The 57,195-nt window shown below is 59.0% G+C and carries 48 protein-coding genes (1 of these 48 only partly in view); 29 read left to right on the forward strand and 19 right to left on the reverse strand.

All coding sequences use genetic code 11. The annotated features are described in order from the left end of the window. Window positions 1–229: 229 nt before the first annotated feature. Window positions 230–2,971, reverse strand: a complete 2,742-nt coding sequence (gene acnA / locus CKW15_RS05580) for an aconitate hydratase AcnA (RefSeq protein ID WP_095151790.1) — start codon at window positions 2,969–2,971, stop codon at window positions 230–232. 222 nt (window positions 2,972–3,193) lie between these two features. Here acnA and rlmM point away from each other — a divergent pair, with 222 nt between their 5' ends. Together rlmM and tusA are read left to right on the forward strand one after the other, a co-directional pair. Next, window positions 3,194–4,267: a 23S rRNA (cytidine(2498)-2'-O)-methyltransferase RlmM gene (gene rlmM, locus CKW15_RS05585; protein WP_095059423.1), complete on the forward strand. Its 1,074-nt coding sequence runs from the start codon at window positions 3,194–3,196 to the stop codon at window positions 4,265–4,267. A 466-nt stretch (window positions 4,268–4,733) separates the two neighbouring features. Further along, the gene (gene tusA, locus CKW15_RS05590; RefSeq protein ID WP_095059424.1) at window positions 4,734–4,985 is read left to right on the forward strand and encodes a sulfurtransferase TusA; all 252 of its coding nucleotides are present in this window, start codon (window positions 4,734–4,736) and stop codon (window positions 4,983–4,985) included. Between the two features lie 47 nt (window positions 4,986–5,032). On the opposite strand, the gene CKW15_RS05595 is transcribed toward tusA, so the two are convergent. Further along, the gene (locus CKW15_RS05595) at window positions 5,033–6,382 is read right to left on the reverse strand and encodes an MATE family efflux transporter (protein ID WP_095151791.1); all 1,350 of its coding nucleotides are present in this window, start codon (window positions 6,380–6,382) and stop codon (window positions 5,033–5,035) included. 241 nt (window positions 6,383–6,623) lie between these two features. Here CKW15_RS05595 and pdxB point away from each other — a divergent pair, with 241 nt between their 5' ends. Beyond that, the gene (pdxB, locus tag CKW15_RS05600; RefSeq protein WP_095151792.1) at window positions 6,624–7,766 is read left to right on the forward strand and encodes a 4-phosphoerythronate dehydrogenase PdxB; all 1,143 of its coding nucleotides are present in this window, start codon (window positions 6,624–6,626) and stop codon (window positions 7,764–7,766) included. Between the two features lie 112 nt (window positions 7,767–7,878). On the opposite strand, the gene CKW15_RS05605 is transcribed toward pdxB, so the two are convergent. Continuing rightward, a complete protein-coding gene (locus tag CKW15_RS05605) occupies window positions 7,879–8,058 on the reverse strand; it encodes a PA1571 family protein (RefSeq protein WP_095059427.1) in 180 nt (59 codons plus the stop codon). A gap of 247 nt (window positions 8,059–8,305) precedes the next feature. On the opposite strand from CKW15_RS05605, the gene CKW15_RS05610 reads away from it, so the two are divergent. Then, the gene (locus tag CKW15_RS05610) at window positions 8,306–10,093 is read left to right on the forward strand and encodes an ABC transporter transmembrane domain-containing protein (protein WP_177408838.1); all 1,788 of its coding nucleotides are present in this window, start codon (window positions 8,306–8,308) and stop codon (window positions 10,091–10,093) included. Between the two features lie 111 nt (window positions 10,094–10,204). On the opposite strand, the gene CKW15_RS05615 is transcribed toward CKW15_RS05610, so the two are convergent. Then, window positions 10,205–12,133: a transglycosylase SLT domain-containing protein gene (locus tag CKW15_RS05615; protein WP_095059428.1), complete on the reverse strand. Its 1,929-nt coding sequence runs from the start codon at window positions 12,131–12,133 to the stop codon at window positions 10,205–10,207. Between the two features lie 213 nt (window positions 12,134–12,346). Here CKW15_RS05615 and CKW15_RS05620 point away from each other — a divergent pair, with 213 nt between their 5' ends. Next, the gene (locus CKW15_RS05620) at window positions 12,347–14,260 is read left to right on the forward strand and encodes an ATP-binding cassette domain-containing protein (RefSeq protein WP_095151793.1); all 1,914 of its coding nucleotides are present in this window, start codon (window positions 12,347–12,349) and stop codon (window positions 14,258–14,260) included. 170 nt (window positions 14,261–14,430) lie between these two features. On the opposite strand, the gene CKW15_RS05625 is transcribed toward CKW15_RS05620, so the two are convergent. Further along, complete coding sequence (locus CKW15_RS05625; RefSeq protein WP_095059430.1) at window positions 14,431–14,871, reverse strand: universal stress protein; 441 nt, start codon at window positions 14,869–14,871, stop codon at window positions 14,431–14,433. Between the two features lie 104 nt (window positions 14,872–14,975). On the opposite strand from CKW15_RS05625, the gene CKW15_RS05630 reads away from it, so the two are divergent. The 7 genes from CKW15_RS05630 to CKW15_RS05660 all read left to right on the forward strand — a co-directional run bounded on the left by CKW15_RS05630 (window position 14,976) and on the right by CKW15_RS05660 (window position 23,385). Further along, window positions 14,976–15,413, forward strand: coding sequence for a hypothetical protein (locus tag CKW15_RS05630; protein WP_095059431.1), 438 nt, complete (start codon window positions 14,976–14,978; stop codon window positions 15,411–15,413). A 545-nt stretch (window positions 15,414–15,958) separates the two neighbouring features. After that, a complete protein-coding gene (gene fadB / locus CKW15_RS05635; protein WP_095059432.1) occupies window positions 15,959–18,106 on the forward strand; it encodes a fatty acid oxidation complex subunit alpha FadB in 2,148 nt (715 codons plus the stop codon). Window positions 18,107–18,135: 29 nt separating this feature from the next. Next, window positions 18,136–19,311 carry an acetyl-CoA C-acyltransferase FadA gene (fadA, locus tag CKW15_RS05640; protein ID WP_095059433.1) on the forward strand — a complete coding sequence of 392 codons (1,176 nt, stop codon included), beginning with the start codon at window positions 18,136–18,138 and terminating at the stop codon, window positions 19,309–19,311. A gap of 100 nt (window positions 19,312–19,411) precedes the next feature. Continuing rightward, window positions 19,412–19,648, forward strand: coding sequence for a DUF1653 domain-containing protein (locus CKW15_RS05645; RefSeq protein WP_095059434.1), 237 nt, complete (start codon window positions 19,412–19,414; stop codon window positions 19,646–19,648). Between the two features lie 114 nt (window positions 19,649–19,762). Then, window positions 19,763–22,390: a type I DNA topoisomerase gene (gene topA, locus CKW15_RS05650; RefSeq protein ID WP_095059435.1), complete on the forward strand. Its 2,628-nt coding sequence runs from the start codon at window positions 19,763–19,765 to the stop codon at window positions 22,388–22,390. A 142-nt stretch (window positions 22,391–22,532) separates the two neighbouring features. Next, window positions 22,533–23,057 (forward strand): DUF6586 family protein, encoded by a 525-nt coding sequence (locus CKW15_RS05655; RefSeq protein ID WP_095059436.1) that lies wholly within the window; start codon window positions 22,533–22,535, stop codon window positions 23,055–23,057. A gap of 94 nt (window positions 23,058–23,151) precedes the next feature. Beyond that, window positions 23,152–23,385: a hypothetical protein gene (locus CKW15_RS05660; RefSeq protein ID WP_046041430.1), complete on the forward strand. Its 234-nt coding sequence runs from the start codon at window positions 23,152–23,154 to the stop codon at window positions 23,383–23,385. 94 nt (window positions 23,386–23,479) lie between these two features. Here CKW15_RS05660 and sulA read toward each other — a convergent pair whose 3' ends face one another. Next, complete coding sequence (gene sulA, locus CKW15_RS05665) at window positions 23,480–23,956, reverse strand: SOS-induced cell division inhibitor SulA (protein ID WP_095059437.1); 477 nt, start codon at window positions 23,954–23,956, stop codon at window positions 23,480–23,482. Between the two features lie 10 nt (window positions 23,957–23,966). After that, window positions 23,967–24,575 (reverse strand): transcriptional repressor LexA, encoded by a 609-nt coding sequence (gene lexA, locus CKW15_RS05670; protein ID WP_007974043.1) that lies wholly within the window; start codon window positions 24,573–24,575, stop codon window positions 23,967–23,969. 229 nt (window positions 24,576–24,804) lie between these two features. Here lexA and CKW15_RS05675 point away from each other — a divergent pair, with 229 nt between their 5' ends. The 3 genes from CKW15_RS05675 (at window position 24,805) to CKW15_RS05685 (ending at window position 27,431) form a co-directional block, all read left to right on the forward strand. After that, on the forward strand, window positions 24,805–25,512 hold the full coding sequence (locus CKW15_RS05675; protein WP_095059438.1) for a TetR/AcrR family transcriptional regulator: 708 nt from the start codon (window positions 24,805–24,807) through the stop codon (window positions 25,510–25,512). A gap of 158 nt (window positions 25,513–25,670) precedes the next feature. Then, window positions 25,671–26,681: a beta-N-acetylhexosaminidase gene (gene nagZ / locus CKW15_RS05680; protein ID WP_095059439.1), complete on the forward strand. Its 1,011-nt coding sequence runs from the start codon at window positions 25,671–25,673 to the stop codon at window positions 26,679–26,681. 12 nt (window positions 26,682–26,693) lie between these two features. Beyond that, window positions 26,694–27,431 carry an S-methyl-5'-thioinosine phosphorylase gene (locus CKW15_RS05685; protein ID WP_095151794.1) on the forward strand — a complete coding sequence of 246 codons (738 nt, stop codon included), beginning with the start codon at window positions 26,694–26,696 and terminating at the stop codon, window positions 27,429–27,431. Window positions 27,432–27,561: 130 nt separating this feature from the next. Here CKW15_RS05685 and CKW15_RS05690 read toward each other — a convergent pair whose 3' ends face one another. Genes CKW15_RS05690 through mfd form a run of 3 tightly spaced genes read right to left on the reverse strand, consistent with a single transcriptional unit; the run spans window position 27,562 to window position 34,293 of the window. Continuing rightward, window positions 27,562–30,255, reverse strand: coding sequence for a DEAD/DEAH box helicase (locus CKW15_RS05690; protein WP_095151795.1), 2,694 nt, complete (start codon window positions 30,253–30,255; stop codon window positions 27,562–27,564). Window positions 30,256–30,266: 11 nt separating this feature from the next. Further along, window positions 30,267–30,833, reverse strand: a complete 567-nt coding sequence (locus tag CKW15_RS05695) for a CsiV family protein (RefSeq protein ID WP_095151796.1) — start codon at window positions 30,831–30,833, stop codon at window positions 30,267–30,269. A gap of 10 nt (window positions 30,834–30,843) precedes the next feature. Beyond that, entirely contained in the window at window positions 30,844–34,293 is a 3,450-nt protein-coding gene (gene mfd, locus CKW15_RS05700; protein ID WP_095151797.1) for a transcription-repair coupling factor, read from the reverse strand. A 363-nt stretch (window positions 34,294–34,656) separates the two neighbouring features. Here mfd and CKW15_RS05705 point away from each other — a divergent pair, with 363 nt between their 5' ends. The 3 genes from CKW15_RS05705 (at window position 34,657) to sthA (ending at window position 38,929) form a co-directional block, all read left to right on the forward strand. Then, window positions 34,657–36,120, forward strand: coding sequence for a glyceraldehyde-3-phosphate dehydrogenase (locus CKW15_RS05705; protein ID WP_095061161.1), 1,464 nt, complete (start codon window positions 34,657–34,659; stop codon window positions 36,118–36,120). 262 nt (window positions 36,121–36,382) lie between these two features. After that, window positions 36,383–37,327, forward strand: coding sequence for an FAD:protein FMN transferase (locus CKW15_RS05710; protein WP_256583119.1), 945 nt, complete (start codon window positions 36,383–36,385; stop codon window positions 37,325–37,327). 207 nt (window positions 37,328–37,534) lie between these two features. Beyond that, complete coding sequence (sthA, locus tag CKW15_RS05715; RefSeq protein WP_095061165.1) at window positions 37,535–38,929, forward strand: Si-specific NAD(P)(+) transhydrogenase; 1,395 nt, start codon at window positions 37,535–37,537, stop codon at window positions 38,927–38,929. Between the two features lie 42 nt (window positions 38,930–38,971). Here sthA and CKW15_RS05720 read toward each other — a convergent pair whose 3' ends face one another. Next, entirely contained in the window at window positions 38,972–39,694 is a 723-nt protein-coding gene (locus CKW15_RS05720) for a glycerophosphodiester phosphodiesterase (protein WP_095061167.1), read from the reverse strand. A 14-nt stretch (window positions 39,695–39,708) separates the two neighbouring features. Further along, complete coding sequence (locus CKW15_RS05725) at window positions 39,709–40,290, reverse strand: PilZ domain-containing protein (protein ID WP_095061169.1); 582 nt, start codon at window positions 40,288–40,290, stop codon at window positions 39,709–39,711. A 94-nt stretch (window positions 40,291–40,384) separates the two neighbouring features. Between CKW15_RS05725 and CKW15_RS05730 the strand changes: the two genes are divergently transcribed. The 3 genes from CKW15_RS05730 (at window position 40,385) to CKW15_RS05740 (ending at window position 43,637) form a co-directional block, all read left to right on the forward strand. Next, complete coding sequence (locus tag CKW15_RS05730; protein ID WP_095151799.1) at window positions 40,385–41,635, forward strand: lipoprotein-releasing ABC transporter permease subunit; 1,251 nt, start codon at window positions 40,385–40,387, stop codon at window positions 41,633–41,635. 7 nt (window positions 41,636–41,642) lie between these two features. Then, window positions 41,643–42,326: a lipoprotein-releasing ABC transporter ATP-binding protein LolD gene (gene lolD / locus CKW15_RS05735; RefSeq protein WP_177408854.1), complete on the forward strand. Its 684-nt coding sequence runs from the start codon at window positions 41,643–41,645 to the stop codon at window positions 42,324–42,326. 66 nt (window positions 42,327–42,392) lie between these two features. Continuing rightward, entirely contained in the window at window positions 42,393–43,637 is a 1,245-nt protein-coding gene (locus CKW15_RS05740) for a lipoprotein-releasing ABC transporter permease subunit (protein WP_095151800.1), read from the forward strand. A gap of 93 nt (window positions 43,638–43,730) precedes the next feature. Here CKW15_RS05740 and CKW15_RS05745 read toward each other — a convergent pair whose 3' ends face one another. Together CKW15_RS05745 and CKW15_RS05750 are read right to left on the reverse strand one after the other, a co-directional pair. Next, complete coding sequence (locus CKW15_RS05745; protein ID WP_095151801.1) at window positions 43,731–45,080, reverse strand: heavy metal sensor histidine kinase; 1,350 nt, start codon at window positions 45,078–45,080, stop codon at window positions 43,731–43,733. Next, entirely contained in the window at window positions 45,080–45,760 is a 681-nt protein-coding gene (locus CKW15_RS05750; RefSeq protein WP_095061177.1) for a heavy metal response regulator transcription factor, read from the reverse strand. The genes CKW15_RS05745 and CKW15_RS05750 overlap by 1 nt, the downstream gene beginning before the upstream one ends. A gap of 155 nt (window positions 45,761–45,915) precedes the next feature. Between CKW15_RS05750 and CKW15_RS05755 the strand changes: the two genes are divergently transcribed. Together CKW15_RS05755 and queF are read left to right on the forward strand one after the other, a co-directional pair. Further along, window positions 45,916–46,452, forward strand: coding sequence for a plastocyanin/azurin family copper-binding protein (locus CKW15_RS05755; RefSeq protein ID WP_095151802.1), 537 nt, complete (start codon window positions 45,916–45,918; stop codon window positions 46,450–46,452). A 61-nt stretch (window positions 46,453–46,513) separates the two neighbouring features. Next, window positions 46,514–47,344: an NADPH-dependent 7-cyano-7-deazaguanine reductase QueF gene (gene queF, locus CKW15_RS05760; protein ID WP_095151803.1), complete on the forward strand. Its 831-nt coding sequence runs from the start codon at window positions 46,514–46,516 to the stop codon at window positions 47,342–47,344. Window positions 47,345–47,453: 109 nt separating this feature from the next. On the opposite strand, the gene CKW15_RS05765 is transcribed toward queF, so the two are convergent. Together CKW15_RS05765 and CKW15_RS05770 are read right to left on the reverse strand one after the other, a co-directional pair. After that, window positions 47,454–47,717 (reverse strand): DUF4404 family protein, encoded by a 264-nt coding sequence (locus CKW15_RS05765; protein WP_095151804.1) that lies wholly within the window; start codon window positions 47,715–47,717, stop codon window positions 47,454–47,456. A 109-nt stretch (window positions 47,718–47,826) separates the two neighbouring features. Further along, a complete protein-coding gene (locus CKW15_RS05770; RefSeq protein ID WP_095061183.1) occupies window positions 47,827–48,447 on the reverse strand; it encodes a phosphatase in 621 nt (206 codons plus the stop codon). A 199-nt stretch (window positions 48,448–48,646) separates the two neighbouring features. Here CKW15_RS05770 and CKW15_RS05775 point away from each other — a divergent pair, with 199 nt between their 5' ends. Then, window positions 48,647–49,336 carry a VacJ family lipoprotein gene (locus CKW15_RS05775; RefSeq protein WP_095061185.1) on the forward strand — a complete coding sequence of 230 codons (690 nt, stop codon included), beginning with the start codon at window positions 48,647–48,649 and terminating at the stop codon, window positions 49,334–49,336. A gap of 61 nt (window positions 49,337–49,397) precedes the next feature. Here CKW15_RS05775 and CKW15_RS05780 read toward each other — a convergent pair whose 3' ends face one another. Next, window positions 49,398–49,697, reverse strand: coding sequence for a PilZ domain-containing protein (locus CKW15_RS05780; RefSeq protein ID WP_095061187.1), 300 nt, complete (start codon window positions 49,695–49,697; stop codon window positions 49,398–49,400). A gap of 276 nt (window positions 49,698–49,973) precedes the next feature. On the opposite strand from CKW15_RS05780, the gene rssB reads away from it, so the two are divergent. Then, window positions 49,974–51,155 carry a two-component system response regulator RssB gene (gene rssB, locus CKW15_RS05785; RefSeq protein ID WP_095061189.1) on the forward strand — a complete coding sequence of 394 codons (1,182 nt, stop codon included), beginning with the start codon at window positions 49,974–49,976 and terminating at the stop codon, window positions 51,153–51,155. Continuing rightward, window positions 51,155–51,637 carry an anti-sigma factor antagonist RssC gene (gene rssC, locus CKW15_RS05790; protein WP_095061191.1) on the forward strand — a complete coding sequence of 161 codons (483 nt, stop codon included), beginning with the start codon at window positions 51,155–51,157 and terminating at the stop codon, window positions 51,635–51,637. Before rssB ends, rssC begins: the two co-directional genes overlap by 1 nt. 205 nt (window positions 51,638–51,842) lie before the next feature. On the opposite strand, the gene tal is transcribed toward rssC, so the two are convergent. Beyond that, window positions 51,843–52,769, reverse strand: coding sequence for a transaldolase (gene tal / locus CKW15_RS05795; RefSeq protein WP_095151805.1), 927 nt, complete (start codon window positions 52,767–52,769; stop codon window positions 51,843–51,845). Between the two features lie 186 nt (window positions 52,770–52,955). Further along, window positions 52,956–53,921, reverse strand: a complete 966-nt coding sequence (locus CKW15_RS05800; protein WP_095151806.1) for a glycosyl hydrolase family 5 — start codon at window positions 53,919–53,921, stop codon at window positions 52,956–52,958. A gap of 288 nt (window positions 53,922–54,209) precedes the next feature. On the opposite strand from CKW15_RS05800, the gene CKW15_RS05805 reads away from it, so the two are divergent. The 3 genes in view from CKW15_RS05805 to CKW15_RS05815 are tightly spaced (at most 40 nt apart) and all read left to right on the forward strand, a layout consistent with a single transcriptional unit that may run on beyond the window. Next, window positions 54,210–54,650 carry a low molecular weight protein-tyrosine-phosphatase gene (locus CKW15_RS05805; protein ID WP_095061197.1) on the forward strand — a complete coding sequence of 147 codons (441 nt, stop codon included), beginning with the start codon at window positions 54,210–54,212 and terminating at the stop codon, window positions 54,648–54,650. 39 nt (window positions 54,651–54,689) lie between these two features. Further along, window positions 54,690–56,915, forward strand: coding sequence for a polysaccharide biosynthesis tyrosine autokinase (locus CKW15_RS05810; protein WP_095151807.1), 2,226 nt, complete (start codon window positions 54,690–54,692; stop codon window positions 56,913–56,915). 40 nt (window positions 56,916–56,955) lie between these two features. After that, window positions 56,956–57,195, forward strand: partial view of a glycosyltransferase gene (locus tag CKW15_RS05815; RefSeq protein ID WP_095151808.1) — the 5' end (the start) only. The gene runs 843 nt beyond the window's last position; the window shows 240 of its 1,083 coding nt (coding positions 1–240); the start codon lies at window positions 56,956–56,958; the stop codon falls past the right edge of the window.

The raw sequence follows: 57,195 nt of genomic DNA on the forward strand, positions 1-57,195 counted from the left end.
GGTGCTCGCGGCGGCTAAAAGCTCAGAAATAAGCGGATGATCTGATCGTTTTGGTCGATTCGCCGTTTTCAAAATCAGCGGAGGCTGAAGTCAGCCAGAAAAGCGTGACTACTTCAGACCATCCCTAAGTCTTTGCAGGGATTATGTTCGTGAACATAAAGGCGCGATTGTACGGGGTAGCGTCCAAACAAAAACACCGCCCTCGGGCGGTGTTTTTAACAACTGTGGATTACGACGCAATCAACTGCCGCAACACATAATGCAGAATCCCTCCTGACTTGAAGTATTCCACTTCATTCAATGTATCAATCCGGCACAACACTTCGATTCGCTCGCGGGTGCCATTCTCGCGGGTGATTTCCAGTGTCAGATTCATCCGCGGCGTCAGTTCGACGCCGGTCAAACCGAGGATGTCCAGCGTTTCCCGGCCGGTCAGTTTCAGGCTCTGGCGGTTTTGATCCAGCTTGAACTGCAAGGGCAGCACACCCATTCCCACCAGGTTGGAGCGGTGGATCCGTTCGAAACTCTCGGCGATGACGGCTTTTACACCCAGCAGATTGGTGCCCTTGGCAGCCCAGTCGCGGCTTGAACCGGTGCCGTATTCCTGGCCGGCGATCACCACCAACGGTGTGCCCGCAGCCTGATAACGCATGGCCGCGTCGTAGATCGGCATCTTTTCCATGGTCGGGATGTAGAACGTGTTGCCGCCTTCTTCGCCGCCAAGCATTTCGTTGTGAATGCGGATGTTGGCGAAGGTGCCGCGCATCATCACTTCATGGTTGCCACGACGCGAGCCATAAGAGTTGAAGTCCCGTGGCTCCACGCCCTTGTCACGCAGATATTGCCCTGCCGGGCTGTCGGCCTTGATGTTGCCGGCCGGGGAAATGTGATCGGTGGTCACCGAGTCGCCGAGCAGCGCGAGGATCCGTGCACCAGAGACATCCTTGACCACGGGCGGCGGGCCAGCAATGTCATCGAAGAACGGAGGATGCTGGATGTAGGTCGAATCGTCCTGCCAGACATAGGTCGCCGCTTGCGGGACTTTGATCGCTTGCCACTGTTCGTCACCGGCAAACACTTCGGCGTATTCCTTGTGGAACATGGCCGTGTTGACCTGGTTCACCGCGTCAGCGATTTCCTTGCTGCTTGGCCAGATGTCCCGCAGATAAACCGGGTTGCCGTCCTTGTCTTCGCCCAAGGGTTCGCGGCTGATGTCGATCCGTACCGTCCCGGCCAAGGCGTAGGCCACCACCAAGGGCGGGGAGGCCAGCCAGTTGGTTTTGACCAATGGATGCACGCGCCCTTCGAAGTTGCGGTTGCCCGACAGCACCGATGCCACGGTCAGGTCGGCTTGCTGGATAGCTTTTTCGATCGGCTCCGATAACGGTCCCGAGTTGCCGATGCACGTGGTACAGCCGTAACCGACCAAGGCAAAACCCAGCTCATCAAGGTAGTGCGTCAGGCCTGCCGCTTTGTAGTAGTCGGTGACGACTTTCGAGCCGGGCGCCAGTGAGCTTTTCACCCATGGCTTGCGCTTGAGGCCTTTTTCCACGGCCTTCTTTGCCACCAACCCGGCGGCCATCATCACGCTCGGGTTTGAGGTGTTGGTGCAGGACGTGATCGCGGCGATGACCACGGCGCCGTTTTTCAGGCGATAGGTCTGGCCTTCGTAGTGGTAATCCGCTTCACCGGCCAGATCGGCGTTGCCGACGGCGACACCGCCACCGCCCTCGCTTTCGAGTCGGCCTTCTTCCTTGCTGGTGGGCTTGAACTGCAGGTCAGTGAAGTCGCTGAACGCTTGCGCAACGTTGGGCAGTGAAACGCGGTCCTGTGGACGTTTCGGTCCTGCCAGGCAGGCTTCGACGCTGGTCATGTCCAGCGCCAGGCTGTCGGTGAACACCGGTTCCTGGCCCGGAAGGCGCCACAAACCCTGAGCCTTGCTGTACGCCTCAACCAGTTTTACGGTCTCGGCGGGGCGGCCGGACAGGCGCAGGTAGTCCAGCGTCACCTCGTCCACCGGAAAGAAGCCGCAGGTGGCGCCGTATTCCGGGGCCATGTTGGCGATGGTCGCGCGGTCGGCCAATGGCAGGTCGGCGAGGCCGTCACCATAGAATTCTACGAATTTCCCCACCACGCCTTTTTTGCGCAGCATCTGCGTCACTGTCAGCACAAGGTCAGTGGCGGTGATGCCTTCCTTGAGTTTGCCAGTCAGTTTGAAACCGATCACTTCGGGTATCAGCATCGACACCGGTTGCCCCAGCATCGCCGCTTCCGCCTCGATACCGCCGACACCCCAGCCGAGGACGCCGAGACCGTTGATCATGGTGGTGTGGGAATCGGTGCCGACCAGGGTGTCGGGGAAGGCATAGGTGCGACCGTCTTCATCTTTGGTCCACACCGTGCGCCCCAGGTATTCCAGGTTCACCTGATGGCAGATCCCGGTGCCCGGCGGCACCACGCTGAAGTTATCGAAAGCACTTTGGCCCCAGCGCAGAAAGGCATAGCGTTCGCCGTTGCGTTGCATCTCGATGTCGACGTTCTGCTCGAAGGCGCTGCTGGTCGCAAATTTGTCGACCATCACCGAGTGGTCGATCACCAGGTCGACGGGGGAGAGCGGGTTGATGCGTTGCGGATCGCCACCGGCCTTGGCCATCGCCGCGCGCATGGCGGCCAGGTCGACCACGGCGGGCACGCCGGTGAAGTCTTGCATCAGGACCCGCGCCGGGCGGTACTGGATTTCGCGATCCGAGCGACGCTCCTTGAGCCATGCGGCAATCGCCTTGAGGTCGGCGCCGGTGACGGTCTTTTCGTCCTCCCAGCGCAGCAGGTTTTCCAGCAGCACCTTCAGCGACATCGGCAACTTGTCCAGATCGCCCAGGGTCTTGGCGGCTTCCGGCAGGCTGAAATAGTGGTAGGTCTTGGTGTCGACTTGCAGTTCTTTCAGAGCGTTCAGGCTATTGAGGGACAGCATTACGATCACTCCTGTGAGTCCGCACGGTTACGGACTGAGGGGACGGGCAGAGCCTTAAACCTAGTCCTGTTTTCAGTAGCTGGCTAATAACTGGACTCTATGGGCAAGTTCAAGGTTCCGAACTCGGCTATCATGCGCGGGTTTTCGTGACAGGCTTTGCTTTAGAGCAAGTCTGGGCATCGCGCAGTGGCTGAAATTGGTCGCCATTGCCCAGGAGTAAGAATGAACACCCTTTTTATGCATTGCCGACCAGGCTTCGAAGGTGAAGTCTGTTCCGAGATTTCCGACCTCGCCGCGCGTTTGAACGTGGCCGGTTATGCCAAGGCCAAGACTGCCAGCGCCTGCGCCGAATTTGTCTGCACCGAAGAAGACGGTGCCGAGCGCCTGATGCGTGGTCAGCGTTTCGCCGATCTGATCTTCCCGCGCCAGTGGGCCCGGGGAATTTTCATCGATCTGCCGGAAACCGACCGTATCAGCGTGATCCTCGCGCACATGGCCGACTTTCCGCTGTGCGGCAGCCTGTGGCTGGAGATGGTCGACACCAACGATGGCAAAGAGCTGTCGAACTTCTGCAAAAAATTCGAAGTGCACTTGCGCAAAGCGCTGATGGCCGCCGGCAAACTGGTGGAAGACGCACACAAGCCGCGTTTGTTGCTGACGTTCAAAAGCGGTCGTGAAGTGTTCATGGGGCTGGCGGAGTCGAACAACTCGGCGATGTGGCCGATGGGCATTCCCCGTTTGAAGTTTCCTCGCGAGGCGCCGAGCCGTTCGACGCTCAAGCTGGAAGAGGCGTGGCACCACTTCATCCCGCGTGACCAGTGGGACGAGCGCCTGCACGGTGACATGACGGGCGTCGACCTCGGTGCTGCGCCGGGTGGCTGGACCTGGCAATTGGTCAACCGCGGCATGCTGGTCACTGCCATTGATAACGGTCCGATGGCCGAAAGCCTGATGGACACCGGCCTTGTACAGCACTTGATGGCCGACGGTTTCACCTTCAAGCCCAAGCAGCCGGTGGACTGGATGGTCTGCGACATCGTCGAGAAACCGGCGCGCAACGCCGCCATGCTCGAAGAGTGGATCGGCGACGGGCATTGCCGCGAAGCGGTGGTCAACCTCAAGCTGCCGATGAAGCAGCGCTATGCCGAGGTCAAACGCTTGCTGGAGCGGATTGCCGACGGCTTCAAGGCGCGGGGCATTCGGGTCGAGATCGGTTGCAAGCAGCTGTACCACGACCGCGAAGAAGTGACCTGTCACCTGCGCCGGCTGGATGTGAAGAAACCGAAATCCCGCTGAACGATGAGTCGACGGACAATGCATAACCTGTAGGAGCCGGCTTGCTGGCGAAGGCGGCGGCACATTTGGCAGGGCGTACCTGACAGTACGCCTTCGCTGGCAAGCCAGCTCCTACAGAAGAAGGTGAAGTTCCGTTCAACGATGAGTCGACGGACAATGCATAACCTGTAGGAGCCGGCTTGCTGGCGAAGGCGGCGGCACATTTGACAGGGCGGTGCCTGACAGAACGCCTTCGCTGGCAAGCCAGCTCCTACAGAAGAAGGTGAAGTTCCGTTCAACGATGAGTCGACGGACGATGAATGATCTGTAGGAGCCGGCTTGCTGGCGAAGGCGGCACATTTGACAGCGTGGTGCCTGACAGTACGCCTTCGCTGGCAAGCCGGCTCCCACAAAAGCTGGCGTTACGCCAGAGATGACCGAGTACCCGGCAATGCGCGACAATGTCGGCCAGTTTCAGGAGTGAATCATGAGTGAAATGCTTGATACGCCGGTAGACGGCACCCTCGATGCCACCGGTCTCAACTGCCCGGAACCGGTGATGATGCTGCACCAGCACATCCGTGACCTGGTGCCTGGCGGTCTGCTCAAGGTAATCGCCACTGACCCGTCGACCCGTCGCGACATTCCCAAGTTCTGCGTGTTTCTCGACCATGAACTGGTGGGGCAGCACGAAGAGGCGGGCACCTATCTGTACTGGATCCGCAAGAAGTCCGTTTGACGCAAACAAAAAAAGACCTGCGAAAGCAGGTCTTTTTGTCTGTGCGATCACCCCGCCGAGTGGCTAAGTCGAATTCGTTTGCGTGCACTGCGCGTCAGTCGAATCGACAGCATCAGCGCCGCGCAACTCAGGCCGGCAATCAACCCTTCCCACAGCCCGTTCGGGCCACTCGCCGGACCGAACAAATCGGTCAGCCCCAGCACGTAGCCGACTGGCAGGCCGATGCCCCAATACGCGAACAGTGTCAGGATCATCGTTACCCGAGTGTCCTGATAGCCACGTAGCGCGCCCGCGCAAATCACCTGGATGGCATCGGAAAACTGGTACAGCGCGGCATATACAATCAACATCGACGCAATCTGGATCACGGCCCTGTCAGGCGTGTAGATCGAGGCGATTTGTTCGCGCAGGAGCAGAATCAGGGCCGCCGAGAAGGCCGCGAACACCAGTGCCGCGCCGAGCCCGACTTTCGCTGCGAAGCGCGCCTGATACGGATTTCCGGCCCCCAGTGCCTGACCGACCCGCACGGTCACCGCCATGCCCAGCGAGTAAGGAATCATGAACAGCAGCGAGCTGATGTTCAGGGCAATTTGATGCCCGGCCACCACGGTCGAGCCGAGGCTGCCGATCAGCAGGGCGATGACCGCGAAGATGCTGGACTCGGCGAAGACTGCAATACCGATCGGCAGGCCAATGCTGATCAAGCGCTTGATCACGGCCCACTTCGGACGGTCGAAGCGCACCAGCACACGCGTGCGTGCATAAAAAGGAGCCCAGAAGGTCCAAGCCGCCATGCTCAACGCCATGAACCACATCACGATGCCACTGGCCCAGCCGCACCCGACGCCACCCAGGGCCGGTGCACCGAAATGGCCATAGATCAAGGTGTAGTTCAGCGGGATGTTCAGCAATAGCCCGCACAAGCCAATGACCATGCTCGGGCGGGTTCGACCCATGCCATCGCTGTAGCAGCGCAATACGTAATAGAACGCCATGCCCGGCAAGCCAAAGGCGATCCCGTGCAGGTAACCCATGCTCGGTTCGATCAACTGCGGATCGACTTTCATCCAGTGCAGGATCGGTTCGGCGGCGAGCAGCAGGCCGCTGCCGATCAAACCGACACACAGGGCGAGCCACAATGCCTGGCGCACCAGTGGGCCGATCTCGTCAAGGTGACCGGCGCCAAAGCGTTGCGCGACCTTGGGTGTAGTGGCCAGCAGAACGCCAGACATCAACAGGTAGACCGGAATCCAGATCGAGTTGCCCAGCGCCACCGAAGCAAGGTCCCGCGGGCTGACGCGGCCGGCCATCACGGCATCGACGAAGCCCATGGCCGTGGTGGCCAGTTGCGCAATCATGATCGGCAGAGCCAGGTTGAGCAGGCCTTTGAGCTCCATGCGTACGGGCGTCGTGCGCGGGGTATCAAGGGTGATGGTGTTTTGAGTTGCAGGATTCAATGGCGAAACGTCCAAAAAGTGTTGATGCACAGGCGCGCATTCTACGCGTTGACGCGGCGGTCAGGAAAAGACCTGTGTTGCGGATTTGTAAACCCGGTTTCTGTGGCGAGGGATGTGCAATGCTCACTGGCTCAGTATGGCCATCTACGCCTACACTGCCGGTCCGCCAAAGGAGCCTGCCATGCTGATTGTTGCCGACGAAAATATCCCCCTGCTCGATGCGTTTTTTGAAGGTTTCGGTGAAATCCGCCGAGTGCCGGGGCGTTCGATCGACCGCGCTACCGTCGAGCAGGCCGATGTGCTGCTGGTGCGTTCGGTGACCAACGTCAACCGCGCGTTACTGGAAGGCAGCAAGGTGCGTTTTGTCGGCACATGCACCATTGGCACCGATCATCTGGATCTGAAGTACTTTGATCAGGCCGGCATCACGTGGTCCAGCGCCCCGGGGTGCAATGCCCGCGGTGTGGTTGACTACGTGCTCGGCAGCCTGCTGACCCTGGCCGAAATCGAAGGCGTCGACCTGACCCAGCGTACTTATGGCGTGGTCGGCGCCGGTGAGGTGGGCGGGCGACTGGTCAAGGTCCTGCTAGGTCTTGGCTGGAAAGTGCTGGTCTGCGACCCGCCTCGGCAAGCTGCGGAAGGCGGCGATTTTGTCAGCCTGGAACAGATCGTCGCCGAATGCGATGTGATCAGCCTGCATACGCCATTGACCAAGCAAGGCTCGCAATCGACCTGGCATCTGTTCGATGAAGAACGTTTGAAGCGACTCCGCCAGGGTGCATGGCTGATCAACGCCAGTCGCGGTCCGGTGGTGCACAACTCCGCCTTGCGCGATGTGTTGCTGGAGCGCGAAGACCTGCAAGCGGTGCTCGATGTCTGGGAAGGCGAGCCCGAGGTCGATGTCGCGCTGGCCGAACTGTGTGTGCTGGCGACGCCGCACATTGCCGGTTACAGCCTCGATGGCAAGCAACGTGGCACGGCGCAGATCTACCAGGCGTATTGCGACTTCCTCGGGCAACCGGCCCAGGTCAGCTTGAGTGATTTGCTGCCGGCACCGTGGTTGTCACACGTGACCTTGAATGCACAAAGCGATCCGGCCTGGACGTTGGCGATGCTGTGCCGTGGCGTGTACGACCCGCGCCGCGACGATGCAGATTTCCGCCGCAGCCTTGTAGGCAGTGTCACCGAGCAGCGTGCGGCGTTCGATAGGCTGCGCAAGAATTATCCGTCGCGCCGTGAGATCGATGGATTACAGGTGCGGATCGAAGGGGATGCGCCGGTGTTGCAGCGGATTGTGGCGGCGTTGGGGGCAACGGCAATCTGATCGACCGTGGTGGCGCCCTTCGCGAGCAGGCTTGCGAAGGGCGCCACAGTCCTGAGTAAAAGACATAAAAAACCCGGCCAACTAGGGCCGGGCCAAGAAGACGGTGGCTATATCACTGTTGTTCGGCAGGCTTGACCAATCGCTTTTCCAGTTCGCTGCATGCTTGCTGGATCATTTCTTCAGTGATCGGTACTTCGCGGCCATTTTCATCAATAATCGAGCAACCCAGGGACTGGTCTGGCTGCGTGCGGATCACTTGAATCTTGTCATCGCTGCTGTTTTGCAAGGACATGGCCTGTCTCCTCATCAGGTTGTTTAGTGACTGTAGAACCGCCAGGTGACCGGGCTGTGACAACCTGCGACGATCTTCCGGACGGTAGAGCCAGTCCACCAGAAATGCCCTCGGATGGCTACCCGAACTTTAGACCAATAGCATCTAGGCTCTAGTCGCTGTCGACATAATTAACCTCACTCATTGTGATTTACGCAGCGCTTTCAATGGCGCGGTGTAGGCTGAAACCCTTGACTCAATGTTCTGGATGATTGCGATGCTCTCTGCCCGTCACCGCCGTGCAATTCGCCTGGCCAGTCGTTTCATCGTGCCGTATCGATGGCACGCGTTCGGTGCGTTGCTCGCATTGATCGTGACCGCGGGCATCACCCTGTCCATGGGGCAGGGCATTCGATTGTTGGTGGATCAAGGGTTCATGACCCAGTCACCACATCTGCTCAACCAGTCCATCGGTTTGTTCATGCTCTTGGTGATGGGGCTGGCGGTCGGCACGTTTGCGCGTTTTTACCTGGTGTCGTGGATCGGCGAGCGCTGTGTCGCCGACATTCGTCGGCAGGTGTTCAACCATCTGATTTACCTGCATCCGGGGTTCTACGAAGACAACCGCAGCTCCGAGATCCAGTCACGATTGACCGCCGATACCACGCTGCTGCAATCGGTCATCGGTTCTTCACTGTCGCTGTTTTTGCGCAATCTGTTGATGGTCATCGGCGGGATCGTTCTGCTGTTTATCACCAACCCCAAACTCACCAGTATCGTGGTGGTGACCTTGCCATTGGTGATCGCGCCGATCCTGATTTTCGGTCGCCGCGTGCGCAATCTGTCGCGACTGAGTCAGGATCGGATTGCCGACATCGGCAGCTATGTTTCCGAAACCCTCGGTCAGATCAAAACCGTACAGGCCTATAACCATCAGGCTCAGGACGAACGTCGTTTCGCCGTGACTGTGGAAGAGGCATTCGACACGGCACGTAAACGCATTTTTCAGCGGGCCTGGCTGATCACCCTGGTGATTGTGTTGGTACTGGGCGCGGTCGGGGTGATGCTCTGGGTGGGTGGCATGGATGTCATTGCCGGGCGAATTTCGGCGGGTGAGCTGGCGGCGTTTGTCTTTTACAGCCTGATCGTCGGCAGCGCGTTCGGTACCTTGAGTGAAGTGATCGGCGAGTTACAGCGCGCGGCCGGGGCGGCGGAGCGGATTGCCGAGTTGCTGCGCTCGGAAAACATCATCCAGCCACCAGCGACCGATCTGGTGAGCTTGCCCGAGCGCGTGAAGGGCGACTTGATCCTGCAGGATGTGCGTTTTTCCTACCCGTCGCGACCCGAAAGTTATGCCGTCGATGGCTTGAGTCTGACGATCAACGCCGGTGAAACCCTTGCTTTGGTCGGGCCGTCCGGTGCCGGCAAATCGACGGTGTATGACCTGCTGCTGCGTTTTTACGACCCGGCTCACGGGCGTATTTTGCTCGATGGCGTGCCCCTCACACAGCTTGATCCATTGGACTTGCGTCGTTGTTTCGCCTTGGTCTCGCAAACCCCGGCGCTGTTTTTCGGCAGCATCGAAGAGAACATCCGCTACGGCAACCCGTCGGCAACCTTGGCCGAGGTTCAGAACGCGGCAAAAATTGCCTATGCGCACGACTTTATCGAGGCCATGCCCAACGGTTATCAGACCCACCTGGGTGATGGCGGGCTCGGTTTGTCCGGCGGCCAGCGCCAACGACTCGCCATCGCACGGGCGCTGTTGGTCGATGCACCCATTCTGTTGCTCGATGAAGCCACCAGCGCCCTCGATGCCCAGAGCGAACACCTGATCCAGCAAGCCTTGCCAAGCCTGATGAAAAACCGCACCACCCTGGTCATCGCCCATCGCCTGGCCACGGTAAAAAACGCCGACCGCATTGCAGTGATGGATCAAGGAAAACTGGTGGCGGTGGGCACGCATCAGGAGCTCATCGCCAGTAATGCGCTGTATGCGCGGTTGGCGGCGTTGCAGTTCAACAACGATAAGACAGAATTGGATCTCCACCTGTAGGAGCTGTCGAGAGAAACGAGGCTGCGATCTTTTGATCTTCACTTCATTGCCATCCAATAAAAAATGCCCACATCGATTGATGTGGGCATTTTTTGTAACCGGCATTACCGATTATTGATCATCAAAATACCGCTCGTGCCAATCCACGATCGGTTGCGGCAAGTTGAGCTTCTCACCATAGATCACCGAATACGACAGCACGTTTTGCACGTACTGACGGGTTTCGTCGAACGGGATGCTTTCCACCCACACGTCGAAACTCAAGTGATCGGCCCCGCGCAGCCATTGGCGCACGCGGCCCGGGCCGGCGTTGTAGGCGGCGGAGGCGAGGACGCGGTTGCCGTTGAACTGGCTGTGCACCTGGCTCAGGTACGCGGCGCCGAGCTGGATGTTCTTGTCCGGGTTGAACAGTTGCTGTGGCGAGCTGTAGGGAATGCTGAACTTGCGGGCGGTTTCCTTGGCGGTGGCGGGCATCAGTTGCATCAGGCCCGAGGCGCCGACCCCGGAGCGGGCATCTTCCATGAAGGCGCTTTCCTGGCGAGTGATGGCGAACGCCCAGCTCGGATGCAGGCCGCGACTCTTCGCTTCACGCACCAGCGTGTTGCGGTGGGCCATCGGGAAACGGATATCCAGATCGTCCCAGTATTGCGCCTGGCTGATGGTGCGAATGGCCGGGAAATACCATTTCAGGTCGTAAGCCAGTTTCGCCTGGGCAACCATCTCATCACGGCTGAAGTGGCGGCTGACGTGGTACCACTCGCGGCGACCGTCGACGACTTGCCCGCGAGCGTGGAACTCCAGGGCGCGACGTATACCGGGGGTATTACGCACTTTGTTGATCAGTGCCTGGCTCATCACCAGCGGTTTGTTGTTCAGCGAGTACGGGGACTGCGAGCGATCCGCAGCGAGGAAGCCATAGAAGTCACGCTCGCGAGCCACGGCCCGATAGAGGGTCTGGGCTTCCGGGTTCTGCGGTTGCGCCAGTTCCAGGCTGCGGGCCTGCCAGTAGCGCCAGCGATTGGTAGTGGCCAGTTCTTGTGGCACGCGGCGGGTCAATTGATAGGCATCGTCCCAATGCGCCAGGCGCAGAAGCAGACGCAAGCGCCATTCGGACACGGTGTTGTCGCGCAGTTCCGGGTCGTACTTGGTCATGACGTTCAGGGCGCGACCGTCGAAACGTTTGGCGAGGGTCAACCCTATTTCACGGGCGATCGCGACTTTTTCATCCCGAGAGAAATGCATGCTGCTGGCGTACCCGTCGAGCAGGTTCATCGCCTTGTCCGGGTCCTGACGGGCCAGGCGACGCAGGCCGAGGCTGACCACGTCGGCCATGGCTTCATCGGCTGGCGTGAATCGCGATGGCTGGTTGAGCAGTTCCGGTTTCTGCGCCACGTCGATCAGCAAGCGACCGCGTGGGGTGAGGGTGGAGAGGCCGTTGACCAGGCTGTTGGCCAGCGGATAGTTGCGCGCCTGGGCGGCAAGCTTGACGCGTTCCCAGCGTTTTTGCTCGGTCAGTTGCCCCTCGGCGGCCCACATGCTGAACAGCGAGTCACAGGCTTCCGGCTGGGATTTGCCCGTCAGCCAGAGCTTGTTGGCGTTGGCGTAACCTTCGGATTTGAGATTGTGGCTGATCTGGTATTGCGCGTTCAGGCAATCCAGTTCGGTGAAATTCATTTTCGGATCGTAGTACTTGACGAAGGTCGCCCAGTCGCCGCGGTCGGCCAGCCAGCGTAACCAGCGCAGTTTCATCCAGTTCGCTTGTGGCAGGTCGCCATGCTCGGCAAGGAACTTCTCGATTTCGGCGTTGCTTGCGGTTTTCAGGCGTGCGGTCAGTTCGTCGTAGGCCAGATAGGGTTCCAGCGGATAATCGGCGAGCGCCTGGCTGTACCGGAAGTACGGCCCGGTATCACCCTTGGCCAAGGCACGCTTGGCTTCATCGTAATACTGGCGTTGGGTGGACAGGTCCACCGCCTGGGCGGATTGAATCGCAGTGGCTGTGAGTAAAAAACAGGACAATAGATTGAAAAGGCGACTGCGCATGAGACGTCCAGGCAGAGAAAACATGACAAGTGCGGGTCGGGCCCGCACTGAATTATCTGTAGCTTAGCCTTTTGCCAGCAGCCGGCGAAAGCTTTGCGGGTCTGTCTGCATCAGTTCGCAACATTTGTCATTCAGAGTGCTACGAGAGTGAAATAGCCGGCCTTCTGAAGCCTCAAGTCAGGTAGAATGCGCGCCCGGTTTTTGGAGAAGCTCATGACCCTGCTCAAATTCAGCGATGTGTCCCTTGCTTTCGGCGCTATGCCGTTGTTGGACAAGGTGTCCTGGCAGATCGCCCGTGGAGAGCGGGTGTGCATCATCGGCCGCAACGGCACTGGCAAGTCCAGCATGATGAAGCTCGTCAAGGGCGACCAGAAGCCGGATGACGGCTCCGTTTGGCGTGCACCCGGCCTCAAGATTGGCGAATTGCCGCAAGAATTGCCGGTGGCCGACGAGCGGACAGTGTTCGACGTGGTGGCCGAAGGCCTGGACGGCGTCGGCGCGCTGCTCGCCGAATATCACCACCTGAGCCAGAACATCGTCACCGATGCCGATCTGGACAAGTTGATGCACGTCCAGCACGACCTCGAAGCCCGTGATGGCTGGCGCTTGCAAACGCTGGTCGACAGCACGTTGAGCCGCCTGCAACTGCCGGCCGACAAGACTCTCGCCGAATTGTCCGGCGGCTGGCGTCGCCGCGTCCTGCTGGCTCAGGCCCTGGTTTCCGAGCCGGACCTGCTGCTGCTCGACGAGCCGACCAACCACCTGGACATCGGTGCCATCGCCTGGCTCGAAGAAGCGCTGAAGGATTTCCAGGGCGCCGTGCTGTTCATCACGCACGACCGTTCGTTCCTGCAAAACCTCGCGACCCGCATCCTCGAACTGGATCGCGGCGGCCTGATCGACTGGAACGGCGACTACGCCAGTTTCCTCGTGCATAAAGAAGCTGAACTTGCTGCTGAAGCCACGGCCAACGCGCTGTTCGACAAGCGTCTGGCCCAGGAAGAAGTGTGGATTCGCCAGGGCATCAAGGCCCGCCGTACCCGTAACGAAGGTCGTGTCCGTGCCCTGAAAGCCCTGCGTGTCGAACGCAGCGAGCGTCGTGAGCGCACCGGCAAGGCCAACATCCAGCTGGATACCGCTGACAAGTCCGGCAAGCAGGTGATGGTGCTCGAGAACGTGAGCTTCGCTCACCCGGGCGGCCCGTTCCTGATCAAGGATTTCTCGATGGTGTTGCAGCGCGGCGACCGCATCGGTCTGCTGGGCGCCAACGGTACCGGCAAGACCACGTTGCTGAAGCTGATGCTCAGCGGCCTGCAACCGACCAGCGGCAAGGTGGAAGAGGGCACCAGGATCGACGTTGCCTACTTCGACCAGTTGCGCCATCAGCTGGACCTGGAAAAGACCGTGATCGACAACGTCGCCGAAGGTCGCGACTTCATCGACATCGACGGCCAGAGCCGTCACGTGCTGAGCTACCTCGGCGACTTCCTGTTCAGCCCGCAGCGTGCCCGCACGCCGGTCAAGGCGCTGTCCGGTGGTGAGCGTGCCCGTCTGTTGCTGGCCAAACTGTTCAGCAAGCCGGCGAACCTGCTGGTCCTCGACGAACCGACCAACGACCTCGACGTCGAAACCCTGGAATTGCTCGAAGAGGTCTTGCTGACCTTCAACGGCACCGTACTGATGGTCAGCCACGACCGGGCATTCCTCGACAACGTGGTCACCAGCACGCTGGTCTTCGAAGGTGAAGGCAAGGTTCGCGAATACGTCGGTGGCTATCAGGACTGGCTGCGTCAGGGCGGTTCGCCGCGTCTGCTGGGCGTGACCGAGAGCAAGTCCGGCAAGGCCGACTTGAACTCTGCGGTAGTGAAGGCAGAGCCTGCGCCGGAAGCCGTCGAAGCACCGGTTGCAAAGAAAAAGCTCAGCTACAAGTTGCAGCGTGAGCTGGAAGCATTGCCGGGCGAGATCGAAGCGATGGAGCAACAGATCGCTGCGGTCGAAGCGCAAATGGCGGATGCGGGTTTCTACCTGCGCCCTGCGGCCGAAACCGCGGCAGTGATTGCTCAGTTGGCGCAGTTGCAGGCTGAGCTCGAGGTAATGGTCGAGCGTTGGGCCGAGCTGGATGCCTGATTGATTCGGTAACAAAAAAAAGCCCGGCGCTCAGTGATGAGGGCCGGGCTTTTCATTGGCAACACAACCTACTGTAGGGGCCGGCTTGCTGGCGATAGGCGATGACTCGGTTCACATGCTGAACCGCGGCGCCTATATCGCCAGCAAGCCGGCTCCTACAGGATCGATTGTCAGGATTTGTTTTGCAGGCGTACCGCCAGCACATCGCAAGGCGCGCCATGCAGCACGTCATTGGCCGTTGAGCCCAGCAGAAGTGCAAGGCCGTGGCGACCATGGCTGCCCACCACGATCAGGTCGCAGGTCTGTTCCTTGGCCAGATGGTGAATCTCCTGGCGCGGCTGGCCGTAGGTCAGGTGGCTGTACTCCCTGGACAGCTCCGGGTACTTCAGGATTAACCGGTCAAGGCGCTCCTTGGCCTGATCGAACTGTTGTTGTTGCAGTTGCGACAGATCCATCGGCACGTCGCCACCAAAGGCCATGGCCATGGGCTCGACAATGTGCACCAGCGACAACGTTGCACCGTTGCTCACCGACAGTTCGCGAGCGCGGTGAATCACAGGGTCGCACTCTTCGGTCAGATCTACAGCGACCAGAATATGGTTGTAGGGCATGAGGTGCTCCTCCTGAGGATTGCAATATGGGTAAGTATGGCTGGTTTCAAGCGCATTGGATTCAAAGTGACTGAATGCGCTCATCAAGAATCGGGAGTACAGATATGACGGTCTGGATAGTGGTGTCAATCCTGTTGGTGGTGCTAAGTCCGCTGGCATGGTTGCGTCCGTCGCGGGTACAGAGCGGGCGTATCGCCCTGCGCATGGAGGCCAGGCGCATTGGTCTGGCCATGCAATTGGCGCCCCAGGACTGGCCGCACTGGCTCAGTCAGGAGCCGCCGAGCCCTTGCGCCCAGTACCATCGGCCGCGTCGTGGCCGTCAGCCAGCTTGCTGGATCTACTGGCAAAAATCACCGGGTGTGTGGGTCAATCAGTGGCAGGAAGTCTGTGAAGATCAGGCGCTGCTCAATCATTTCGAAAAATTGCCAGGCAATGTCTACAAAGTCGAGGCGGACAAACAAATGATTGCCCTGTATTGGGGCGAGAAGGGCGAAGCCGAGGTTTTGCAACAAATCGACGCCACCCTAAAAGCACTAGCCTGACCTGTAGGAGCAGCCTGCGGCAGCTCCTTGTAGGGGTAAGCAGTAAAAAATCATCAGGCAATAAAAAGCCCGACAAAATCATCGGGCTGGATTGGCCAGGCAGGCCGGTAAAACGGTGTGGGCTGATCTTGCGCTGGGCATTCGCCAACAGCGTTCACATTTTTCCTTTGGTTCCCCAGCATAGCTTGTTAAACACAGGCTGCAGGGAATTAGGGCGACTTTTCTAATGATTGATCCTATGAATGATTTCGCATGCTCATGCGTGTTTAAGGTCTTCGCAGTACGGAAATGACTGGAAAGTCGTGTTTCGTCCCGTGTTTTGGGCGATTGACAATTGTCGGAAATTCCGTGAAGGTGACGTACCCAAATCAAACGGGCGTATGAATTGAGCGTTTGTATTTCAGACCGCTCCTACAGAATCCCGACTATCGCGTTGGCGGGTGTGTCGGGTAAATGGGCGTAGCATCGACGTTTAACGTCCCTGCCAAGCCGTTTACCTATGTCCGACGTGTACTGTTCAGCTTCCATATCGTGGAGATCAGTTGATGATTTACGAAGGTAAAGCCATCACGGTTAAGGCTCTTGAAAGTGGCATTGTCGAACTGAAGTTCGACCTCAAGGGTGAGTCCGTCAACAAGTTCAACCGTCTAACCCTGAACGAACTGCGTCAGGCCGTGGACACCATCAAGGCAGATGCTTCGATCAAGGGCGTGATCGTCAGCAGTGGCAAGGACGTGTTCATCGTCGGCGCCGACATCACCGAATTTGTCGACAACTTCAAGCTGCCGGATGCAGAGCTTGTTGCTGGCAACCTCGAAGCCAACAAGATTTTCAGCGATTTCGAAGACCTCAACGTTCCGACCGTTGCTGCCATCAATGGCATCGCGTTGGGTGGCGGTCTGGAAATGTGCCTGGCCGCGGATTACCGCGTCATGTCCACCCTGGCCAAGATCGGTCTGCCGGAAGTCAAGCTGGGCATCTACCCGGGCTTCGGCGGTACCGTGCGTCTGCCGCGCCTGATCGGTGCCGACAATGCCATCGAATGGATTGCCGCCGGCAAGGAAAACCGTGCTGAAGACGCGCTGAAAGTCGGCGCTGTCGATGCGGTCGTGGCGCCTGAGAAGCTGCAAGAAGCTGCACTGGAACTGGTCAAGCGCGCCATCTCCGGCGAGTTCGACTACAAGGCCAAGCGTCAGCCTAAGCTGGAAAAGCTCAAGCTGAACGCCATCGAACAAATGATGGCTTTCGAAACTGCCAAAGGTTTCGTCGCTGGTCAGGCCGGCCCGAACTACCCGGCGCCGGTTGAAGCGATCAAGACCATCCAGAAAGCCGCGAACTTCGGTCGCGACAAGGCACTGGAAATCGAAGCTGCCGGTTTCGTGAAACTGGCCAAGACCTCTGCCGCGCAGAGCCTGGTCGGTCTGTTCCTGAACGATCAGGAGCTGAAGAAAAAGGCCAAGGCCTACGACGAAATCGCCAAGGACGTGAAGCAGGCTGCCGTATTGGGCGCTGGCATCATGGGTGGCGGTATCGCCTATCAGTCGGCTTCCAAAGGCACGCCGATCCTGATGAAGGACATCAACGAGCACGGTATCGAGCAGGGTCTGGCCGAAGCCGCCAAACTGCTGGTTGGCCGCGTTGAAAAGGGCCGCATGACGGCTGCGAAAATGGCAGAAGTGCTCAACGGCATTCGTCCTACCTTGTCCTACGGCGATTTCGGTCACGTGGACCTGGTGGTTGAAGCGGTCGTCGAGAACCCTAAGGTCAAGCAAGCTGTGCTGGCCGAAGTCGAAGACAAGGTCAAAGAGGACACCATCCTCGCGTCCAACACCTCGACCATTTCCATCACCTTGCTGGCCAAGGCTCTCAAGCGTCCGGAAAACTTCGTCGGCATGCACTTCTTCAACCCGGTGCACATGATGCCGCTGGTTGAAGTGATCCGTGGCGAGAAGTCCAGCGAACTGGCGGTTGCCACCACCGTTGCATACGCCAAGAAAATGGGCAAGAACCCGATCGTCGTCAACGACTGCCCGGGCTTCCTGGTCAACCGCGTTCTGTTCCCGTACTTCGGCGGTTTCGCCAAGCTGGTCAGCGCCGGTGTGGACTTCGTCCGCATCGACAAGATCATGGAAAAATTCGGCTGGCCGATGGGCCCTGCGTACCTGATGGACGTGGTCGGCATCGACACCGGCCACCACGGTCGTGACGTAATGGCTGAAGGCTTCCCGGATCGCATGAAGGACGACCGTCGCTCGGCCGTTGACGTGCTCTACGAAGCCAAGCGCCTGGGCCAGAAGAACGGCAAGGGCTTCTACGCCTACGAGACCGACAAGCGCGGCAAGCAGAAGAAAGTCGCCGATCCTTCGGTGCTGGAAGTGCTCAAGCCGATCGTTTACGAGCAGCGCGAAGTCACCGACGAAGACATCATCAACTGGATGATGATCCCGCTGTGCCTGGAAACCGTGCGTTGCCTGGAAGACGGCATTGTCGAAACCGCTGCCGAAGCCGACATGGGTCTGGTCTACGGTATTGGTTTCCCTCCATTCCGTGGCGGTGCGCTGCGCTACATCGACTCGCTCGGTGTTGCAGAGTTCGTTGCCCTGGCTGACCAGTACGCTGATTTGGGCGCGCTGTACCACCCGACCGCGAAGCTGCGCGAAATGGCCAAAAACGGCCAGAGCTTCTTCGGTTAAGCGCCCCCAACTAGAGTGAGAGTGAACTTATGAGCTTGAATCCTAGAGACGTCGTGATTGTCGACTTCGGTCGTACTCCGATGGGCCGCTCCAAGGGCGGCATGCACCGCAACACCCGCGCCGAAGACATGTCGGCGCACCTGATCAGCAAATTGCTGGAACGCAACGTCAAGGTTGACCCGAGCGAAGTCGAAGACGTGATCTGGGGCTGCGTTAACCAGACCCTGGAGCAGGGCTGGAACATCGCGCGCATGGCGTCGCTGATGACCCAGATCCCGCACACCTCGGCCGGCCAGACCGTCAGCCGTCTGTGTGGCTCGTCCATGAGCGCACTGCACACCGCTGCGCAAGCGATCATGACCGGCAACGGTGACGTGTTCGTTGTCGGCGGCGTCGAGCACATGGGCCACGTGAGCATGATGCACGGTGTCGATCCGAACCCGCACATGTCCCTGTACGCGGCGAAAGCCTCGGGCATGATGGGCCTGACCGCTGAAATGCTGGGCAAAATGCACGGCATCACTCGCGAACAACAGGACGCTTTCGGCGTGCGCTCCCACCAACTCGCCCACAAGGCGACCCTGGAAGGCAAGTTCAAAGACGAAATCATCCCGATGCAGGGCTACGACGAGAACGGTTTCCTGAAAACCTTCGACTACGACGAAACCATTCGTCCGGAAACCACCCTGGAAAGCCTGGCGGCTCTGAAGCCGGCATTCAATCCAAAGGGCGGCACCGTGACAGCGGGTACTTCGTCGCAGATCACCGATGGTGCTTCGTGCATGATCGTGATGTCGGCGCAGCGTGCACAAGACCTGGGCATTCAGCCTTTGGCGGTGATTCGTTCGATGGCAGTGGCAGGTGTGGATCCGGCGATCATGGGCTATGGTCCAGTACCGGCCACACAAAAAGCACTGAAGCGCGCGGGTCTCGGCATCTCCGACATCGACTTCTTTGAGCTTAACGAAGCTTTCGCCGCACAGGCCCTGCCAGTGCTGAAAGATCTGAAAGTGCTCGACAAGATGAACGAGAAGGTTAACCTGCACGGCGGCGCGATCGCCCTGGGCCACCCGTTCGGTTGCTCCGGTGCGCGTATCTCCGGCACTTTGCTCAATGTGATGAAGCAAAATGGCGGCACCTTCGGGGTAGCCACCATGTGCATTGGTCTCGGCCAAGGCATCTCCACCGTCTTCGAACGCGTTTAATCGTTTCGTTGATGGAAGCCGGGGCCAAGTGCCCCGGTTTTTTGTTTTTCCGGATTTATTTTTGTTTTTTTTTTGAAAAAATTTGAGTGAGGGCCAAACCATGCCGATACAACCTGGGCTCTACCAACATTACAAAGGTCCGCAGTACCGCGTTTTCAGCATTGCGCGGCATTCGGAAACCGAAGAAGAAGTGGTCTTCTACCAAGCCCTGTATGGCGATTACGGCTTTTGGGTGCGTCCCTTGAGCATGTTCCTGGAGTCTGTCGAAGTTGACGGCGAACAGGTGCCACGCTTTGCGTTGGTGCAGGCCGAAGAAAGCCTTTTTAACAAGCCATAAGCTGAGTGCGCGCAAAACCCTGCGCTTGACCTCACCTTGTTGCCACTATATATAGCGGTGCCGCGTCAGGCGCCAATCGCCTTTCACTTCTCGAATTCAGGAATTTTCTGATCCATGGGCAAATCGCTGGTCATTGTGGAATCCCCGGCTAAGGCCAAGACCATCAACAAGTATTTGGGTAACGAATACGTGGTGAAGTCGAGTATCGGCCATATCCGAGACCTGCCCACCAGCGGTTCGGCTAGCGCCAGCAAAGAGCCAGCCGCCAAGCGCGGCAAGGCTGCCGCGGGCGAAGGTCCGGTGCTCTCGCCGAAAGAGAAAGCGCGCAAGCAGCTGGTCGCTCGCATGGGTGTCGATCCGGATCATGGCTGGAAAGCCAAGTACGAGATCCTCCCAGGCAAGGAAAAAGTCATCGAAGAGCTGCGCCGGCTCGCCAAAGATGCTGACACCATCTATCTCGCAACCGACTTGGATCGCGAGGGGGAAGCCATTGCCTGGCACCTGCGCGAAGCCATCGGTGGTGATGACACTCGCTACAAGCGCGTGGTGTTCAACGAAATTACCAAGAAGGCGATTCAAGAAGCCTTCTCGAAACCAGGCGAGCTGGACATCGATCGTGTCAACGCCCAGCAGGCGCGTCGTTTTCTCGACCGCGTAGTGGGTTACATGGTTTCGCCGCTGCTGTGGGCCAAGATCGCTCGTGGTCTGTCCGCCGGTCGTGTGCAATCGGTTGCCGTGAAGCTGGTGGTCGAGCGTGAGCGTGAAATTCGCGCGTTCATCCCGGAAGAGTACTGGGAAGTCCACGCCGACCTCGGTACCGCCAAAGGCGCGACCGTGCGTTTCGATGTGGCTCGCGAAAAGGGCGAAGCCTTCAAGCCGCTCAACGAAACCCAGGCCATGGCTGCGCTGGAGAAGCTCAAGGCTTCCAGCTACAGCATCGTCAAGCGTGAAGACAAACCGACCAGCAGCAAGCCGTCGGCACCGTTCATCACATCCACCCTGCAGCAGGCCGCGAGTAACCGCCTGGGCTTCGGTGTGAAGAAAACCATGATGATGGCCCAGCGTTTGTACGAAGCGGGCTACATCACGTATATGCGTACCGACTCCACCAACCTCTCGGTCGATGCCGTAACGATGGCGCGTACGTATATTGAAGGCGAATTCGGCAAGAAGTACCTGCCGGAAAACCCGAACGTCTACAGCAGCAAGGAAGGCGCACAGGAGGCTCACGAAGCGATTCGTCCTTCTGATGCCAACACCGAGCCAAGCAAACTGTCGGGCATGGAGCGTGACGCTGAGCGTCTCTACGAGCTGATCTGGCGCCAGTTCCTCGCTTGCCAGATGCTGCCGGCGCAATACCTGTCGACCACGGTCACTGTCGGTGCTGGCGACTTCGAGCTGCGTGCCAAGGGCCGCATCCTCAAGTTCGACGGTTACACCCGTGTCATGCCGCAAATCGCCAAGCCGGGCGATGACGATGTACTGCCGGACATGGCCCAGGGCGACGCGATGAAGCTGATCAAGCTTGATCCGACCCAGCACTTCACCAAGCCGCCGGCGCGCTACTCGGAAGCCAGCCTGGTAAAAGAAATGGAAAAACGCGGCATCGGTCGTCCTTCGACCTACGCGGCAATCATTTCGACCATCCAGGACCGTGGCTACGTTGCGCTGCATAACCGTCGTTTCTACTCGGAAAAGATGGGCGACATCGTCACCGAGCGTCTGTCAGAGAGCTTCTCCAACCTGATGGACTACGGCTTTACCGCCGGCATGGAAGAACACCTCGATGACGTGGCCCAGGGCGAGCGCGACTGGAAAAACGTGCTGGACGAGTTCTACGGCGACTTCAAGAAGAAACTCGAAGTGGCTGAAAACCCGGAAAACGGCATGCGTGCCAACCAGCCGGTCATGACCGACATTCCGTGCACCACGTGCGGTCGTCCGATGCAGATTCGTACCGCATCGACCGGCGTGTTCCTCGGTTGCTCCGGTTACAGCCTGCCACCGAAAGAGCGCTGCAAGGCCACCGTGAACCTGGTGCCGGGCGATGAAATCGCTGCGGACGACGAGGGTGAGTCGGAGTCGTTGGTGCTGCGTGGCAAGCATCGCTGCCCGATCTGCGCCACGGCGATGGACGCCTACCTGCTCGACGAAAAGCGCAAATTGCACATCTGCGGTAATAACCCGGATTGCGATGGCTACGAAATCGAAGAGGGCACCTATCGCATCAAGGGCTATGAAGGTCCGAGCCTTGAGTGCGACAAGTGCGGTAGCGAGATGCAGCTCAAGACCGGCCGTTTCGGCAAGTTCTTCGGTTGCACCAATGCCACCTGCAAGAACACCCGCAAACTCTTGAAGAGTGGTGATGCGGCGCCGCCGAAGATGGATCCGGTGAAGATGCCTGAGCTGAAATGCGAAAAGGTCAACGACACCTACATCCTGCGCGACGGTGCTTCGGGTCTGTTCCTGGCGGCCAGCCAGTTCCCGAAAAACCGCGAAACCCGTGCACCGCTGGTGCTGGAAATCGTCCCGCACAAGGATGAGATCGATCCGAAGTACCATTTCCTCTGCGAAGCGCCGAAGAAAGATCCTGATGGTCTGCCAGCGGTCATCCGTTACAGCCGCAAGACCAAGGAGCAATACGTGCAGACCGAAGTCGACGGTAAGCCGACTGGCTGGAAAGCGTTCTACGACGGTGGTAAGTGGAAAGTCGAAGACAAGCGCCCAGCCGCGAAGGCGTAAAGCGTCGCGGTACTGAAAAGGCCGCATGACAACCCTCGGGTTTTCATGCGGCCTTTTTGTTTTGTGCTTGCGGTCGGATCGGCTGATCCACGACACTGTCCCACCTGCGTGAAGCCATTATTTCGTTGTGGAGGCTGCCGTCATGGCCCATGAACTCTATACCCGTACCAATCAGAAGATTTATTTCGCCGGTCTTTCGCTGGAAGCGCTCGCGAAAGCCGAAGAGGGGCGGGCAATGAACTCCCTGGCGTTAATTCAGGCTGGGCGCGAATCGGCGCTGTTTCACCTCTACGGTGCACTGCTGGGGTTGTGTCACGAGATTGCCGGATTCTATCGTTTGCCCCAGGCCAACGCGCCTCGTGCGGAGTTGTTGCTGACTCGGGAAGTCCTGGAAGCCATCGCCATTCCGGAAATGGCCGAGATGGTCGAGTTGGCCAATAACCCCGAAACCTGGCTAGCCAAACTGCTGGCCGCCCATGCCGCACTCTTCCAGCCGCCACGTGCGCCGCGCAAACCTAAAGGCGATGTGACGCAGCCGTTGATCCTGGCTGTGAACCTCGACGAAGAAGAGGTTGATCAAGAGTTGAGTCGTGAGGAGTTGGAGAGCTGGCGTCAGAATCTGAAGGGGTTGGCGATCCGTTTTCGCGAAGGTCTGAACGAGTGCTGACGGAAACAGTTCCGGGGTGGCAGTTGGTCAAGATCCCAAGCGAAGCCTGAGCGATGCCTATATAATCCCCGCCTTTCGTGGAGAACACACCTATATGCCAACGTCCTTTCTAGAAATTGTCGAGTTACCAGACGGCCGAATCGAGCTGCGCAGGGCCGAGGACGAGGGTTCTCTGGTTACTTTGGATTTCTCCGAGGACGCCAAAGCGTTTCTGCAAGGGCAGCACGTAGAAGTCGCCAAGGCCATGTTGAGCGTGGGTGTTCAGATGGCAGGTCGCCTGGTTGAAGGCGAATTCGACAAGGAAGAGGGCTCGCGGGTTCTTCATTGATGCCCGTCCGTCGTTTTTTCTGATATCGCTACACATCGGCTTCTCTGCCCTTGGAGAAGCCTCGCGTTGTTAAAGGCGCGCTCTGGTTTGTCCGTTAACCCAGTCGAATATTCAGACTTTGCGCATCGCCAGTTCGGGCGGCGCCAATCAGCTGCTGCCGTGAACTGGCACTCAGCGGATTGAGCCAGCTGACAACCGTGTGACTACGCCCCAGACGCAATGCCTCGCAGGTCAGTTGCTGTGCACTCTGGCTGCCGCGTGGCTGCAGCAAAAGAATGCGTTCGCGGTTTAGGCCTGCATCTCGCAACCAGGCCTGAGTCAGGCTGGCTGGTGGTGCGATCAGTGTCAGCCAGCGTGCGTCCTGGTCCTGGCTCAGCTCCCTGAGAATCGGTGCGAGCAGGTTCAGGCAATTCCCGGTTGCACCACGCAGTGACAGCTCGCTGAAAACCTCCGGTTCGACGCTCCAGGGCGACTCGACCACATCTTTGAGGATCGGCGCCAATGGCTGCGCCATGAAGGCCTCGAACAGTGGCAGTTGGGCTTGCTGTGGTGGTGTCTGTGGGAACTGCATGGAGCCTCCGTTAGCGGCGAATAACGCCGACGCTCAAGCCTTCGATCACCAGTTCCTGATCTTGAAGGTTCACTTCGATAGGGGCGAACTCGGGGTTTTCGGCAATCAGCCAGACTTTGCTACCGTCACGCTTGAAGCGTTTGACGGTCACTTCATCGCCGATCCGTGCGACCACGATCTGGCCGTTTCGGGCTTCACGGGTGGTGTGGACCGCCAGCAGGTCGCCATCGAAAATGCCGACATCCTTCATGCTCATGCCATGGACGCGCAGCAGGTAATCAGCGCGTGGATGGAAGAAGGCAGGATTGATGTTGCAGGACTCTTCGATGTGTTGTTGCGCCAGAATCGGGGCGCCCGCTGCGACTCGGCCAATGATGGGCAGGGTGGAGTCGTCGGCTTTGGCTTCGAAGCCAGGGATGCGAATGCCGCGGGACGCGCCGGGCGTCATCTCGATCGCGCCTTTGCGGGCGAGCGCCTTGAGGTGTTCTTCAGCCGCGTTGGGCGACTTGAAGCCCAGTTCCTGAGCGATTTCCGCGCGGGTCGGCGGATAACCGTTGTCTTCCAGGCATCGTTTAATGAAGGCCAGAATCTCTGCTTGGCGTGGCGTCAGCTTTAGCATATTGATCGCTCTGTCTTTTTATACAGTGACTGGGATTATATACAGTGAAACGTTCTTGGCAATGCCCGATTTTTTGCTGACCGCCGGACGGTCGGGCAACCAGTAGATTAAAGCTGCACAGTTGTGTGGTTAAATGTCTGACCGACCATTCCCGAAACTGACTGCCAAGCTTGACAAGGCACAGGCTGAAACGTATGTTTCAAACAAGTGTTTGTCAGGCGGAGTAGCCATGGCCCAGTCGGAAACCGTTGAACGCATTCTTGATGCAGCCGAGCAGTTGTTCGCGGAAAAAGGTTTCGCTGAAACCTCGTTGCGTTTGATCACCAGCAAGGCCGGTGTCAATCTGGCGGCAGTGAACTATCACTTCGGCTCGAAGAAGGCGTTGATCCAGGCGGTTTTCTCCCGCTTCCTTGGCCCGTTCTGCATCAGTCTCGATAAAGAGCTGGAGCGACGTCAGGCCAAGCCTGAAATCAAGCCGACACTCGAAGAGCTGCTTGAAATCCTCGTCGAGCAGGCGCTGGTGGTTCAGCCGCGCAGTGGCAACGACCTGTCCATCTTCATGCGTTTGCTGGGACTGGCCTTCAGTCAGAGCCAGGGACACTTGCGTCGTTATCTGGAAGACATGTACGGCAAGGTGTTCCGTCGTTACATGATGCTGGTCAACGAAGCCGCCCCGCGTATTCCTCCGATCGAATTGTTCTGGCGCGTGCACTTCATGCTGGGTGCGGCCGCGTTCAGCATGTCCGGTATCAAGGCCTTGCGCGCGATTGCCGAAACCGACTTCGGTGTTAACACATCCATTGAACAAGTCATGCGTCTGATGGTGCCGTTCCTGGCCGCTGGCATGCGCGCCGAATCGGGTGTCACTGACGCAGCCATGGCCACTGCTCAGTTGCGTCCGCGCAGCAAATCGCCCGCGGTTGGCGCCAAGGTTTAACCGCGCACGGGTGGGCGCGGCAGCTGACATCCGTTAAGCTAGCCGCCCATGCCGACTCTCGTTCTGAACCCGCTCCCCATTGCTATCGCCGATCTGCCGGGCACTGCCCTCGGCGGCGATTTGGCGCGGGCCGGGTTTATCGTTTTCAAGGAATCTCTATGACTGCTGGCCTGCAAGGCTCATTGATGGTGGACGTCGCCGGTACCTGGCTGACGGCTGAAGATCGCCAATTGTTGCGCCAGCCCGAAGTGGGTGGCCTGATCATTTTCGCCCGCAATATTGAGCATCCGCGCCAAGTGCGTGAATTGAGTGCGGCGATTCGTGCCGTTCGTCCTGACTTGCTGCTGGCCGTGGATCAAGAGGGCGGGCGGGTTCAGCGCCTGCGACAAGGTTTTGTCCGGTTGCCAGCCATGCGTGCAATTGCCGATAACCCCAATGCCGAGTACCTGGCTGAGCAATGTGGCTGGATCATGGCCACCGAAGTGCTGGCCGTGGGCCTGGACCTCAGCTTCGCCCCGGTGCTGGACCTCGATTATCAGCGCAGTGCCGTCGTTGGCACTCGCTCTTTCGAAGGCAATCCTGAGCGCGCCGCTCAACTGGCCGGTGCATTTATCCGAGGCATGAATGCCGCCGGTATGGCTGCCACCGGAAAACACTTCCCCGGTCACGGCTGGGCCGAGGTAGATTCCCACGTTGCGATCCCGAACGACGAGCGTAGTCTCGATGAAATCCGCGCCAACGACCTGGTGCCATTCGCGAAATTGAGCAAGCAGCTGGCTGCCGTCATGCCGGCTCACGTGATTTATCCGCAAGTCGATTCCCAGCCTGCCGGTTTTTCCCGTCGTTGGTTGCAGGACATCCTGCGTGGCGAGCTGCAATTCGATGGGGTGATTTTCAGCGATGACCTGTCCATGGCCGGCGCCCAGGTGGTCGGCGATGCCGCCAGCCGCATTGAAGCGGCGTTGACTGCCGGCTGTGACATGGGCCTGGTGTGCAACGATCGCGCTGCTGCTGAATTGGCCCTGAGCGCCGCGCAACGCTTGAAGGTCAAGCCTTCTGCACGCATCGCGCGGATGCGCGGCCAGTCGTTCGCCAATATCGAATACCGTCAGGACCCGCGCTGGCTGGCGGCCGTCGGCGCGCTCAAAGAAGCTCAATTGATTGATTAAGGACTGTTCGTTATGACGGTTTACGCAATTATTGGTGGTACCGGCCTGACTCAACTCGAAGGCCTGAGCATTCGTCAGTCATTGGCGGTGGACACGCCTTACGGCGCACCGTCGGCTGATGTGCAGATCGGCGAGTACGCAGGCAAGGAAGTGTTGTTCCTGGCACGTCACGGCCATCCGCACCGCTTTCCACCGCATCAGGTGAACTACCGTGCCAACCTCTGGGCGCTGAAACAGGCGGGTGCCGAAGCCATTCTCGCGGTCAACGCCGTGGGTGGGATTCACGCTGCCATGGGCACCGGGCATTTCTGCGTGCCGCATCAGTTGATCGACTACACCAGCGGTCGCCAGCACACCTATTTTGCCGATGACCTGGAACAGGTCACGCACATCGATTTCAGCTATCCGTACAGTGAGCCACTGCGTCAGCAATTGATTGCGGCGCTGGCGGCTGAAGGCGTTGGCTACAGCAGTCATGGCGTCTATGCCTGCACTCAAGGACCGCGCCTGGAGACGGTTGCCGAAATCGCACGTCTGGAGCGTGATGGCTGTGACATCGTCGGCATGACCGGGATGCCGGAAGCGGCGTTGGCTCGTGAACTGGAGCTGGATTACGCCTGTCTGGCGCTGGTGGTGAACCCGGCGGCGGGCAAGTCGACGGCGGTGATCACCATGGCCGAGATCGAACAGGCGCTGCATGACGGCATGGGCAAGGTGAAGTCGACGTTGGCTCGGGTGCTCAAGGGCTGATTTCACTCGATACCGCTTCGCTGGCAAGCCAGCTCCTACAGGTTCAGTAGCGTTCGCAAGTTTTGCACTGGACGCAATCGCTGTAGGAGCAAGCTTGCTCGCGATGACGGACTAAACGTCGCCGAAATTCTCAGCGCTTTTCCAGCTTGTCCGGCAACGGCGCAAACAACGCCTCGATATCATCGTTCTGCAGTTTCCAGTCTCCGGCCTGACGTCCATCCAGCACGCCCGCCGCGAGGTCGGACTTTTCCTTCTGCAGATGCTGAATCTTCTCTTCCACCGTGCCGCGTGCAATCAGTTTGTACACAAACACCGGTTTCTCCTGACCGATGCGATAGGCCCGGTCAGTGGCCTGGTTTTCGGTTGCCGGGTTCCACCACGGATCGTAATGAATCACCGTGTCTGCTTCGGTGAGGTTAAGACCGACACCGCCGGCCTTCAGGCTGATCAGAAAAATCTGACGCATGCCGCTCTGGAATTCCTTCACTGGCGTGCGCCGGTCGCGGGTCTGCCCGGTCAATAACGCATAGGCGACGCCGCGTTTGTTCAACTCATCCTCGATCAGCGACAGCATCGACGTGAACTGCGAGAACAGCAGGATCCGCCGGCCTTCCTCGAACAGCTCTTCGAGCATTTCCATCAGGCTATCAAGCTTGCCCGATGTGCTGCCGCGCGTTGGCAGTGTCGCATCGTTGACCAGGCGCAAATCGCAGCACACCTGACGCAGTTTCAACAGCGCTTCAAGAATGATGATCTGACTGCGTGCCACACCCTTGCGGGTGATCTCATCGCGGACTTTCTTGTCCATGGCCAGGCGCATGGTTTCGTAAACGTCACGCTGGGCTTCGTTGAGTTCGACCCAGTGGATGATTTCGGTTTTCGGCGGCAGCTCGGTGGCGACCTGTTCCTTGGTGCGGCGCAGGAGGAAAGGTTTGATCCGACCGTTGAGGTGCTGAAGTCGTACTTCGCTGGTGCGCTTTTCAATCGGCACGCGGTAATCGCGGTTGAAGCTTTTTACATCGCCGAGCCAGCCGGGCAACAGGAAGTGAAACAGCGACCACAACTCGCCCAGGTGGTTTTCCAAAGGCGTGCCACTCAGGCACAGGCGCTGGCGGGCGTTCAGCTCACGGGCGGCCTGCGCAGCCTTGCTGTTCGGGTTCTTGATGTATTGCGCTTCATCCAGCACCAGTATGTGCAACGGCTGCGCCGCGAGGCGTTCGACATCCTTGGGCAGCAACGCGTAGGTGGTGAGAATCAGATCGTAATCGGCCAGGTGATCGAAATGCTTTTTACGGCTGGCACCGTACAACGCCAGCACTTTCAACTGCGGTGTGAAATGCGCTGCTTCGTCGAGCCAGTTCGGAATCAGGCTGGTGGGCATGACAACCATGCACGGACGATCGAGACGACCGGCGATTTTCTCGGTCAGAACATGCGCCAGCGTTTGTAGGGTTTTGCCCAAACCCATGTCATCCGCGAGGATCCCGCCCACTTCCAATTGTCGCAGCGATTGCATCCAGCTCAGACCTTCGAGCTGATAGGGGCGCAGTGTTGCGTTCAGGCCTTCCGGCGCGGTGGCGGTGTGGTCCTTGATGTCGCGCAGGCGTTGGGCAAAGGTGCGAATCTGTTCGCCGCCTTCCCAAAGCAGTGGCAAGCCTTCCAGTGGATTGAGTCGTGTGGCATCGGCCTTGCTCAGGCGCAGCGTGGTTTCGCCGGGTTCTTGCAGGTAGAACTCGCCGAGGGTCGCCAGCACCGGTTTCAGGCGGCCGAAGGGCAGGGCGACTTGCAGCGGACCGTACTCGGAGTTTGGTCGATTGGGGATGTTCACCAGAATCAACTCGTCGTCGCGACGCCGGGCCAGGCGTTCCGGGTTGAGGATTTCGGTGTGGGAACGCATCAGGTTGAGCAGGATCGGCAATAGACTCAGGCGTTCGCCGTTGACGATGATCCCCAGCTCCAGATCGAACCAGTCGCGCTCCGGAACCTGTTCAACCGTGGCGTACCAGTCATCTACGGCGGTCAGGTCGAAACCGAATTCTTCGTCGATCAGCAACTCCCAGCCCTGGGTGCGAAGCTTCGGCAGTTCATTGAGGGTGAAAGTCAGCCAGGCGCTGTCGTTCACCATCTCGAACAGTTCGCCGGCACTTTCCGGCAAGGCCTTGCTTTGCCGGGTGGCGATCTTGAATCCGAGGATTCGTAGCTGTTCGCGGTAGGACTGTTCCACTTCCGGATGACGTTTTATCCGCAGCGTCTGTGTCTCCTGACGAATCAGGATGTCGGTATTTTTCTGGCCGGAAACGTACTCGTCCAGATAACTGAATGACAGCGCCGCGCGGTGCTGGATATAGCGCTGCATCCGACCATTGCGTGGTTCGAAGGCGCTGAACTCGATACTGGCCAGCCACAGGCGCGGCACCGGCTGCACGTTGTCCACCAACACCTGCGGCGGGGCTTTCGGGCTTCGGTTTTCCAGCACCGCCTGAAGCTTTTCCAGCAGCTCGGCGTCTTTCGCGGCGGCGGGATAGTTGAGTGTTTCCTGCACTTGCAGCAGCACCGCTGCACAATGTTTGCAGTTGTTGTGGACCGGGCAGGAGCATGTCGCATCGATCATCAGCAAGGTGCCTTTGGCCGACTCGCGCAGGCGAATGGTCTGACGGTAAACGTTACCGCCAGAGCCTTCGCATGCGGCGATGATCGTAGCGTCGCCAGCCTCGACGATCCTGACGCGGTTTTCCAGTGCGTAGCGGCGGCCACGCTCCAGGCTCTGTTCCTTGAATCGACTGACCCAGGAAGGTGCCAGGGGTTTGCTCAGGGTCGCGGACATGGGGAGTTCAATCAGTCAGGGACGACTTCAGGGGCTTCCCGGGGAGCGGGCGCCGTCAATGACGTGATCTTGATCAGCAGGCCGAGGTGGCCGTTGTCGAGGAAGTTCAACTGGCCGTTCTTGGTGTGGCTTTCCTGTTTCAGGCGTTCGCTGGCGGTGACCAGGCCTTCATTGTTGAACTGGTTGACCCAGAAGTCTGCGTCTACATCGGTGAAGCGCCCGAGCGTCAGGTTCAGGGTGCCTTCGATCGGATACTGGCCGAACTGCTCCTTGCCGTCACTGATCGCCACCTTGACTGCGGTTTCGCCGAGCGTTTGCTGCCATGCTTTGTGCAGCAGGACGCTGTATTCGTTGCTGGCGGTGAGCTTTTCCACCTCAGAATTCAGGTTCGGCGTGCGTAGGCTGTTGAGACTGACGGGCTGGGCACCGGCGGCCCAGTCTTCCGGCGCTGCGCGAACGACAATCGCCGGCACGGCGTTCTGCCGCACCAGAATCATTTCTACCTGATACAGATCATCGGCAAATACCGATGGTGCGACCAACGTCATCAACAGGGTCAGTGAGCGAAACAGGCGCATACGGCGTCCTTCAAGCAGTTTTCGGGATGAGGCGCTCAAAAAGCGCCTCTACAGTATTAAAGCGCTCTTCCGGGCGCTCCATCGGAACCATGAACTTGAACATCGTGGCGCCTTCGAATTTGTAGCGTTTTGGCTGGCTCTGGATCAGTTTGATCAGCGTCAGCGGGTCGACCGGGGTCTGCGCCGCGAACTCGACGCGTCCACCTTGCGGGCCGCCATCGACTTTTTTAATGCCCAGCAACTCGGCCTGCAATTTCAGGGCAGTAATGCGTATCAGGTTCTTGGTCGGCTCCGGCAACAGGCCAAAGCGGTCGATCATTTCCACCTGCAGATCCTTGAGGCCATCCTCATCGGTGGCCGAGGCGATGCGTTTGTAGAGAATCAGGCGGGCGTGAACGTCCGGCAGATAGTCTTCGGGAATCAGTGCCGGCACGCGCAAGTTGACTTCCGGACCGCCGCCCAACGGTTGATCGAGGTTCGGTTGTTCGCCCTTGCGGATCGACTTCACGGCGCGCTCAAGCATTTCCATGTACAGCGTGAAACCGACGGCCTGGATCTGCCCGCTCTGACCGTCGCCCAGCAGTTCGCCGGCGCCACGGATTTCCAGGTCGTTGGTGGCAAGCACGAAGCCCGCCCCAAGGTCCTGGGTGTTGGCGATCGCTTCCAGACGCTTTTCCGCGTCCGGGGTGATTTGCTGGCGCGGCGGTGTCAGCAGGTAGGCATACGCCTGGTGGTGGCTGCGTCCGACGCGGCCGCGCAACTGGTGCAACTGCGCCAGGCCGAATTTGTCGGCACGCTCGATGATGATGGTGTTGGCACTCGGCACGTCGATGCCGGTCTCGATGATGGTCGAGGCGATCAGCACGTTGAAGCGCTTGTGGTAGAAGTCGCTCATCACTTGTTCGAGTTCGCGTTCGCGCATCTGCCCATGACCGATGCCGATCCGTGCTTCCGGCACCAGTTCGGCGAGGTCGGCGGCGCACTTCTCGATGGTCTTCACGTCGTTGTGCAGGTAGTAGACCTGACCACCACGCAGCAGCTCACGTAGCAAGGCTTCTTTGACCGTGCTTTTGTCCTGCTCCATGACGAAGGTGCGGACCGACAGGCGTCGGGCCGGTGGCGTGGCGATAATCGATAGGTCGCGCATGCCCGACACTGCCATGTTCAGCGTGCGCGGAATCGGCGTGGCGGTCAGGGTGAGGATGTCGACTTCGCTGCGCAGCGCCTTTAACTGTTCTTTCTGACGGACACCGAAGCGATGTTCTTCGTCGATGATGACCAGTCCGAGGTTTTTGATTTTCACGTCGTCCTGCAGCAACTTGTGCGTGCCGATGACGATGTCGATCTTGCCTTCGGCGAGGTCCGCGACGGCGGCATTCACTTCCTTGGTCGACTTGAAGCGGCTCATCACTTCCACGGTTACCGGCCAGTCGGCGAAGCGGTCGCGGAAGCTGTTGTAGTGCTGCTGGGCGAGCAGGGTGGTCGGCACCAGAATCGCCACCTGACGACCGCCATGCACGGCGATAAATGCGGCGCGCATGGCCACTTCGGTCTTGCCGAAACCTACGTCGCCGCACACCAGACGATCCATCGGTTTTGGCGCAAGCATGTCTTCGCGCACGGCGTCGATGGTGGTTTGCTGATCGGGCGTTTCTTCGAACGGGAAGCCCGCGCTGAAGGTGGCGTAGTCGGCTTTGGGGTCGGCGAAGGCATAGCCTTCACGGGCTGCGCGGCGGGCATAGATGTCGAGCAGCTCGGCTGCCACGTCGCGCACTTGTTCGGCAGCCTTGCGCTTGGCTTTCTGCCAGGTCTCGGAGCCGAGGCGGTGCAGCGGGGCCAGGGCGTCGTCGCTGCCGGTGTAGCGGGCGATCAGATGCAGGTTGGCCACCGGCACGTAAAGCTTGGCGTTTTCTGCGTATTCCAGGGCGAGGAATTCAGCCGTCTGGTTGTCGATTTCCAGTGTCGCGAGGCCGAGGTAGCGGCCGACACCGTGGTCGATGTGCACCACCGGTGCGCCTTCGCGCAACTCGGTGAGGTTCTTGATGACGGCATCGTTGTTGGCGTCGGCACGTTTTTCGCGACGGCGACGCTGCATCACGCGCTGGCCGAACAACGGGCTTTCGGCAACCAGCGCCAGGGCTGGATCGTCCAGCAACAAACCTTCATCCAATGGCGCGATGGTGATCGCCAGGCGCTCCTTGCCTGCGACAAAGTCCGGCCAGCTGTCGACGGTTTTCGGTCGCAGCTTCAGGCGCTCCAGCAGCTCCAGCAGCACTTCGCGTCGGCCCGCGGACTCGGCGGTAAACAGCACGCGTCCAGGGAACTCGTCGAGGAAGTTCGCCAGTGCTGCCAGCGGCTGGGTGGCTTTGGCTTCGATCGCCAGGTTCGGCAACTCTTGAGCGGGGAAGCGTTCGCGACCGCCGCCGCTTTCGATATCCTGCTGGCTGGCGACCACGCGCGGCCAGTTCTTCAGGCGCGCAAAGCAGTCTTCCACCGGCAGGAACAACTCGGCGGGTGGCAATAAAGGACGGGACGGGTCGACGCGGCGTTCTTCGTAACGATTGCGCACATCGTTCCAGAAGTTTTCCGCCGCCTGCTCGATGCCCGGCAGCGAGAACACCTGGGTGTCCTGGGGCAGGTAATCGAACAGTGTCGAGGTTTCGTCGAAAAACAGCGGCAGGTAGTACTCGATCCCGGCCGGGGTAATCCCGCTGCTCAGATCCTGAAAGATCGGGCAACGGCGGAAATCGACGTCAAAGCGCTCACGGAACCGCGCCTTGAAGCGGGTGACCGCATCCTTTTGCAGTGGAAATTCCCTGGCCGGCAACAGCTTGATCGAATCGACCTTGTCGATGGAGCGCTGGTTTTCCGGATCGAAGGTGCGCAGGGTTTCGATTTCGTCGTCGAACAGGTCAACGCGATAGGGCAGTTTGCTGCCCATCGGGAACAGATCGATCAGAGAGCCGCGTACGGTGAATTCGCCATGCTCGTAAACGGTGTCGACGTAGCGGTAGCCGGTGGCTTCGAGGCGCGTGCGCATTTGCTCGACGTCGAGCTTCTGGCCGACGTCCAGCACCAGGCTGCTGCCGAGCAGGAATTTGGTTGGCGCCAGACGATGCAGGGCCGTGGTGATCGGTACGACCAGCACGCCATGTTCCAGCTCCGGCAGCCTGTACAAACTGGCGATACGCTGGGAAATGATGTCCTGGTGCGGCGAAAACAGGTCGTAGGGCAGCGTTTCCCAGTCGGGGAAATGCAGCACAGGCAAATCCGGGGCGAAGAAGCCCAGCTCCTGTTCCAGCCGTTCGGCACTTTGGCTGTCGGCGGTCAGCAGCAGGGTAAAGCGCTTGGCAGCGCTTGCGGCCTCGGCGATGGCCAGGCTCAGGGCGGCACCGGGCAGGTTGCCCCAGTGCTGTTTACCTGCCGCGGCAGGGAGAAGCGGTAGACGCAGAACGGGCACGGAAGGTTGAGCTCCAAGCGTTGCGACAAAGTCGGTAATTGTAGCGGCCTAGGGTGCCGCCTGTCAGTTGCAGACTGTGTCTATTACGAAGGTTTGGCGAAATGTAGTGGTAAAGACAAAAAAGCCCGGTTTTTTACTGAAAAAACCCGGGTATGTAGTGGTAAAACGAATGGGTGTTACGGAGGGTTACGGATACGGTGACGCCGCCTCCAAAAAATTGACTGTGCTGAAAGCCCCGGTTTTATTGGGCTTTAGCGCGGCGTAACTTTTTTGAACGGGGATTTGTTACGGATTGCACGACAGGCGCGCATTGCTACACGGGTCACAGGGCGGCATAATGTAGCCCCTTTTTTCTGCCCCTACATGTGGAAGGTTCCCGTGACTCAGAAGCCCGACCAGTGTCTTGGTGAATGGATCGACCGTGAAGCACTCGCAGAAGCGATGATTCCGCTTATCGGTCAGCTCTACCGCAATAACAACGTGGTGAGCTCGATCTATGGCCGCAGCCTGATCAATCGTTCAGTCATTGCGATTCTCAAAGCTCACCGCTTTGCTCGTCACCGTCAGTCCGACGAAAGCGAGCTGTCCGTCCACGAAACATTCCCGCTGATCAAAGCGATGAGCGAACTCAAGCTCGGCGCCGCTTCGGTGGACCTGGGCAAGCTGGCGGCCAAATTCAAGGCCGAAGGCAATGGCCGTACTGCCGAGCAGTTCGTCCGTGAAGAACTGGCTGACGTGGTTGGCCAGCAGAACGCTTCCGCCCGCAAAGGCACCGACGTTGTCCTCTACGGCTTCGGTCGTATCGGCCGTCTGCTGGCGCGCATCCTGATCGAGAAAACCGGTGGTGGCGACGGCCTGCGTCTGCGCGCCATCGTCGTCCGCAAGGGCGCCGACAACGACCTGGTCAAGCGCGCCAGCCTGTTGCGTCGTGACTCGGTTCATGGTCCGTTCGATGGCACCATCACCATTGATGAAGCCAACAACACCATCACCGCAAACGGCAACCTGATCCAGGTTATCTACGCCAAGAGCCCGGCCGAAGTCGACTACACCCAGTACGGCATCGAAAACGCGCTGATCGTCGACAACACCGGTGTATGGCGTGACGCCGACGGCCTGGGCCAGCACCTGGCCTGCCCGGGCGCTGCCCGCGTGATCCTCACCGCACCTGGCAAGGGCGCGCTGAAGAACATCGTGCACGGCATCAACCATGGCGACATCACGCCTGATGACAAGATCATCTCGGCGGCTTCCTGTACCACCAACGCCATTGTGCCGGTGCTCAAGGCAGTCAACGACAAGTTCGGCATCATCAACGGCCACGTCGAAACCGTTCACTCGTTCACCAACGACCAGAACCTGATCGACAACTTCCACAAGGGCAGCCGTCGTGGCCGCGCCGCGCCGCTGAACATGGTCATCACCGAGACCGGTGCCGCCACTGCCGCCGCCAAGGCACTGCCAGTGCTCAAGGGCAAGCTGACCGGCAACGCGATTCGCGTTCCTACGCCAAACGTGTCGATGGCCATCCTGAACCTGAATCTGGAAAAGGCCACCACTCGCGAAGAGATCAACGAGTACCTGCGCCAGATGGCCATGCACTCGGATCTGCACAAGCAGATCGACTACGTGAGCTCCCAGGAAGTGGTTTCCACCGACTTCGTTGGCTCGCGCCACGCAGGCGTTGTGGACGCAGAAGCGACCATCACCCAGGATAACCGCGTTGTACTGTACGTTTGGTACGACAACGAGTTCGGTTACAGCTGCCAGGTGGTTCGCGTGATGGAAGACATGGCCGGTGTAAACCCGCCAGCTTTCCCGCGCTAAGCCTTAGCACAAACAAAAACGCCCCGACTTTGGTCGGGGCGTTTTTGTTTGTGTGATGCTAAAACGATCAAGATCAAAAGATCGTCCGAACGCGGCCTGAACCTTCGGCAGCTCCTACAAAGGTATGCAATCCTGTAGGAGCTGCCGAAGGCTGCGATCTTTTATCAGGGCATCAGAAAAGGTGAGATTGTTTTTGAGCGGATGGAAGTTTTTATTTCTGGCGCTGATAGGAGGGGTGTCCGGCTGCGGCAACAGCGGCGCCATGGAAAGCTTCGGCGGCCCGACCATGGGCAGTACGTACTCGATCAAGTACGTCCGTCACGCCGATCTTCCCGCTCCGGTCGAAGTTCGGGAGGCAGTGGAGAAAATCCTCGCGGATGTCGACCGGCAAATGTCGACCTACCGCAGCGACTCGGACATCGAGCGCTTCAACGCCATGCCCGCCAACCAGTGTCAGATCATGCCCGCGTCAATCCTTGAATTGGTTCGCGTGGGCGAGCAGTTGTCTGTGCAAAGCGAAGGCTCTTTCGATTTGACGGTCGAGCCGCTGCTCAATCTCTGGGGCTTCGGTCCGCAGGCACGCGAGGAAAAAGTGCCGTCTGCCGAAGCGCTCACCGAGGCGCGCCAACGTGTCGGCTACACCCACCTGCGCATCCAGGGTGATCAGCTGTGCAAGGACGCCGCCGTCGAGGTCGACTTCAACAGCATTGCCGCCGGTTACACCGTTGATACGATTGCCGCACGGCTAGAGGAAAAGGGCATCCACGACTACCTCGTCGAAGTCACTGGAGAACTCAAGGCCGCGGGCAGCAAACCCGACGGCTCGCCGTGGCGCATTGCCCTGGAAGAACCTCGGGATGACCGCCAGGTGGCTGAGCGAATCATTGCGGTCGACGGCTATGGCGTTTCCACTTCGGGTGACTACCGCAATTATTTCGAGCAAGGAGGGCGGCGTTTTTCCCACACCTTCGATGCCCGGACCGGCTCACCGGTCTCACACACTCTGGCGTCGGTCACGGTGATTCATCCTTCAGCGCTGATAGCCGATGGCTTGTCGACGCTGTTGCTGATACTCGGCCCGGAGCGCGGTTGGGACTACGCAGAGAAGCACGATGTCGGCGCGTTTTTCGTGATTCGTGCCGATACAGGTTTCGTCACGCGCAGCAGTCACGCTTTCGAACGCCTCAGTGGCGAAAAAACCGAATGAATTCGGCAATTTGAGCATTGAAAACTGGCGTTGTAGTGCAGGCAAAAGTAGCCTACGACGCGACCAAGGGTTAATGTGCGCGGCGTTGACGCTTCTATAGACTGTGTCCGGGTTCTGCACTGGCCCCAAATTGTTCCTTCACGCCACAGATTGGTGTGATTTAGCCGCAGGTGCCGAGAGTGCCGCGGCCTGTTCTGAGGAGTACGCATGGCTGTCTACAACTACGACGTGGTGGTGTTGGGTTCCGGCCCGGCGGGGGAAGGCGCGGCAATGAACGCCGCCAAGGCAGGGCGCAAGGTGGCGATGGTCGATAGCCGTCGCCAGGTCGGCGGCAACTGCACTCACTTGGGCACCATCCCGTCCAAGGCACTGCGTCACTCGGTGCGGCAGATCATGCAGTTCAACACCAACCCGATGTTCCGGGCCATTGGTGAGCCGCGTTGGTTCTCGTTCCCGGACGTGTTGAAAAGCGCCGAGAAAGTCATCGCCAAACAAGTCGCTTCGCGTACCGGCTACTACGCCCGTAACCGCGTCGACGTGTTCTTCGGCACCGGCAGCTTCGCCGACGAGCAAACCATCGAAGTGGTCTGCGCCAACGGCGTGGTCGAAAAGCTTGTCGCCAAGCACATCATCATCGCCACCGGTTCGCGCCCGTATCGTCCGGCGGACATCGATTTCCACCACCCGCGTATCTACGATAGCGACACCATCCTGAGCCTGGGCCACACCCCGCGCAAACTCATCGTTTACGGCGCTGGCGTGATCGGTTGCGAATACGCTTCGATTTTCAGTGGTCTGGGCGTGCTGGTTGAACTGGTGGATAACCGCGGTCAGTTGCTGAGCTTCCTCGACTCGGAAATCTCCCAGGCGTTGAGCTACCACTTCAGCAACAACAACATCACCGTTCGCCACAACGAAGACTACGACCGCGTCGAAGGCGTGGACAACGGCGTGATCCTGCACCTCAAGTCCGGCAAGAAGATCAAGGCCGACGCCTTGCTCTGGTGCAACGGCCGTACCGGTAACACCGATCAGCTGGGCCTGGAAAACATCGGCGTGAAGGTCAATGGTCGTGGCCAGATCGAAGTCGATGAAAACTACCGCACCGGCATCCAGAACATCTATGGCGCTGGCGACGTAATCGGTTGGCCAAGCCTGGCCAGTGCTGCTCACGACCAGGGTCGTTCGGCCGCTGGCAGCATCGTCGACAACGGCAGCTGGCGCTTCGTGAATGACGTGCCGACCGGCATCTACACCATTCCGGAGATCAGCTCGATCGGCAAGAACGAGCAGGAGCTGACCCAGGCCAAAGTGCCGTACGAAGTGGGCAAGGCCTTCTTCAAGAGCATGGCGCGTGCGCAGATCGCCGGCGAGCCGCAAGGCATGCTGAAGATCCTGTTCCACCGTGAAACCCTGGAAGTGCTGGGCGTTCACTGCTTCGGTTATCAGGCGTCGGAGATCGTGCACATCGGTCAGGCGATCATGAACCAGCCGGGCGAACTGAACACGCTGAAGTACTTCGTCAACACCACGTTCAACTACCCGACTATGGCCGAAGCCTACCGGGTAGCGGCATACGACGGCCTCAACCGGCTTTTTTGAGTGGCTCCGGCCGGTGGCCTGAGCCGGCCGGGGAGACCGATTTCAGCAATTCTCGAGCGTGGCAGTGGCCAAACCGGGAAAGTCTGTAATCAGGCTGTCAACGCCGAAGTCGGCGAGCCTGCGCATCAGCGCAGGCTCGTTGACTGTCCACACCGACACATGCAGCCCCTGACGCTGCGCCTTCTGCAGGCGTTCCGGCGTGCACAGGGTCCAGTTCAGCGCCAGAATTTCACAGCCATAGCTTTGCGCGACTTTCAGCGGGTCGAGCCAGGCATATTCGGCCACCAGTCCGCGGGATACGTCCGGCACCAACTCCAGCGCAGCCTTCAGCACTTCACGGGAACTTGAGGTGATGGTCACCTTGTCCATCAGGCCATGACGCTGCGCCATTTCACGAATCGCCAGCACGGTGGTCGCGGCACGCATCCTTGATGCGCTTTTGACTTCCAGTTGCCAGTGATCGAAATCGCATTTCTCGAACAGTTCTTCCAGCGTCGGAATCGGGCATGGCTTGATCCAGCCAGGTCCCCCTTTGCGCGCATCGTAAGTCACAAGATCGGCCGCCGCGTGCTCGACGACCTTGCCGCGACGGTCGGTGGTGCGCTTGAGCGTCGGGTCATGGATGACCATCAGCTCGCCGTCCATGGACAGGTGCAGGTCCAGCTCGCAGCGGCGCACGCCGTGCTTCAGACATTCCTGAAAACTGGTCAGGGTGTTTTCCGGTGCTTCGCCCTTGGCGCCGCGATGGCCGTAGATGAGGGTCACGGTTCTTCCTTAAATTAAATGCCTGAGTCGATTTGTTCGCGGGCCAGACGTCGTTCCTGTGCCTGCTTCTGCAAGATGTAGCGGGCCAACAGCTGCCGTTGCGCATCGGTTGGGTGTTCGAACTCGGTGCCGATGTCATAACCATCGCCCTTGCGGTCGCAATGGGTGACCCGTGCGCGCAGCAACAGGCCCAGGGCTTGCGGCATCAGCACCAGCTTGACCGATAGACGTGATTCGGCGGCAATGGGGGTGGGGTGCTGAAAGTCGAGACCGCCTTCGGAGATGATCACCGGTTGCGGTTGGCCAATCTGCCCGAGCGCGGTGATCGCGACCACCTGGCTCAACAAATCGATGCGTTTGTTCTGGGATTTCAGGAACGCCGCGAGGTTTCGGTCGCGTTCGCTGATCTGGCGCAACAGGTGCTGCGACTCGAATTCGCTCAGGTGCAGTTCGCTGAGCAAGTTGAAGAGCGGGGAAGCATCCTGCAACACTTCCTGGCCTGTGGCTTCGGTAGCGGACAGGGGCCGAATTTCCAGTGCGATCGTGTCCTCGATACGGTAGTATTCGCGGCGATCTTCTTCATCTAATGTCGACATGGCGAACCCATGGTAGCGGCGGTGGTCTGAGTGTAAAGCTGGTTATCGACCCCCGCCACAAGGACGTTCCTTTTCCCTCCGAACAAGCCCCGACATGTTCAGACCTCTCTTCGTATTTATCGGCACGCGTTACACCCGTGCAAAGCGTCGCAATCATTTTGTGTCATTCATTTCCCTGACTTCGATGATCGGGCTCGCCCTTGGCGTGGTCGTGATGATTGTCGTGCTGTCGGTGATGAACGGCTTCGATCATGAGATGCGTACCCGCGTGCTGGGCATGGTGCCCCACGCGACCATCGAGTCAAGCGAGGCCATCAGCGATTGGCAACGCCTGGCCACGAAGGTCAAGCAAAACCCGCAGGTGACGGCCGTTGCGCCGTTTACGCAAATGCAGGGTTTGCTGACCAACAACGGCAAAGTCTCGAAAGTCCTGCTCAATGCCATCGACCCGGCGCTCGAACGCCAGGTGTCGATCATTGATAACTTCATGACGCAGGGCAAACTCGACGACCTGGTGCCGGGCGAATTCGGCATCGTCATCGGCGACAAGGCCGCGGCGAAACTCGGTGCGGCGGTTGGCGACAAGCTGACTTTCGTGGCGCCGGAAGTCACCGTGACCCCGGCCGGGATGTTCCCGCGCATGAAGCGCTTTACCGTGGTCGGCATCTTCCACGTCGGCGCTGGCGAGCTGGATGGCTACCTGGGCATCACCAACCTGCAGGATCTGGCGCGTCTGCATCGCTGGAAGCCGGATCAGGTCCAGGGCCTGCGCCTGAAGTTCGACGACCTGTTCCAGGCGCCACGCACCGCGTGGAGCATCGCCCGCGACCTCGGCGAAGACCGCTACTATGCTCGCGACTGGACCCGCACCCACGGCAACCTGTACCAGGCCATCCGCATGGAAAAAGCCATGATCGGCCTGTTGCTGCTGCTGATTGTTGCCGTCGCAGCGTTCAACATCATCTCCACGCTGGTGATGGTGGTGAACGACAAGAAGGGCGACATCGCGATCCTGCGCACACTGGGCGCGACGCCGGGCACGATCATGCGCACGTTCATGGTGCAGGGGACGGTCATTGGCGTGGTCGGCACGGCGATCGGTGCCGTGGTCGGGATCTTCGCCGCGTTGAACGTCAGCGCCGCGATCGCAGCGCTGGAAGGTCTGATCGGGCACAAATTCCTCAACGCCGACGTGTACTTTATCGATTACCTGCCGTCGCAGGTGCAGAGCCAGGATGTGGTGATGGTCTGCTGTGCGGCGTTGGTCCTGAGTTTCCTCGCCACCCTGTATCCAGCCTGGCGTGCTGCGCGCACCCAGCCTGCGGAGGCGCTACGTTATGAGTGAGTCGGGCATGAGTGATAAAGCAATCTTGAGCTGCCGCAGCCTGGGCAAATCCTACGAGGAAGGCCCTGAATCGGTGGAAGTGTTGGCCGGCCTGCAGTTGGAGTTGCATCCGGGTGAGCGGGTGGCGATTGTCGGCAAGTCCGGCTCGGGCAAAAGTACCTTGCTCAACTTGTTGGGCGGCCTCGATACGCCGACCACGGGCAGCGTCTGGCTCGACGGTGAAGAGCTGTCGGCACTGAGCGAGAAAAAGCGCGGTCTTCTGCGTAACCGTGCACTTGGCTTCGTGTACCAGTTTCACCATCTGCTCCCCGAGTTCACCGCGCTGGAAAACGTCTGCATGCCGCTGTTGATCGGCAAGACCGCAATCCCGGAAGCGCGTCAGCGTGCGACCGCATTGCTGGAACGGGTAGGGCTGGGCCATCGCCTGGAGCACAAACCGGCCGAGCTGTCCGGTGGTGAACGTCAGCGCGTGGCCATTGCCCGTGCGCTGGTGAACAACCCGGGCCTGGTGATGCTCGACGAGCCCACCGGCAACCTCGACTCCCACACCGCCCAAGGGATTCAGGACTTGATGCTGGAACTCAGCACCTCGATGCGCACGGCGTTCCTGGTGGTGACCCACGACATGAACCTGGCCCGCCAGATGGACCACGTCCTGCATTTGCAGGACGGTTGCCTCACGCCTATCTGATGGGTTGAAACCCGACGAAGCTGAAAAGCACGTCGGGTCTTTTATTTTTATACGGTGCCCCAGCGAATGTTCAGACCGTTATCGATCTTTATCGGCACGCGCTATACCCGCGCCAAGCGCCGCAATCGCTTTGTTTCCTTCATCTCGATGACCTCGATGATCGGCCTCGCCCTGGGCGTGCTGGCGATGATTGTGGTGCTGTCGGTGATGAACGGCTTCCAGCGCGAAATGAGTTCGCGCATTCTCGGCATGGTGCCGCACGCCACCATCGTCGGCGTCAATCCGATTGACGACTGGAAGCCCGTGGCAGCGGCTGCGATGAAAAACCCGGAAGTGACGGCGGCGGTGCCGTTCACCGAGATGGAAGGCATGCTGTCCTACAAGGGCACGATGCAGCCGATTCAGGTCAACGGTGTCGATCCGGCGCTGGAAGGCCAGGTGTCGATCGTCGCCAAGCACATTGTTCAGGGGAGCCTCGAAGCCCTGAAGCCGGGTGAATTCGGCGTGGTGGTCGGTGAGATCACGGCGCGGCGCTTTCGCTTGAATGTCGGCGACAAGATCACCCTGATCGTTCCGGAAATCAGCACCGCACCGGGCGGGATTACCCCGCGCATGCAGCGCTTGAACGTGGTCGGTGTGTTCAAGGTTGGCGCCGAGCTGGACGGTTCGATGGCGCTGATCCACGTCGCCGACGCCGCGCAGATGCAGCATTGGGAGCCGAATCAGGTGCAGAGCGTGCGCCTGGCGGTGAAGGATTTGTACGCGGCTCCGCAAGTGTCGAGCGACATCGCCACCGGCCTGGGCGCTGCGTACAAGGCTGACGACTGGACCCACACCCAGGGCAGTCTGTTCAGTGCGATGAAGATGGAAAAAACCATGATCGGCCTGCTGTTGCTGATGATCGTCGCCGTGGCGGCGTTCAATATCATCGCGACCTTGATCATGGTGGTGAACGACAAGGGCGCGGACATCGCGATCCTGCGCACCATCGGCGCCACGCCGCGACAGATCATGGCGATTTTCATGGTGCAGGGCACTGTGATCGGCATCGTCGGCACTTTGATTGGCGGTGTGTTAGGTGTGATTGCCGCGCTGAATGTCAGTCAGATCGTCGGCTGGATCGAGCGGGTCAGCGGGCAGCACATCTTCAGTTCCGATGTGTATTTCGTCAGTAACCTGCCGTCGGAGTTGCAGGGTGCGGATGTTGCGTTGATTTGCTCGGCGGGGTTTGTGTTGAGTTTCCTGGCCACTATTTACCCGGCTTGGCGGGCGGCGAAGATTGAGCCGGCTCATGCGTTGCGGTATTCGTAAACCTCTTGACCGCAATCGCTAGCAGGCTAGCTCCCACAGGGGATTTTGGAGCGACTAGCTAGCCTGCTAGCGATGAGGCCGGAACGGCAGGCCTCAATCCTTCTTGGGTAACTCGATCACAAACCTGGTCCATCCATTGTCCGATTCGCAATGAATCTGCCCGCCATGGGTGCGGATGATCGACTGGGTGATCGCCAACCCCAATCCTGCATGTTCGCTACTGCCTTCCCGGCGAGCCGGGTCAGCCCGGTAAAACCGGTCAAACAGGCGTGGCAATAGATCTTCGGAAATCGGTTCGCCGGTATTTTCAACGGTCAGGCGCAACGCGTTTGGCTGTTCGAGGATTCGCACCCGAACCTCGCCAGCGATCGGCGTAAAGCGCAAAGCATTGTCCAGCAGGTTCGACAGTGCGCGCCGCAACATGCTGCGGTCGCCCTCTATACGCGCGTCACCTTCACGGCTCAGTTTCACCTGCGCGTCTTCAGCCAGCGGCGCAAAAAACTCCAGCAGCAGGTCCGTTTCCGCCGCCAGATCCAGCGTTTCGCGCATGGGCACCAACAGCCCGTGATCAGACTTCGCCAGGTACAACATGTCGTTGACCAGTTGCGCCATCCATTGCAGTTCTTCGAGGTTGCTGTGCAACGCTTCGCGGTAATCCTCGAGGGGGCGAGGCCGGGTGAGGGTGACCTGGGTGTGCGTCAGCAGGTTCGACAGAGGCGTGCGCAGTTCATGGGCGATGTCGGCAGAGAAGGCTGACAGGCGCTGAAAAGAGTCGTCGAGGCGTCCGAGCATGGCGTTGAAGTGGTGGGCCATTTCCGCGAGTTCCGGCGGCATGTGTTCTTCCGGCAAGCGGGCGTTGAGCGATTGCGCCGACACGCCTCTGGCGACCGCGCTCATGCGCCGTAACGGCCGCAAACCGCTACGTGCGGCCCAGGCGCCCAGCAGGGCGGTTGCCAGGGCCGACAAACCCACCGTCAGCCAGATCAGGTGCTGCATGCGCTGCAAAAAGTGCTGGTGATGGGTGATGTCCAGCAGCAGGGTCAGTTGTGGCGAGTCCGGCTTGTCGGGAAACAAAGGCGCATTCAGCACACGGTAATCGGTGCCGTTGTTATTGATCGTCGAGAGTCCCGACTGTTGCGGGAGTTTGTCTGGCACGCTCGTTGAGCTGTCATACCAGCGTCGGCCATCGCTGCCGGTGATGCGCAGCGACAGATCGGCTTGCCGGCTCAGTTCTTCGGCCAGTTTGATTTCACTGTCGTTTGATTGAAGGTCCTGCAGGGCACGCCGCAAGCCAATCAACTTGCCGTCCAGTAATTGCTGATCAAGCTCGACGAAGTGCGCCTCGCTGGCGCGGCTGAACAGCACCCCGGCAAACAACGACACCACGGCGGTGCACGCCGCAAACAGCAGCGCCAGGCGGCTGCCCAAGGACATTCTGCGCATCAGGCTGAGCGCTCTTCGAGGACGTAACCCATGCCGCGCACGGTGTGGATCAGTTTGTTGGGGAATTCGTCGTCGATCTTCAGGCGCAGGCGCCGGATCGCGACTTCGATGACATTGGTGTCGCTGTCGAAATTCATGTCCCAGACCTGGGAGGCAATCAGCGATTTCGGCAGGACTTCACCCTGGCGCCGCAGGAGCATTTCCAGCAGGGCGAATTCCTTGGCGGTGAGGTCGATGCGCTGGCCGCCGCGTTCGACCCGGCGACGGATCAGGTCCAGACGCAAGTCGGCCAGTTGCAAACTGGTTTCCTGGGGTGTCGTGCTGCCACGGCGCAACAGGCTGCGAACCCGGGCCAACAGTTCAGAAAAAGCGAAGGGTTTGACCAGATAGTCGTCGGCGCCCAGTTCGAGGCCGTGAACCCTGTCCTCCACGGCGTCTCGGGCTGTCAGAAAAAGTACCGGTGTATCCAGGCCCGCACTGCGCACCGCTTGCAGAATCTGCCAGCCATCACGACCTGGCAGCATCACATCGAGAATCAGCAGGGCATATTCACCGCTGAGGGCCAATTGCTGGCCGGTGTTGCCATCAGCCACCAGTTCCGTGTTGAACCCGGCCTCGGCCAGGCCCTGGCGCAGGTAATGGCCGGTTTTCGGTTGGTCTTCGACGATCAGCAGTTTCATGGGCGACTCATGGCAAGTGGAACCAACGCTTTATACCGTGGACGGCGTTCATACAGGCCAACCTGACAAAGTTGTAATCTGGCTGTCAGGTTGCGGGCAGTGGCAGCAGTTTAGAGTTTTTAGCAAGCTGAGCCCTATCTTGTTGGAGCATGACCATGTTTTTACGCAAATCCCTGGTACAAGTCGCTTGTTTGCTGGCGCTGAGTTCGACGGCGTGGGCGAGTCCGGCGCATACCTACGAATTCGGTCAACCTGCATCGGCAGCCAAGGCGACCCGCAGCGTGGAAGTGGTCTTGGGCGACATGTCTTTTAACCCGAAGACGATCGACGTCAAGGCTGGGGAAACCGTGCGCTTTGTACTGGTGAATAAAGGCCAGTTGCTGCACGAATTCAACCTGGGCGATGCGGCGATGCATGCCCGGCATCAGCAGGAAATGTTGCAGATGCAGCAAAGTGGCATGCTCACGCCTACTGCCGTCAAGGAAATGGACCACGGCAACATGGCCGGTATGGATCACGGTTCGATGGGGCACGGCATGAAGCATGACGATCCGAACAGCGTGCTGGTGCCGCCGGGCAAGACGGCCGAGTTGACCTGGACCTTCAGCAAGGCCACCAACCTGGAATTTGCCTGCAACATTCCAGGCCATTACCAGGCCGGCATGGTCGGCAAATTGACTGTCAGTCAGTAAGCACTCAAAGGCGGGAGCAAAGGCTGATAGAATCCGCTGATTCTTCAGTCAGGTTTCCGCCATGCATCCCGCAGCCGAACACTCGCCGCTGGGCAAATCCAGCGAATACATCGCCACTTATACGCCGTCCCTGCTGTTCCCGATTCCGCGCACCGCGAAGTGGGCAGAGCTGGGCCTGACGGCTGAAACCCTGCCGTACAAGGGTGTGGATTTCTGGAACTGCTTCGAGCTGTCGTGGCTGTTGCCGTCGGGCAAGCCCGTGGTAGCGATCGGTGAATTCACCATCCCGGCGGATTCGCCGAACATCATCGAATCGAAGTCGTTCAAGTTGTACCTCAACTCGCTGAACCAGACGCCGTTCGACGATACGGCGAGCCTTGAGGCGACGCTGGCCAAAGACCTGTCGGCCGCTGCCGGCAAGCCGGTCGGCGTGCGCATTCGCAGTTTGAAGGATGTCGAGGCCGAAGGCGTCGTGGCATTGCCTGGCGTGTGCATCGATGATCTGGATATCAGCGTCAGCAACTACGAGCACCCGCGTCCGGAGCTGTTGCGTTGCGACGACTCGCGCATTGTCGAGGAGAGCGTGCACAGCCATTTGCTCAAATCCAATTGCCCGGTCACCAGTCAGCCGGACTGGGGCAGCGTGGCGGTGGAGTACCGTGGCGCGGCGCTGGATCATGCGAGTTTGCTGGAGTACATCGTCAGCTTCCGCCAGCACTCGGACTTCCATGAGCAGTGTGTTGAACGGATATTCCTGGACCTACAGCAGTTGTTGAAACCGGAGAAGTTGACGGTGTATGCGCGCTATGTGCGTCGTGGCGGGCTGGATATCAATCCGTATCGCAGCACTGAAGAGGTGCAACTGCCGAATCATCGTCTGGTCCGTCAATAAAGATCCATTTTTGTAGGAGCGAGCTTGCTCGCGATTGAGTGTCAGCTACCTTGGCGTCGACTGACACACCATCGCGAGCAAGCTTGCTCCTACAAAGGCTTTTGCGGGCTCAGATCCCCATGTTGGCCAAGGCCAGCCCGATGTTGCGCAGTGTCCCGGCCAGGGTCGGGTGTTCGAGCTCGAAGCGTTCGACGGCCAGGTTGACGCCATCGGCGAGGCTGGAATCCTGGGTTTTGGTTTCGAGCTCAAGCTTCAACTCGATCTGTTGCATCAGTTCGTGCAGTTCGGCGCGTTCAGCTTCGGACAGTGGAGGATTCTGTTCCAATTGCTCGCGCAGGGCATTGAGCTGTTCTTGCAGTTCGCGGGCAGGCATGGCGTTCTTCCTTCTCTCGATTGGCACTGGCATAGACCGCAGCGGTTCGCCAAAGGTCTATGGCTGACCTTTAGATTAATCCACTCCTGCCTAACCTGCATGATCTCGATCAGGGCTTTTCGCCTTTGAAGCGACGCAACTGGATGTCAGCCAGACAGGTGTCGAGCTCTCCGAGGTGGTCGATCACCGAATGCACGCCCAGGCCAAACAGCTGCATCGTCGCCTTGCCTCGTTTGATATCGCGCTCCTGTGGGGCCAACGCCTGCCAGGCCTCAGGTGCCAGTCCGCACAACGAGCCGCAGGACGCCAGGCCGATGGTCCACAACCCGGCATTGAGGCCCGATTGCAGCAGTCGCGGTTCGCCACTGACCAGTACACAGCCGTCCAATCGCTCGATGCCTAAATTCATCAATGCCTGCCAGCACGCGTCGGGCGCGGGCCAAGGGTTGATTGTTGCGGGATGTTGCGCATCTTTGATCCATTCTGGCAGGGCAGTGGCCATGGAATGGCAGAGCGCCGGAGGCAGTTCATCAAGCCAGGCGCAAGGGATTTTCTGTCGCTGCAAACTCTGCAGAGCGTCCAGTGCTCCGGGCGTGGTCTCGGCAGGTTCGGCCAGAGGGCTGTCGTGCCGGTGCGTGCGCGCGCCGAAGTCCACCAGACAGCCACTGAGGCCGAACAACACGGCGGTCAGATTCAGAGCGGTTTGGGGCAATGTTTCGGCGTGCGACATGTGAACGTCCCTGAAATAGCCTGAGGCTAAAGGTCAACAGTGACAGTTGAGTGACACTGATGTGAAACGCTCACAGTCAGGCTGAATCCTTACCATGCACATATCGTAATGTGTCTAAAGGAGTATTTACGCCTTATACTCGCCACCTTATTGCCCGGGCCAAGCGCTCGAGCCGGTACCGTCCAAGGAGTTTTTTTCTATGCGCTGGAGCAATCATCTAGCCCAGATTTGTGTGTGTGCCAGCCTGTTGCTGGTTCCGTTCGTTGCCCAGGCAGCTACGGAAGATGATCCTTGGGAAAGCGTCAATCGCCCGATTTTCAAATTCAACGATGTCCTCGATACCTATGCCCTGAAGCCTTTGGCCCAGGGCTATCAGTTTGTGACGCCGCAATTTCTTGAAGACGGCATTCACAACATGTTCCGCAACGTCGGTGATGTCACCAACCTTGCCAACGATATTCTGCAGGCCAAACCGGCTGCCGCGGGCGTCGACACAGCACGCCTGATTTTCAACACCACTTTCGGTCTGCTGGGCTTCTTTGATGTCGGCACGCAGATGGGTCTTAATCGCAATGACGAAGATTTCGGCCAGACGCTCGGTTACTGGGGCGTTGGCAGTGGCCCGTACGTGATGCTGCCGCTCCTTGGTCCAAGCACCTTGCGTGATGCACCCTCGAAATACGTCGATGGCTACACCGGTGCGTACCACTACATCGATGATGTGCCAGTGCGTAATTCGGTGTTCGGTCTGAACATCGTCGACACCCGTGCCAGCCTGCTGTCGAGCGAAAAACTGATCAGTGGCGACAAGTACACCTTCATCCGGAACGCGTACCTGCAAAACCGCGAATTCAAGGTGAAAGATGGCCAGGTAGAAGACGATTTTTAAATCCTGACCGATAAAACAGAAAAAGCGGCCTTCGGGTCGCTTTTTTTCGTCTGGCGCCGGGTCAATGCATCTTGAGGATTGTAAGGCCGAGTTTCTGCTTGCCATCGTCCTGTTCTCTCACCCAAACCACCTCGGTGTCGGCCTCAAGGCCTTTCAACGCCGTATGGTCGGAATCGAGCCGTACTTGGAGTCGGTCGCCAACCTTGAATAATCGCGGCGCCTGGACCTGCATACCGCTGCTGGAAAGGTCGATGCAGATGGCGGGCACCTGATCGCCTTGATGAATCAGCGACACATCGGCATCGACCCGCATGCGGATGAAATCGCGCTTTTCGCTGTAGTCCCGACGGGTTTGACTCATGGGCTTGATCCTTCGATTGGGTTACGGTTTTGATTGTTCTTATAACTCCCGGTGATTTGCAGAGTGTAGACGTCAAGCGACCATCGGCATGAGCTTGAAACACCTCGCGGATGGGAGTACCGTCTGCGCCTTAGAAGGGCACCTCTGGTGTACATGCGTGTAGGGCAAATGCTCGAAAGTGGTGCGACAGAGAGGCTAGAAAGCGAATCCAGTAGTGTGAGCCGGGACCCGTTCCCCGCCAGCTACGCCAACCTAATTCTGGCGCCGTTTGCCCACATGCCAAAAACCAGTGCCACGCTGCTGATAATCGATGATGACGAAGTAGTGCGCGCGAGCCTCGCCGCCTATTTGGAAGACAGTGGTTTCAGCGTCTTGCAGGCCAGCAATGGTCAGCAAGGTCTTCAGGTATTCGAGCAAGACAAGCCCGACTTGGTCATCTGCGATCTGCGCATGCCGCAGATGGGCGGACTCGAACTCATTCGCCAGGTCACCGAGCGGTCGCCGCAGACGCCAGTGATCGTGGTGTCGGGCGCCGGCGTGATGAACGACGCGGTCGAGGCCCTGCGCCTGGGTGCGGCGGATTACCTGATCAAGCCTCTCGAAGATCTGGCAGTGCTTGAGCACTCTGTGCGTCGGGCCCTGGATCGTGCGCGTCTGCTGGTGGAAAACCAGCGCTACCGCGAGAAGCTGGAGAAGGCCAACCGCGAGCTCGCCGCCAGCCTGAACCTGCTCCAGGAAGACCAGAACGCCGGTCGTCAGGTGCAGATGAACATGCTGCCGGTCAGCCCTTGGGCCATCGACGAGTTCAAGTTTGCTCACCAGATCATCCCGTCGCTGTACCTGTCGGGTGATTTTGTCGACTACTTCCGGGTCGACGAGCGTCGGGTAGCGTTCTACCTGGCCGACGTATCCGGTCATGGCGCCTCTTCAGCCTTCGTCACGGTGCTGTTGAAGTTCATGACCACGCGCTTGCTGTTCGAATCCAAGCGCAGCGGCACATTGCCGGAGTTCAAGCCTTCAGAAGTCCTTGGTCATATCAACCGGGGCCTGATCAGTTGTAAGCTGGGTAAACACGTCACAATGGTCGGTGGAGTCATCGACGAGGAGACAGGTTTGTTGACCTATAGCATCGGCGGTCATCTGCCGTTGCCGGTGTTGTACACACCCGACAGTGTCAGTTATCTGGAAGGGCGCGGTCTGCCCGTAGGCCTCTTCAACGAAGCGACCTACGAAGATCACGTACTGGAGCTGCCGCCGACGTTCAGCCTGACGCTGATGTCTGATGGCATTCTGGACCTTTTGCCAGAACCCACACTCAAAGAAAAAGAGGCGGCGTTGCCCCAACGGGTCAAGGCTGCGGGCGGCACCCTGGATGGGCTGCGGCAGGTTTTTGGATTGGCCACGCTAGGGGAGATGCCGGATGATATCGCCCTGTTGGTGTTGAGCAGGAATCTTTGATGAGTACCGGTAGAATCCAGTTCGCCGAGCAGGATGGCACCTTCGTCCTGAAGTTCGTCGGTGAAGTTCGCCTGACCCTGTGTTCGGCGTTGGATGCGACTATTGATCGGATCTTCACCGCGTTGAATTTCAACACGATCGTGATCGACCTGACTGAAACCCGCAGCATCGATAGCACCACCCTTGGCCTGCTGGCCAAGTTGTCGATCCTGTCGCGGCAGAAGGTCGGCCTGTTGCCGACTGTCGTCACCACCCACGAAGACATCACCCGTCTTCTGCAGTCCATGGGCTTCGAGCAGGTGTTCAACATCGTTGACAAGCCTGTGCCGTGCCCGGAATGCCTGGACGACCTGCCAGATCAGGATCAGTCCGAAGAGGTGGTGCGGATCAAGGTGCTCGAAGCGCACAAGATCCTCATGGGCCTGAACGACTCCAATCGTGAAGCGTTCCATGACCTGGTGAATGCGCTCGAACGCCACTGATTTCCTGAGCCGATGGTGCTTGTCCAGGCGCCATCGCCAGCAAGCCGGCTCCATTGAATACATCGATTACCCTGTAGGCGCTGGCTTGCCAGCGATGGCACCCGTTTAACCACTGCAAAAAACGCGCGCAGCCAACTTAGTCAAACAGCCACAAAAAAGGGCGAACCCACCAGGGTTCGCCCTTTTTGCATTACGCTGAATCAGATCACAGCTTGGCCTGCAACAACGCCTCAAGTTTCTCCTGATCGCGAGCGAACTGACGAATGCCTTCGGCCAGTTTCTCGGTCGCCATCGCGTCTTCGTTGGACAGCCAGCGGAATTGCGATTCGTTGAGGCCCAGACGTGCCTCACCAGCATGGCCTGGGGCGAGTTTGCGCTCCAGCTTGCCGGTGTCCGCCGCCAGCTTGTCGATCAGGTCAGGGCTGATGGTCAGGCGATCGCAGCCGGCCAGGTGCTCGATCTGGCCCAGATTGCGGAAGCTCGCGCCCATGACCACGGTCTTGTAGTCATTGGCCTTGTAGTAGTTGTAGATGCGCGTCACCGACTGCACGCCCGGATCGTCCGCGCCGGTGTAGTCGTTGCCGTTGGCTTTCTTGTACCAGTCGTAGATACGGCCCACGAACGGCGAAATCAGGAACACCCCGGCGTCGGCACAGGCGGCTGCCTGGGCAAAGGAGAACAGCAGGGTCAGGTTGGTCTGGATGCCTTCTTTTTCAAGGATCTCGGCAGCGCGGATGCCTTCCCAGGTGGAGGCAATCTTGATCAGCACGCGGTCACGGCCGATGCCGGCATTTTCGTACAGCTCGATCAGACGATGCGCACGCTTGAGCATGGCGTCGGTGTCGAATGACAGGCGCGCATCCACTTCGGTGGAAATGCGACCCGGGATCAATTTGAGGATCTCCTGGCCCACGGCAACGCCAAAACGGTCGCTGGCCAGGCCTATGTCGCCCTTGCAGTCGCTGACGCTCGCGTTCAGCAGTTCGGCGTACGCGGGAATCGCTGCGGCCTTGAGCAGCAGGGAAGGGTTAGTCGTGGCGTCCACGGGTTTAACGCGAGCGATCGCTTCGAAGTCGCCGGTGTCGGCAACCACGGTTGTCATTTGTTTGAGTTGTTCCAGCTTGGAAGTCATGGGCGTGCTCTGTCCTATGGATCTGATGACATTACCCGAGCGCTGACAGCCACTCAAGGGCGGGTACGTGTATCGACGGTCCCTGCGGCAACAACCGGAGTACAGCTGTTTGAAAGGCGGGGCGTGCTATCGGTAAATACGATGCCAAAACGCGGCACAGGTTCAAAGCAACTGACCATCAGGGTCCTACTCTGGATTCAACCGGGTCGAGGCCGCCATGCGCGCCGGTTTCGGTTGACCATCAGCGGTCAGCAAACCGAAATTTCTCTCCCGGTCATTGCTGCCCGTTTGACTGTTTTTCCACTCGTAGATCGAGGTCAGCGGGATGTCGAGCTGTTTGACGTCCGCAATGAACGTGCTGATTTTGCTGGCCTGCGCTTCAATCCCGCCGTTGGATCTGAGCGAGGGAACGCCCCATTCACTGATGACGCCCGGTAGATGGAAGTTCTGTTGAATAAACGCCTGGGCTTTGCTGATCTGCGCGCCGGACATACCATAAGGGTGATAGGAGATTGCGCTGAGGCACTTGGGGTATTCGCGGATGATGCTGTCCAGCGCCACGGTCGATGCGCTGCCGGCACTTGGCGGGCGAGCGAAACCAAAGCCGATCAACGGCGTCGATGGCGCTGTGTCCTGCAGCGACTTGCACATGGCATTCATGAACGGCACAAACGTCGTGTCGAAATGTCCGGTTGGCCAATACTTCGCCAGGTCCGGCTCGTTCCATATCTCAATGGCGACCAGTTGCGGGCCGTAGGATTTCTCCAGGCTCATCACCGCGTTGGCGAACGACTCGCCGGCAGCCGCGAGTTCTCCGGTGTCGTCAGGCGTAGTGGTCAGCGCCTTGGTCGAGCGTACGGTCATCAGTACCGGCAGCCCGGCGGACTTGGCGGCGGCGAACGCGTCGCGGATCTGCTTTTGATAGGCCGTGCCGCCGAGGCTATTGGTCCACACGCCAAAGCGCACGAAGCCGAATCCAGCGGTTTTGATCTGTTCGGCATCAGCGGGGGAGAAGGTCTGAATCTTCACCTGGACACCGATGGTCTTGTCGGCAGTCAGCGCCGGGAACAAATCGCTGGCGTGAACCTGGCTGGCCGCACCGAGCATCAACAGGGTGGCGGTCGCGAACCTTTTGAAAGGCGCTGAGTTCATGTGTGCTCTCCCGATTTAATGACATTAGCCAATCGTTAACTGGTTATTTTCATTTCGATAGTTGCGAGGGTGCTAAGTGCACGAATGTTATTTTTTGTCAGAAAACCAATATCGGAAAATCACAGTTATTTTTGGTCCGGTAATTCTGGTTGGGTGACTTTTAGGGGCTGTGGTACTTAATGCACTTGTATTAACAGGGCGAATCTATTTCTGCGTGCCGTAAGGTCTTGTGGGTTCACTAAAGCCCACTCGCATATTGGCCTATTGATATTACACAGGAAAGTAACCTTGTTCAGAAAGATCCTTGTCGTCTGCGTGGGCAATATCTGCCGAAGTCCGACAGCAGAAACGTTGCTGCGTAACGCGCTGGCCCCTTCAACGATCACTGTCACCTCGGCGGGCCTTGCGGCGCGGGTTGGCGAGGCTATGGAACCGTCGGCCCTCCAGGTACTGGAAGATCACGGGCACGACGCCCAGGGGTTTAAGGCGCGGCAACTCACACCCGACATCGTTAATGAATCAGACCTGATTCTGGTCATGGAAAAAGAGCATGTAAAACAAGTCTTGAATATTGCCTCTCATGCGAGGGGCAAAGTGTTTCTGCTCGGCAAGTGGCAGAGCGAGCGAGAAATACAGGATCCGTATCGTCAAGGAAAGGCCGCGTTTATTCATGCCCACGCATTGATTGAAGATGCTGTTTGCTCATGGGCACAGCGCCTCGGACATTGATGAATATCCTTCAGATCAGTGAATGGTAAGAACAGACTTATGCAGTTACCGTCAGTAATCGGCACCCGGGACAATGATCAAGACAGTATTGATCTTCTCGGCATTTTTGGCTCTTTGGTTGACCAGAAATGGTTAATAGGCGCGCTCACCGGTGCGTTCATGATGACCGGCGTTGCCTACGCGGTGTTGTCGACGCCGGTGTACATGGCGAATGCGCTGGTGCAGGTCGAGCCGAAAAAGAACGACATGCTCGGTTTTTCCGACCTCAACAGCATGCTCGGCGGGCAATCGCCGTCGGTGACCGAAATCGGCATCATCAAGTCCCGCGCGATAATCGGCAAAACGGTCGATGATCTTCGCCTTGATATCGACATCACCCCCAAAACCTTCCCGGTCATAGGCGGCTTTCTCGCCCGACGTTATCGCGGCGAGACCGAGTTCAGTGTCGCGGCGCCGCGTTTCGGCCTGAACAGCTACGCCTGGGGCGGTGAGCGCCTGGAGTTCGCCCGGCTCAATCTGCCGAAGGAATTGTTGGGCAAGAAACTCACGCTGATCGCCGGCGAGCAGCATCGATTCCAGCTCTTTGATGACAACGATAATCTGCTGGTGGAAGGCGTTGCCGGCAGTGCCTTTGCGCAAGGCGGCGTGGAAGGGATGATCGCTCATCTGGAGGCGAACCCCGGCACCCGTTTCGAAGTGGTGCGTAATCCACGGATTGTGACCATCCAGAAATACCAGGATGCGCTGGAGATCACCGAGCAAGGCAAGGAGTCGGGCATCATCCGTCTCGCCCTGGCCAGCACCGATGCGGCCGAGGCGGTGAAAATCCTCAATAAAATCGCTTCGTTGTACGTGCAGCAGAACGTGCAGCGCACATCCGCCGAAGCGGCGCAGAGCCTGGAGTTTTTGCAAGGCCAACTGCCGCAGGTCAAACGTGATCTGGCGAAGGCCAGCGATGCGCTCAATGGTTATCAAACCCGCGGCAAGACGGTCAACATTTCCCTCGAAACCCAATCGGTGCTGGAACAGGTTGTCAGCCTGGACACCCGTATCTCCGAGCTGAAAATGCAGCAGGCGGAGCTGGATCGCAAGTTCACCAAACAGCATCCGGCTTATCGCGCATTGATGATGCAGATCGGCGAACTGACCCAGCAACAGAAAGCGCTGGAGAGCAAGGCCCAGGACCTGCCTGCGACGCAACAGGAACTGCTGAACCTGACCCGCGACGTGGAAGTGGCATCGCAGATCTACACGCAACTGCTGAACAAATCCCAGGAGCTGGACATCGTCCGGGCAGGGGCGGTGGGCAACGTGCGGTTGATCGACACCGCCGATGTCGACCTCACCAGCCCGGTCAAACCGCGCAAGCCCCTGATCGTGCTGATTGCCACCTTCCTCGGCGCCTTTTTCGGTGTTGCCCTGGTGTTGTTGCGCAAATCCATGAGTCGTGGACTGGAAGGGCCGGAGGCCATCGAGCAACTCGGTTTGCCGGTGTATGCATCGATCCCGTACAGCGCACTGCAGCAGGAAGAAGACAGTAAAAAAGTGCGCAAGGATGCGACGGAGAAACCGGCGTATCTGCTGGCGTTGCGTAACCCGACGGACTTGTCCATCGAGTCGATTCGCAGTTTGCGCACGTGCCTGCATTTTGCCGGGCTGGATTCGACTAACAACCGGATCATGATTTCCGGCCCGAGCCCGCAGGTCGGCAAGACCTTCGTTTCTTCCAACCTCGCGGCAGTCATGGCGCAGAGCGGACAGCGGGTGGTGCTGATCGATGCCGATATGCGCAAAGGTCACCTGCACAAGACGTTGAACACGCCGATCACCAATGGCTTGTCGGACCTGTTGGTCAAGCGCTGCAGCATCGAGCAGGCGATCAATCAAGTCGAAGTCGACAACCTGCATTTCATCAGTCGCGGCCAGGTTCCGCCCAATCCTTCAGAACTGCTGATGCACGCCAATTTTCGTGAACTGCTGGCGCAACTCAGCGAGCGGTATGACGTGGTGATCATCGACACGCCACCGTTGCTGGCGGTGACGGATGCGGCGATTGTCGGTCGTGAAGCAGGCATTAGCCTGATTGTCACGCGCTTCGGGGTGAACCCGGCCAAGGAGATCGAACTGACGATTCGTCGGTTCGCGCAAAACGGCATCGAGTTGAAGGGCGCCGTGTTCAACGGCGTCGAGAAGCGTGCAGCCAGCTACTACGGCAATGGCGGCTACGGCTATTACAACTACGAATACGCGTCCGACAAATCCTGAGTGTCAGCGATTGTCCTTTCCTGTTTGAAGTGGGTGAGTTGTGAAAAAAATACTGCACGTGGCAGAGACGATCAAAGGTGGCGTCGCGACGGTGATCCGTACGATTTCGGCTTCGCCCGAAGGCGACGCGGCAAACTATGAGCGGGTCTATCTGGTTCCGCAGGATCAGGAAAAAGAACTGCACGGGATTGCCGGGCATCAGATCCGCACCTTCGCCCGGACCGGCCGCAATGTGCCGTCGTTGCTGCGCTTCGCCTGGCGACTGACCCAGGTGATGCTC

It is taken from the genome of Pseudomonas sp. Irchel s3b5 (assembly GCF_900187435.1).
Classification (GTDB): domain Bacteria; phylum Pseudomonadota; class Gammaproteobacteria; order Pseudomonadales; family Pseudomonadaceae; genus Aquipseudomonas.

What these genes read in the sequence shown, in the direction of transcription:
- CKW15_RS05775 (WP_095061185.1), top strand. Translation starts at nt 48,647, where the DNA reads ATGCGCTGGAGCAATCATCTAGCCCAGATTTGTGTGTGTGCCAGCCTG.
- rlmM (WP_095059423.1), top strand. Translation starts at nt 3,194, where the DNA reads ATGAACACCCTTTTTATGCATTGCCGACCAGGCTTCGAAGGTGAAGTC.
- fadB (WP_095059432.1), top strand. Translation starts at nt 15,959, where the DNA reads ATGATTTACGAAGGTAAAGCCATCACGGTTAAGGCTCTTGAAAGTGGC.
- CKW15_RS05605 (WP_095059427.1), bottom strand. Translation starts at nt 8,058, where the DNA reads ATGTCCTTGCAAAACAGCAGCGATGACAAGATTCAAGTGATCCGCACG.
- tal (WP_095151805.1), bottom strand. Translation starts at nt 52,769, where the DNA reads ATGACTTCCAAGCTGGAACAACTCAAACAAATGACAACCGTGGTTGCC.
- CKW15_RS05685 (WP_095151794.1), top strand. Translation starts at nt 26,694, where the DNA reads ATGACGGTTTACGCAATTATTGGTGGTACCGGCCTGACTCAACTCGAA.
- CKW15_RS05810 (WP_095151807.1), top strand. Translation starts at nt 54,690, where the DNA reads ATGCAGTTACCGTCAGTAATCGGCACCCGGGACAATGATCAAGACAGT.
- nagZ (WP_095059439.1), top strand. Translation starts at nt 25,671, where the DNA reads ATGACTGCTGGCCTGCAAGGCTCATTGATGGTGGACGTCGCCGGTACC.
- CKW15_RS05800 (WP_095151806.1), bottom strand. Translation starts at nt 53,921, where the DNA reads ATGAACTCAGCGCCTTTCAAAAGGTTCGCGACCGCCACCCTGTTGATG.
- CKW15_RS05745 (WP_095151801.1), bottom strand. Translation starts at nt 45,080, where the DNA reads ATGCGCAGAATGTCCTTGGGCAGCCGCCTGGCGCTGCTGTTTGCGGCG.
- CKW15_RS05675 (WP_095059438.1), top strand. Translation starts at nt 24,805, where the DNA reads ATGGCCCAGTCGGAAACCGTTGAACGCATTCTTGATGCAGCCGAGCAG.
- CKW15_RS05595 (WP_095151791.1), bottom strand. Translation starts at nt 6,382, where the DNA reads ATGGAGCTCAAAGGCCTGCTCAACCTGGCTCTGCCGATCATGATTGCG.
- topA (WP_095059435.1), top strand. Translation starts at nt 19,763, where the DNA reads ATGGGCAAATCGCTGGTCATTGTGGAATCCCCGGCTAAGGCCAAGACC.
- CKW15_RS05755 (WP_095151802.1), top strand. Translation starts at nt 45,916, where the DNA reads ATGTTTTTACGCAAATCCCTGGTACAAGTCGCTTGTTTGCTGGCGCTG.
- CKW15_RS05655 (WP_095059436.1), top strand. Translation starts at nt 22,533, where the DNA reads ATGGCCCATGAACTCTATACCCGTACCAATCAGAAGATTTATTTCGCC.
- lolD (WP_177408854.1), top strand. Translation starts at nt 41,643, where the DNA reads ATGAGTGATAAAGCAATCTTGAGCTGCCGCAGCCTGGGCAAATCCTAC.
- CKW15_RS05725 (WP_095061169.1), bottom strand. Translation starts at nt 40,290, where the DNA reads ATGTCGACATTAGATGAAGAAGATCGCCGCGAATACTACCGTATCGAG.
- CKW15_RS05625 (WP_095059430.1), bottom strand. Translation starts at nt 14,871, where the DNA reads ATGCCCTACAACCATATTCTGGTCGCTGTAGATCTGACCGAAGAGTGC.
- CKW15_RS05615 (WP_095059428.1), bottom strand. Translation starts at nt 12,133, where the DNA reads ATGCGCAGTCGCCTTTTCAATCTATTGTCCTGTTTTTTACTCACAGCC.
- tusA (WP_095059424.1), top strand. Translation starts at nt 4,734, where the DNA reads ATGAGTGAAATGCTTGATACGCCGGTAGACGGCACCCTCGATGCCACC.
- CKW15_RS05705 (WP_095061161.1), top strand. Translation starts at nt 34,657, where the DNA reads ATGTGGAAGGTTCCCGTGACTCAGAAGCCCGACCAGTGTCTTGGTGAA.
- CKW15_RS05780 (WP_095061187.1), bottom strand. Translation starts at nt 49,697, where the DNA reads ATGAGTCAAACCCGTCGGGACTACAGCGAAAAGCGCGATTTCATCCGC.
- fadA (WP_095059433.1), top strand. Translation starts at nt 18,136, where the DNA reads ATGAGCTTGAATCCTAGAGACGTCGTGATTGTCGACTTCGGTCGTACT.
- CKW15_RS05770 (WP_095061183.1), bottom strand. Translation starts at nt 48,447, where the DNA reads ATGTCGCACGCCGAAACATTGCCCCAAACCGCTCTGAATCTGACCGCC.
- CKW15_RS05695 (WP_095151796.1), bottom strand. Translation starts at nt 30,833, where the DNA reads ATGCGCCTGTTTCGCTCACTGACCCTGTTGATGACGTTGGTCGCACCA.
- rssB (WP_095061189.1), top strand. Translation starts at nt 49,974, where the DNA reads ATGCCAAAAACCAGTGCCACGCTGCTGATAATCGATGATGACGAAGTA.
- CKW15_RS05620 (WP_095151793.1), top strand. Translation starts at nt 12,347, where the DNA reads ATGACCCTGCTCAAATTCAGCGATGTGTCCCTTGCTTTCGGCGCTATG.
- CKW15_RS05750 (WP_095061177.1), bottom strand. Translation starts at nt 45,760, where the DNA reads ATGAAACTGCTGATCGTCGAAGACCAACCGAAAACCGGCCATTACCTG.
- sthA (WP_095061165.1), top strand. Translation starts at nt 37,535, where the DNA reads ATGGCTGTCTACAACTACGACGTGGTGGTGTTGGGTTCCGGCCCGGCG.
- CKW15_RS05690 (WP_095151795.1), bottom strand. Translation starts at nt 30,255, where the DNA reads ATGTCCGCGACCCTGAGCAAACCCCTGGCACCTTCCTGGGTCAGTCGA.
- CKW15_RS05660 (WP_046041430.1), top strand. Translation starts at nt 23,152, where the DNA reads ATGCCAACGTCCTTTCTAGAAATTGTCGAGTTACCAGACGGCCGAATC.
- CKW15_RS05710 (WP_256583119.1), top strand. Translation starts at nt 36,383, where the DNA reads ATGGAAAGCTTCGGCGGCCCGACCATGGGCAGTACGTACTCGATCAAG.
- CKW15_RS05740 (WP_095151800.1), top strand. Translation starts at nt 42,393, where the DNA reads ATGTTCAGACCGTTATCGATCTTTATCGGCACGCGCTATACCCGCGCC.
- CKW15_RS05765 (WP_095151804.1), bottom strand. Translation starts at nt 47,717, where the DNA reads ATGCCTGCCCGCGAACTGCAAGAACAGCTCAATGCCCTGCGCGAGCAA.
- pdxB (WP_095151792.1), top strand. Translation starts at nt 6,624, where the DNA reads ATGCTGATTGTTGCCGACGAAAATATCCCCCTGCTCGATGCGTTTTTT.
- lexA (WP_007974043.1), bottom strand. Translation starts at nt 24,575, where the DNA reads ATGCTAAAGCTGACGCCACGCCAAGCAGAGATTCTGGCCTTCATTAAA.
- CKW15_RS05610 (WP_177408838.1), top strand. Translation starts at nt 8,306, where the DNA reads ATGATTGCGATGCTCTCTGCCCGTCACCGCCGTGCAATTCGCCTGGCC.
- CKW15_RS05645 (WP_095059434.1), top strand. Translation starts at nt 19,412, where the DNA reads ATGCCGATACAACCTGGGCTCTACCAACATTACAAAGGTCCGCAGTAC.
- queF (WP_095151803.1), top strand. Translation starts at nt 46,514, where the DNA reads ATGCATCCCGCAGCCGAACACTCGCCGCTGGGCAAATCCAGCGAATAC.
- sulA (WP_095059437.1), bottom strand. Translation starts at nt 23,956, where the DNA reads ATGCAGTTCCCACAGACACCACCACAGCAAGCCCAACTGCCACTGTTC.
- CKW15_RS05630 (WP_095059431.1), top strand. Translation starts at nt 14,976, where the DNA reads ATGACGGTCTGGATAGTGGTGTCAATCCTGTTGGTGGTGCTAAGTCCG.
- rssC (WP_095061191.1), top strand. Translation starts at nt 51,155, where the DNA reads ATGAGTACCGGTAGAATCCAGTTCGCCGAGCAGGATGGCACCTTCGTC.
- acnA (WP_095151790.1), bottom strand. Translation starts at nt 2,971, where the DNA reads ATGCTGTCCCTCAATAGCCTGAACGCTCTGAAAGAACTGCAAGTCGAC.
- CKW15_RS05730 (WP_095151799.1), top strand. Translation starts at nt 40,385, where the DNA reads ATGTTCAGACCTCTCTTCGTATTTATCGGCACGCGTTACACCCGTGCA.